At 66.4% G+C, this 56995-nt stretch carries 56 protein-coding genes (2 of these 56 only partly in view); 37 read left to right on the top strand and 19 right to left on the bottom strand.

The features are described 5' to 3' along the window. The 8 genes in view from gspN to gspG are tightly spaced (at most 42 nt apart) and all read right to left on the bottom strand, a layout consistent with a single transcriptional unit that may run on beyond the window. Positions 1–236, bottom strand: the start of a protein-coding gene (gspN, locus tag MYA_RS00245; RefSeq protein WP_011882765.1) for a type II secretion system protein N. The gene continues 553 nt to the left of window position 1, outside the view; 236 of the gene's 789 nt are visible here — the first part of the coding sequence; its start codon is at positions 234–236; the stop codon falls past the left edge of the window. Positions 237–267: 31 nt separating this feature from the next. Then, entirely contained in the window at positions 268–774 is a 507-nt protein-coding gene (gene gspM, locus MYA_RS00250; protein WP_011882766.1) for a type II secretion system protein GspM, read from the bottom strand. Continuing rightward, on the bottom strand, positions 771–2138 hold the full coding sequence (gene gspL, locus MYA_RS00255) for a type II secretion system protein GspL (protein WP_014722139.1): 1368 nt from the start codon (positions 2136–2138) through the stop codon (positions 771–773). The genes gspM and gspL overlap by 4 nt, the downstream gene beginning before the upstream one ends. 24 nt (positions 2139–2162) lie before the next feature. After that, on the bottom strand, positions 2163–3263 hold the full coding sequence (gene gspK / locus MYA_RS00260) for a type II secretion system minor pseudopilin GspK (protein ID WP_014722140.1): 1101 nt from the start codon (positions 3261–3263) through the stop codon (positions 2163–2165). Between the two features lie 2 nt (positions 3264–3265). Continuing rightward, positions 3266–3970: a PulJ/GspJ family protein gene (locus MYA_RS00265; RefSeq protein WP_011882769.1), complete on the bottom strand. Its 705-nt coding sequence runs from the start codon at positions 3968–3970 to the stop codon at positions 3266–3268. Further along, positions 3948–4355, bottom strand: a complete 408-nt coding sequence (gene gspI, locus MYA_RS00270) for a type II secretion system minor pseudopilin GspI (RefSeq protein ID WP_014722141.1) — start codon at positions 4353–4355, stop codon at positions 3948–3950. Before gspI ends, MYA_RS00265 begins: the two co-directional genes overlap by 23 nt. After that, positions 4352–4882, bottom strand: a complete 531-nt coding sequence (locus tag MYA_RS00275; protein WP_041493717.1) for a GspH/FimT family pseudopilin — start codon at positions 4880–4882, stop codon at positions 4352–4354. The genes gspI and MYA_RS00275 overlap by 4 nt, the downstream gene beginning before the upstream one ends. A gap of 42 nt (positions 4883–4924) precedes the next feature. Beyond that, the gene (gene gspG / locus MYA_RS00280) at positions 4925–5377 is read right to left on the bottom strand and encodes a type II secretion system major pseudopilin GspG (protein WP_011882772.1); all 453 of its coding nucleotides are present in this window, start codon (positions 5375–5377) and stop codon (positions 4925–4927) included. A gap of 173 nt (positions 5378–5550) precedes the next feature. On the opposite strand from gspG, the gene MYA_RS00285 reads away from it, so the two are divergent. Then, a complete protein-coding gene (locus tag MYA_RS00285; protein ID WP_011882773.1) occupies positions 5551–5961 on the top strand; it encodes a hypothetical protein in 411 nt (136 codons plus the stop codon). A gap of 30 nt (positions 5962–5991) precedes the next feature. Here the strand turns inward: MYA_RS00285 and gspF are convergent, their stop codons facing one another. From gspF to gspD, 3 genes are read right to left on the bottom strand one after another with little or no spacing between them, the layout of a single operon-like run. Then, the gene (gene gspF, locus MYA_RS00290; protein WP_011882774.1) at positions 5992–7209 is read right to left on the bottom strand and encodes a type II secretion system inner membrane protein GspF; all 1218 of its coding nucleotides are present in this window, start codon (positions 7207–7209) and stop codon (positions 5992–5994) included. Positions 7210–7213: 4 nt separating this feature from the next. After that, entirely contained in the window at positions 7214–8713 is a 1500-nt protein-coding gene (gspE, locus tag MYA_RS00295) for a type II secretion system ATPase GspE (protein WP_011882775.1), read from the bottom strand. After that, entirely contained in the window at positions 8710–11034 is a 2325-nt protein-coding gene (gene gspD, locus MYA_RS00300) for a type II secretion system secretin GspD (RefSeq protein ID WP_041493718.1), read from the bottom strand. The genes gspE and gspD overlap by 4 nt, the downstream gene beginning before the upstream one ends. Before the next feature lie 372 nt (positions 11035–11406). Here gspD and MYA_RS00305 point away from each other — a divergent pair, with 372 nt between their 5' ends. Both MYA_RS00305 and MYA_RS00310 read left to right on the top strand, forming a co-directional pair. Then, a complete protein-coding gene (locus MYA_RS00305) occupies positions 11407–11853 on the top strand; it encodes a lytic transglycosylase domain-containing protein (protein WP_014722145.1) in 447 nt (148 codons plus the stop codon). Positions 11854–11998: 145 nt separating this feature from the next. Then, the gene (locus MYA_RS00310; RefSeq protein ID WP_011882778.1) at positions 11999–13309 is read left to right on the top strand and encodes a GTP-binding protein; all 1311 of its coding nucleotides are present in this window, start codon (positions 11999–12001) and stop codon (positions 13307–13309) included. 140 nt (positions 13310–13449) lie between these two features. Here the strand turns inward: MYA_RS00310 and MYA_RS00315 are convergent, their stop codons facing one another. Beyond that, positions 13450–13728: an HU family DNA-binding protein gene (locus MYA_RS00315; RefSeq protein WP_006401505.1), complete on the bottom strand. Its 279-nt coding sequence runs from the start codon at positions 13726–13728 to the stop codon at positions 13450–13452. 389 nt (positions 13729–14117) lie between these two features. On the opposite strand from MYA_RS00315, the gene mnmC reads away from it, so the two are divergent. The 7 genes from mnmC to MYA_RS00350 all read left to right on the top strand — a co-directional run bounded on the left by mnmC (position 14118) and on the right by MYA_RS00350 (position 22960). Then, positions 14118–16079 carry a bifunctional tRNA (5-methylaminomethyl-2-thiouridine)(34)-methyltransferase MnmD/FAD-dependent 5-carboxymethylaminomethyl-2-thiouridine(34) oxidoreductase MnmC gene (gene mnmC, locus MYA_RS00320; RefSeq protein WP_014722147.1) on the top strand — a complete coding sequence of 654 codons (1962 nt, stop codon included), beginning with the start codon at positions 14118–14120 and terminating at the stop codon, positions 16077–16079. Positions 16080–16751: 672 nt separating this feature from the next. After that, positions 16752–17966 (top strand): cation:proton antiporter, encoded by a 1215-nt coding sequence (locus MYA_RS00325; protein WP_011882781.1) that lies wholly within the window; start codon positions 16752–16754, stop codon positions 17964–17966. Positions 17967–17980: 14 nt separating this feature from the next. Then, on the top strand, positions 17981–19096 hold the full coding sequence (locus tag MYA_RS00330; RefSeq protein ID WP_011882782.1) for a YbdK family carboxylate-amine ligase: 1116 nt from the start codon (positions 17981–17983) through the stop codon (positions 19094–19096). Positions 19097–19600: 504 nt separating this feature from the next. Continuing rightward, entirely contained in the window at positions 19601–20239 is a 639-nt protein-coding gene (locus tag MYA_RS00335) for a MarR family winged helix-turn-helix transcriptional regulator (protein ID WP_011882784.1), read from the top strand. Positions 20240–20267: 28 nt separating this feature from the next. After that, a complete protein-coding gene (locus tag MYA_RS00340) occupies positions 20268–20978 on the top strand; it encodes a glutamine amidotransferase (protein ID WP_041493929.1) in 711 nt (236 codons plus the stop codon). A gap of 155 nt (positions 20979–21133) precedes the next feature. Then, positions 21134–22246: an NADH:flavin oxidoreductase/NADH oxidase gene (locus MYA_RS00345; RefSeq protein ID WP_014722150.1), complete on the top strand. Its 1113-nt coding sequence runs from the start codon at positions 21134–21136 to the stop codon at positions 22244–22246. Between the two features lie 183 nt (positions 22247–22429). Then, complete coding sequence (locus tag MYA_RS00350) at positions 22430–22960, top strand: SET domain-containing protein (RefSeq protein ID WP_014722151.1); 531 nt, start codon at positions 22430–22432, stop codon at positions 22958–22960. 139 nt (positions 22961–23099) lie between these two features. On the opposite strand, the gene MYA_RS00355 is transcribed toward MYA_RS00350, so the two are convergent. Continuing rightward, positions 23100–24584 carry a sensor histidine kinase gene (locus tag MYA_RS00355; protein ID WP_011882788.1) on the bottom strand — a complete coding sequence of 495 codons (1485 nt, stop codon included), beginning with the start codon at positions 24582–24584 and terminating at the stop codon, positions 23100–23102. A gap of 129 nt (positions 24585–24713) precedes the next feature. Continuing rightward, positions 24714–25406, bottom strand: coding sequence for a response regulator (locus MYA_RS00360; RefSeq protein WP_006401494.1), 693 nt, complete (start codon positions 25404–25406; stop codon positions 24714–24716). 122 nt (positions 25407–25528) lie between these two features. Between MYA_RS00360 and MYA_RS00365 the strand changes: the two genes are divergently transcribed. Then, on the top strand, positions 25529–25759 hold the full coding sequence (locus MYA_RS00365; RefSeq protein WP_014722154.1) for a DUF3717 domain-containing protein: 231 nt from the start codon (positions 25529–25531) through the stop codon (positions 25757–25759). A gap of 93 nt (positions 25760–25852) precedes the next feature. Here MYA_RS00365 and MYA_RS00370 read toward each other — a convergent pair whose 3' ends face one another. After that, on the bottom strand, positions 25853–26161 hold the full coding sequence (locus tag MYA_RS00370; protein ID WP_011882790.1) for a 4a-hydroxytetrahydrobiopterin dehydratase: 309 nt from the start codon (positions 26159–26161) through the stop codon (positions 25853–25855). A gap of 146 nt (positions 26162–26307) precedes the next feature. Beyond that, positions 26308–27240 carry a phenylalanine 4-monooxygenase gene (gene phhA / locus MYA_RS00375; RefSeq protein ID WP_193373723.1) on the bottom strand — a complete coding sequence of 311 codons (933 nt, stop codon included), beginning with the start codon at positions 27238–27240 and terminating at the stop codon, positions 26308–26310. Positions 27241–27346: 106 nt separating this feature from the next. Here phhA and MYA_RS00380 point away from each other — a divergent pair, with 106 nt between their 5' ends. Further along, positions 27347–27832, top strand: coding sequence for an Lrp/AsnC family transcriptional regulator (locus MYA_RS00380; protein ID WP_014722156.1), 486 nt, complete (start codon positions 27347–27349; stop codon positions 27830–27832). Between the two features lie 79 nt (positions 27833–27911). Here the strand turns inward: MYA_RS00380 and MYA_RS00385 are convergent, their stop codons facing one another. Both MYA_RS00385 and MYA_RS00390 read right to left on the bottom strand, forming a co-directional pair. Beyond that, complete coding sequence (locus tag MYA_RS00385) at positions 27912–28445, bottom strand: class IV adenylate cyclase (RefSeq protein WP_014722157.1); 534 nt, start codon at positions 28443–28445, stop codon at positions 27912–27914. 87 nt (positions 28446–28532) lie between these two features. Next, positions 28533–29432 carry a LysR family transcriptional regulator gene (locus MYA_RS00390; protein WP_034192994.1) on the bottom strand — a complete coding sequence of 300 codons (900 nt, stop codon included), beginning with the start codon at positions 29430–29432 and terminating at the stop codon, positions 28533–28535. Positions 29433–29596: 164 nt separating this feature from the next. On the opposite strand from MYA_RS00390, the gene MYA_RS00395 reads away from it, so the two are divergent. The 6 genes from MYA_RS00395 (at position 29597) to MYA_RS00420 (ending at position 36522) form a co-directional block, all read left to right on the top strand. Beyond that, positions 29597–31282, top strand: a complete 1686-nt coding sequence (locus MYA_RS00395) for a GMC family oxidoreductase (protein WP_014722160.1) — start codon at positions 29597–29599, stop codon at positions 31280–31282. Positions 31283–31735: 453 nt separating this feature from the next. Further along, the gene (locus MYA_RS00400) at positions 31736–32515 is read left to right on the top strand and encodes an ABC transporter ATP-binding protein (RefSeq protein WP_011882795.1); all 780 of its coding nucleotides are present in this window, start codon (positions 31736–31738) and stop codon (positions 32513–32515) included. After that, the gene (locus MYA_RS00405) at positions 32512–33267 is read left to right on the top strand and encodes an ABC transporter ATP-binding protein (RefSeq protein ID WP_014722161.1); all 756 of its coding nucleotides are present in this window, start codon (positions 32512–32514) and stop codon (positions 33265–33267) included. The genes MYA_RS00400 and MYA_RS00405 overlap by 4 nt, the downstream gene beginning before the upstream one ends. Positions 33268–33344: 77 nt before the next feature. Next, complete coding sequence (locus MYA_RS00410; protein WP_014722162.1) at positions 33345–34544, top strand: ABC transporter substrate-binding protein; 1200 nt, start codon at positions 33345–33347, stop codon at positions 34542–34544. 119 nt (positions 34545–34663) lie between these two features. Next, positions 34664–35548, top strand: coding sequence for a branched-chain amino acid ABC transporter permease (locus MYA_RS00415; RefSeq protein ID WP_014722163.1), 885 nt, complete (start codon positions 34664–34666; stop codon positions 35546–35548). Next, the gene (locus tag MYA_RS00420) at positions 35548–36522 is read left to right on the top strand and encodes a branched-chain amino acid ABC transporter permease (RefSeq protein ID WP_014722164.1); all 975 of its coding nucleotides are present in this window, start codon (positions 35548–35550) and stop codon (positions 36520–36522) included. The genes MYA_RS00415 and MYA_RS00420 overlap by 1 nt, the downstream gene beginning before the upstream one ends. 488 nt (positions 36523–37010) lie before the next feature. On the opposite strand, the gene MYA_RS29080 is transcribed toward MYA_RS00420, so the two are convergent. Further along, the gene (locus MYA_RS29080; protein WP_043290601.1) at positions 37011–37433 is read right to left on the bottom strand and encodes a hypothetical protein; all 423 of its coding nucleotides are present in this window, start codon (positions 37431–37433) and stop codon (positions 37011–37013) included. Positions 37434–37594: 161 nt separating this feature from the next. Here MYA_RS29080 and MYA_RS00425 point away from each other — a divergent pair, with 161 nt between their 5' ends. From MYA_RS00425 to MYA_RS00515, 19 genes are all read left to right on the top strand, one after another. Continuing rightward, positions 37595–38752, top strand: a complete 1158-nt coding sequence (locus MYA_RS00425; protein ID WP_011882800.1) for an ABC transporter substrate-binding protein — start codon at positions 37595–37597, stop codon at positions 38750–38752. Positions 38753–38914: 162 nt separating this feature from the next. Further along, positions 38915–39970, top strand: a complete 1056-nt coding sequence (locus tag MYA_RS00430; RefSeq protein WP_014722167.1) for a branched-chain amino acid ABC transporter permease — start codon at positions 38915–38917, stop codon at positions 39968–39970. A 4-nt stretch (positions 39971–39974) separates the two neighbouring features. Continuing rightward, the gene (locus MYA_RS00435; RefSeq protein WP_011882802.1) at positions 39975–41759 is read left to right on the top strand and encodes a branched-chain amino acid ABC transporter ATP-binding protein/permease; all 1785 of its coding nucleotides are present in this window, start codon (positions 39975–39977) and stop codon (positions 41757–41759) included. Next, a complete protein-coding gene (locus tag MYA_RS00440) occupies positions 41759–42514 on the top strand; it encodes an ABC transporter ATP-binding protein (RefSeq protein WP_014722168.1) in 756 nt (251 codons plus the stop codon). Before MYA_RS00435 ends, MYA_RS00440 begins: the two co-directional genes overlap by 1 nt. 470 nt (positions 42515–42984) lie before the next feature. After that, entirely contained in the window at positions 42985–44955 is a 1971-nt protein-coding gene (gene mnmG / locus MYA_RS00445) for a tRNA uridine-5-carboxymethylaminomethyl(34) synthesis enzyme MnmG (RefSeq protein WP_011882804.1), read from the top strand. Then, entirely contained in the window at positions 44952–45638 is a 687-nt protein-coding gene (gene rsmG / locus MYA_RS00450) for a 16S rRNA (guanine(527)-N(7))-methyltransferase RsmG (RefSeq protein ID WP_041493719.1), read from the top strand. Before mnmG ends, rsmG begins: the two co-directional genes overlap by 4 nt. Before the next feature lie 50 nt (positions 45639–45688). Continuing rightward, positions 45689–46468, top strand: coding sequence for a ParA family protein (locus MYA_RS00455; protein ID WP_011882806.1), 780 nt, complete (start codon positions 45689–45691; stop codon positions 46466–46468). Positions 46469–46499: 31 nt separating this feature from the next. Then, positions 46500–47393: a ParB/RepB/Spo0J family partition protein gene (locus tag MYA_RS00460; RefSeq protein WP_011882807.1), complete on the top strand. Its 894-nt coding sequence runs from the start codon at positions 46500–46502 to the stop codon at positions 47391–47393. A gap of 13 nt (positions 47394–47406) precedes the next feature. Beyond that, positions 47407–48537, top strand: a complete 1131-nt coding sequence (locus MYA_RS00465; RefSeq protein WP_176044245.1) for an SLC13 family permease — start codon at positions 47407–47409, stop codon at positions 48535–48537. 583 nt (positions 48538–49120) lie between these two features. Next, positions 49121–49648, top strand: coding sequence for an ATP synthase subunit I (locus MYA_RS00470; protein ID WP_014722172.1), 528 nt, complete (start codon positions 49121–49123; stop codon positions 49646–49648). Between the two features lie 110 nt (positions 49649–49758). Next, positions 49759–50610, top strand: coding sequence for a F0F1 ATP synthase subunit A (gene atpB / locus MYA_RS00475; protein ID WP_011882811.1), 852 nt, complete (start codon positions 49759–49761; stop codon positions 50608–50610). A gap of 75 nt (positions 50611–50685) precedes the next feature. After that, a complete protein-coding gene (atpE, locus tag MYA_RS00480) occupies positions 50686–50955 on the top strand; it encodes a F0F1 ATP synthase subunit C (protein WP_006482730.1) in 270 nt (89 codons plus the stop codon). A 129-nt stretch (positions 50956–51084) separates the two neighbouring features. Beyond that, the gene (locus tag MYA_RS00485) at positions 51085–51555 is read left to right on the top strand and encodes a F0F1 ATP synthase subunit B (RefSeq protein ID WP_011882812.1); all 471 of its coding nucleotides are present in this window, start codon (positions 51085–51087) and stop codon (positions 51553–51555) included. Between the two features lie 2 nt (positions 51556–51557). Beyond that, the gene (locus tag MYA_RS00490; RefSeq protein WP_011882813.1) at positions 51558–52097 is read left to right on the top strand and encodes a F0F1 ATP synthase subunit delta; all 540 of its coding nucleotides are present in this window, start codon (positions 51558–51560) and stop codon (positions 52095–52097) included. Between the two features lie 44 nt (positions 52098–52141). After that, positions 52142–53683 (top strand): F0F1 ATP synthase subunit alpha, encoded by a 1542-nt coding sequence (atpA, locus tag MYA_RS00495; protein WP_011882814.1) that lies wholly within the window; start codon positions 52142–52144, stop codon positions 53681–53683. Between the two features lie 69 nt (positions 53684–53752). Continuing rightward, the gene (atpG, locus tag MYA_RS00500) at positions 53753–54628 is read left to right on the top strand and encodes a F0F1 ATP synthase subunit gamma (RefSeq protein WP_011882815.1); all 876 of its coding nucleotides are present in this window, start codon (positions 53753–53755) and stop codon (positions 54626–54628) included. 65 nt (positions 54629–54693) lie between these two features. Next, complete coding sequence (gene atpD, locus MYA_RS00505; RefSeq protein ID WP_011882816.1) at positions 54694–56088, top strand: F0F1 ATP synthase subunit beta; 1395 nt, start codon at positions 54694–54696, stop codon at positions 56086–56088. Between the two features lie 160 nt (positions 56089–56248). Next, positions 56249–56674 (top strand): F0F1 ATP synthase subunit epsilon, encoded by a 426-nt coding sequence (locus MYA_RS00510; RefSeq protein WP_011882817.1) that lies wholly within the window; start codon positions 56249–56251, stop codon positions 56672–56674. A 257-nt stretch (positions 56675–56931) separates the two neighbouring features. Next, positions 56932–56995 carry the beginning of an AMP-binding protein gene (locus MYA_RS00515; RefSeq protein WP_014722174.1) on the top strand. It continues 1664 nt past the right edge of the window, so 64 of the gene's 1728 nt are visible here — the first part of the coding sequence; its start codon is at positions 56932–56934; the stop codon falls past the right edge of the window.

Raw genomic sequence — 56995 nt, forward strand, 5'->3', positions numbered from 1 at the left:
CCCGGCAGCAGCGTGGCGGCGCTCTGGTCCGCGCCCGGCGCCAGCATCAGCGTGCCGGAGCCGTGCCACAGCGAGCCGTCCGGATCGACGAGATTGACGTGACCGCCGGTCGCACGCGCGAACTGCGGCGCGATCCACGCGGCCGGCGCGAGCGCGACGAGCGTGGCGGCCGTGGCCAGCGCGCCGGCCGCCAGCCACGGCAAGACGGCGACGAGCCGCCTGAGTGCCGGCCGCATCGGCCGGGCGTCGCTTGTTTCGTTCACTGCGTCATTTCTGCATCGAGGGTTGCATCACGGCCGTCAGGTCGACCTGACCGTCATCCTTCAGTGCGGTGGCGTGCGCTTCGCCGACCTGCACCTTGAACTGCCGGCGCGCATCGTCGAGCCACTGCGTCCATGCCGGGAACGACACGTTCTTCATCTGGACCTGCACGCCGTTGCCGACCACCTGCACCTGCGCGCCCTGCAGCCCGTGATCGGACAGCGACGCGGTGAGCGCGTCCTTCAGCGCGAGGCCGGTCGGCGCGACGCCCTGCGCGGCGGCGGTCAGCGACTTCGCCTCGTTGGCCTGCGCGGTCATCTGCGCGAGCTCGCGGCGCAGCGTCGGCAACTCGTGCTGGATGCGCGCGCGGCCTTCCTGCGCGGGCGACCACAGCACCGAATACGCGATCGCGACGGCCAGCACCGTGCCGCCCCAGCCGAGCAGCGTGCGTTCCCGCGGCGTGCGCTCGCCCCAGAACTGGGCCAGCGTCTCGTTCAGTTGTGCGGTGTTCATGAGCGGCTCCGGATCGTCCATTTGCCGGTGCTGCTGTCGACTTCGCCGGCCAGCCCGTTGCGCGCGAGACGCTGCGGGAAATCGGGGTCGACCTTGACCTCCGGCTTGAAGCCGACGTCGAGCCGCCGGTCGTGATAATCGAGCGAGGCGATGCCATTCTGCGGCAGCGCGCCCATCGAGCGCGACAGCCCGCTCGCCAGCGCGAGGAAATCGTTCGGCGACAGCTCGCCGGCCGCGAGCCGCAGCTGATCGAGCTGGCGCTGCATCTGCGCGGGCGGATCGAGCACGGTGGTCGTCTTCGGGAACGCGGACAGCAGCGTCTCGGTGATCTGCGCCGACAGCGCATCGCGCTCGCGCGACAGCTTCCACCAGTGCAGGTTCATCCCGATCACCGCGACGCCGAGCGTCGCCGCCGCGAGTGCGATCGGCACGCGCAGGCGCTTCACCGTCGCGCGATCGAAGCGCCACGGCTGCGATTCGAATTCGAACTGGCAGAGATCGAACTTCTCGTCGAGCGCACGCCGCGCGAACACGTCGAACGCCAGCGGCTGCGCCCCGGGCAACAGCGCGGCGTCGCTGCGGCCGACCGACGCGAGGCGCGGCTCCGCGCCCGGCTCGCCGAGTTCGTACAGTTCGACGTCGGCGCCGCCCGCGAGCGCGGCCAGCGTGCCGCCCGCGCGGGCCGCGGGCGCGGCGAAACCTTCGCCGAGCGCACCGCGCGCGATCGCGAATTCGTAGCGCGGCGCCGCGGCCGCCCCCGGCTGCGCGCCGGCTTCGACGAGCGCCGGTTCGACCGTCGTCGCGAGGCCGAGCACCGCGGCCACCGGCGCGGGCCGTGCGAGCGGCGCGGCGTCGGCTGCGAGTGCGGCGGCAGGCGCGGCGTCGCCGTCGGCGGGCAGGGCGGCGTCGGCCGTGCTCGCGCGCGGCGCGGGCAGGCAGCGCGTGGCCGGCACCGCGCTCAGGTGCCGGTGGCCGGCCGCGATGAACGCGTCGCAGATCGTGCGGAACCACGCGCGATCGACGACGGCCAGCACGCGGCGGCCGTCGGGCAGCGCGACCGGATCGAGCGCGATATGGCAGCCGAGCGGATCCTGGATCAGCTGATCCTCGACGATGTTGGGCAGCGCCTGGCGCAGCTTCGGCCCCTTGAGCGGCGGCACGGTCGCGGCCAGCAGCAGCACGTCGCGCGCGGCGACGATCAGCACCGTCGCGTTCGCGCGCGGCAGCAGCGCGAGCGCGGCGCGGCCCGCGCGCTGCACCTGGCCGGCCTTGTCCACGAGCGTGAACGGCAGCTCGGGCCACTGCCATTCCTGCAACGGCACGGCCGGCTCGCGCGGCGGCAAAGAAACAATCAGCGTGCTCAAGAGCTCCTCTCCCGAATGGCGTCGTTATAGCTGGTCGCGGATGCGCACGACCCGCGTCGAATGCGTGGTCGGATCACGATACACGAGCGAGGTGCGATCGACCTCCGCGCGATCGTGCTGGATCCGGCCGTGCACGATGAAATAGCTGGAATTGACGTCGACGAGGCTCGAGTCGATCGTCGCGTTCGGCGCACCGGCGCCGCGCAGCGCGAGCTGCACGTCGCCAGCGTTGCGGAAAAATACCGTCTCGCGGCGCGACACCAGCGCCTGCGCCGACGACACGCTCATCCCCGGCACCAGCGCGGCGATCACCTCGGCCGGCGCGGTGTTCATGTTCACCGGAGTCGTGGTCGGCAGCACGGTGACGAACGGGCGCAGCCGCGCGACCATCTCGGACGTCACGCCGTCGACGTCGAGCAGGCTGTCCACGCTCGTCATCACGAGCGGCGCCGGCCCGCGCTCGGTGTCGGACATGCCCGGTTCGTCGGTGAAGTTGCCGGCCATGTCGCCGCCGGGCACCGGCGCGGTCGCGGCCGTGCCGGCGCCCGGCAGCGCCAGCGTCTGGAAGCGCGTCGCCGAATGCATCAGCCCGGCGCGCATCTGCAGCGCGATCCGCTTCGCGAGCGCGCCGTCGTAACCGAGCGTCGCCAGCAGCCGCTGGAACGCCTGCAGCTGCGTGACGTTGAGCTGCAGCACGCCCGGCGCCGGCGACGACACGAGATTGCGCAGGTTGTACTTCGCCTGCGCATCCTCGATCGAGCCGGAGATGTAGGTGTCCTCGCCGCCGTTGTCGTTCGGCGCGCCGATCCGGCCGAGGAAGTCCGACAGCTTGGTCTTCGCGATCGGCACGGCCCAGATTCCGCCGAGATAGGTGATGCCGGGCGCCGTGTCGGCTTCGGAGCGCAGGATCATGCGCGTCCAGTCGAGCGCGCCGCGCGCGACCCACTGCGCCTGCGCGAGCACGCGCTGGTTCTCGATGCGGCGGATCTGCACCTGCTGGCGCCACAGCATCCCGGAGACAAGGATCGCCGACAGCGCGACCACCAGCAGCGCGGTGATGATTGCCGCGCCGCGCTCGCGCTGCGCGCGCGCGGCGAACCGGAAGCGGGAAGGGCGGGCGCGCATCGTCATTCCCCGACCAGGAAAATGCGCGTGACCGGCACGCGCAGCGACGTCGCGCCGATGCTGACCTGCAGGCCCGTCACCGCGCGCGCGGGCGGCGCGTTGCCGATCTGCGGCACCTTCAGCGCATCGTTGTTCTGCGCCAGCGCGTCGTTGGCCGTCTGCAGGTTGGTGGTCCAGCCGACGCGCGGCACGTACAGCTTCGCGTCGATCGCGCCGACGCCGCCCATCAGCGCGACCCAGCTCCAGCCGTCGACGCTGCTGTCCTTCAGCACGTCGCGCAGGCGGTTCGCGTCGTCGAGCGGCGGCGATGCGTAGCGCACGACGCGCCCGCCGGCGATCCGGTAGCGGACCACCTGCAGCCGCGGCGCGGCGCCCGGCACGTCGAGTTCGCGCACGATCTGCAGCGTATTGCCGGCGACGCCGATCGCCGGCTGGCCGGCTTCGTCGTCGGTCGCGGCGAGCCGCGCGTCGATGCGCATCTGGTCGAACATCTGCGCGAAGACGCGCTCGTCCTCCATCGCGGAGGCGACCTTGTCGCGGCCGCGCATGATCTGGTCGAGCCCGCGCCACGCGAGGATCGCGACGACCGCGAGGATCGCGATCGCGATCATCAGCTCGATCAGCGTGAAGCCGCGCACGCGCCGCGAGGCGGCGGCGCGCGCCGGCTGGCGGCGCGGCGGCGCGTCAGAGCGGACGGCTGGTTTCATTCGCGACCACCGTCACCATTTGTGCGAGCACGCCGGCGCGCCCCGGCATGCTCACCGACACCTGCACGCGCCGGAACACCGGGTTCGGCGTGCTGCTCACGCGCTGCGTGCACACCAGCTGCACGTTGCCCTGCGAGCAGTCGAAGCTCTGCTCGCCGACCTCCGGCCACGCATGCGCGAGGCGCAATTGCGCCAGCGCGTTGTCGGCGCTCCAGCCGGCGAGCAGCCGGCGATGCAGATCGGAGGCGTTGGTCGCCATCGTGCCGACCGCGCGGATCGACGCGGCGAGCGCGACCGCGATGATCGCGAGCGCGACGAGCACCTCGATCATCGTGAAGCCCTGCGAGGAAGCGGCCGGGAAGCGCAGGCGACGACGCATCGTCATTGCACCTCGTAGCGGCCGTTGCCGGTGCCGACGATCGTCGCGCTACCGGCGGCGGAATGCAGCGTCACGCGCACCGGCGTGTCGATGCTTTCGGTACCGAACACGACGCGGCTCGCGCGCGTGTCGGAACCCGGATAGTCGATATCGGCGCCCGTCACGCCGCCGTCCCAGTCGCGCGGACGCAGCAGATCGTCGCGCAGCGTGCGCCAGCCGTCGGGCGAGCTCACGTCGAACCGGAAGCCATGCGCGGTCGGCTGCCACGCGATCGGCCGCGCGCGCACCTGCGCTTCGTCGCCGGCCGACTCGAACAGCAGCGCGATGCGCTGCGCTTCCTCGCGCAGGTCGGTGCGCGGATTGCGCGTGAGCGACAGCGACGCGAGCGACACCAGCAGGCCCGCGATCACCAGCACGACCAGCATCTCGAGCAGCGTGAAGCCGCGCGCCTGCGCGCGTGCGATGCGGCCGCGCACGCGGCCGGCGGTGCGGCATGCGGCAGCGGGGCGCGACGGCGTGCGAGGGGCGGGCATGAGGGGAAGAATGCGGCGAAGGCGGGACCGGTCAGCGCGGGCTTACTGCCACGACCCGATGTCGGTGTCGTTGCCGTCGCCGCCTTCCTTGCCGTCGGCGCCGTAGCTGAACACGTCGATCTCGCCGTGCACGCCCGGATTCAGGTACTTGTACGCGTTGCCCCACGGATCGTTCGGCAGGCGTTCGAGATAGCCGCCGTCCTTCCAGTTGTTCGGGATCGGATCGGTCGTCGGCTTCTGGGTCAGCGCGGTCAGCCCCTGTTCCTGGCTCGGATAGCGGCCGTTGTCGAGACGGTACAGCTTGAGCGCCTGCATGATGGTGCCGATGTCCTGCTTCGCGGCGATACGGCGCGCCTCGTCGGGACGGCTCATGATTTTCGGCACGATCAGTGCCGCCAGGATCCCGAGGATCGCGACCACCACCATGATCTCGATCAGCGTGAAACCGCGCTGACGGCGCACGGCCGCATTACGGCGAGTGATCCACGTTTGCATGACTACCTCTTTCCAAAAAATGTCGTCGATTGAGTGACGCACCCTGCGCATCGCGGCCGCATACCTGACGGCAGGCTTCCGATACCCGGGGCGCGGAGCACGCATTGTAAGGCGCGCATCGCCGAGGGCTTTCACTCAACGCAAATTTCATATAGATCCGTACAATAGCGCGCATGAACGCGCTCTCGATCCGGATCCTCTCCCTCGCCCTCTTCGCGGGTTTGTGCGCGACGGCCACCTACTGGGTCGTCACGCTGTCGGCCCGCGAAGCGCCGCTGCCTGCCGCCGCCGCGCGGCTGCCGATCCGCACCGAGGACGCCGCCGCGCTCTTCGGCGGACAGCTCGACAAGAATCCCGTGCAGGACATCCACCTGTTCGGCATTCTCGCGCTCGATCACGGCGGCGCCGCGATCGTCGGCATCGGCGGCGAACCGCCGCGCGCGGTGTCGCTCGGCGCGGAGCTCGCGCCCGGCGCGAAGCTCGCCGAAGTGCGCAGCCGCTCGATCATCGTCGACCGCAACGGCGCGCGCGCCGAAGTCCAACTCCCGGCCAACACGCCGTCCCCCGCGATCTACATGCGCTGAGCGGCGCCGGCGCACGCGCCGGCCACGCCGTCACTGCACCATGTTGTTCAGCTCGATGATCGGCAGCATCACGGCCAGCACGATCACCAGCACGATCCCGCCCATCGCCAGGATCAGCAGCGGCTCGAGCAGGCTCGTCAGGAACATCGTGCGCCGTTCGAGCTCGCGCGCCTCGCCTTCGGCCGCGCGGTCGAGCATCGTCGTCACGTCGCCGGTCGCTTCGCCGGAACGGATCAGGTGCACCAGCACCGGCGGAAACGTCTTCACGTTGTTCAGCGCGCGCGACAGCGCGGAGCCTTCGCGCACGCGCACGATCGCATCGTCGATGTTCGCGCGCATCGCGCGGTTCGACAGCGTCTCGCCGGCCGCCTGCAGCGCGCGCAGGATCGGCACGCCGGCCGCGGTCAGGATGCCGAGCGTGCTCGCGAAGCGCACCGTGTTGTAGCCGCGCACGAGCTTGCCCGCGAGCGGCGCGGTCAGCACCCAGCGGTCGAACGCCAGCCGCGGCCCGGCGCGCGACAGCGTCGACTTCACGATCCACACGACGAGCGCGACCGCGATCAGGATCGCCCACCACCAGTGCCGCACGAACTCGGACAGCGCCATCATCACGATCGTCAGCAGCGGCAACTGCTGCTTGGTGCTCGCGAACACGTTGACGACCTGCGGCACGACGTAGCTCAGCAGGAACGTGACGATGCCGAACGCGATCAGCGTGACGATCCCCGGATACGTGAACGCGAGCAGGATCTTCTGCTTGAGCGCGTTGCTCTGCTCGATGTAGTCGGCCAGGCGCGACAGCACGATGCCGAGCTTGCCCGTATGTTCGCCGGCGGCGACGAGCGCGCGGTAGATCTCCGGAAAATCGCGCGGATGCTGTCCGAGCGCATTCGCGAGCGAATGGCCGCCGAGCACTTCGGCGCGGATCGCGGCCATCAGCTCGCGGATGTAGTCGCGCTCGGCCTGCTCGGTGAGCACGCCGAGCGCCTCGTCGAGCGGCAGCCCCGCGATCAGCAGGCTCGCGAGCTGGCGCGTGAGGATCGCCTGCTCGCGCTGCGACAGCTTGCGGCCGAACGCGAGGCGCTGCGAACGCGCGCCGCGCGTCGCGCTGGCGGCCGGCTCGACCACGAGCGGCGTGAGCCCCTGCGTGCGCAGCTGGCCGCGCGCGGCGCGCGCGCTGTCGGCGTCGATCACGCCTTTCTGCGCACGCCCCGCCGAGTCGATCGCTTCGAAACGGAATGCCGGCATCGCGCTATGCGCCTCCCGTCACGCGCAGCACTTCCTCGAGCGACGTCGCGCCGGCCGCGAGCCAGCGCTCGGCATCGTCGCGCAGCGTGCGCATGCCTTGCGCGCGGCCGGTGGCGAGGATCTCCGCGTCGGCCGCGTTGCGATGGATCAGCGAGCGGATCGCATCGTCGACCACCAGCAGTTCGTACACGCCGCGCCGGCCCGTGTAGCCCGAATGGCCGCACTTGTCGCAGCCGACCGGATGCCACACGCTGCGGCCGTCCTCGTGCCGCTCTTCCTTGCAGACCGGACACAGCTGGCGCACCAGCCGCTGCGCGAGCACGCCGAGCAGCGACGACGCGAGCAGGTACGGCTCGACGCCCATGTCGGTCAGCCGCGTGACGGCCGACGCGGCGTCGTTCGTATGCAGCGTCGCCAGCACCAGGTGGCCCGTGAGCGATGCCTGCACCGCGATCTGCGCGGTTTCGAGGTCGCGGATTTCGCCGATCATGATGACGTCCGGATCCTGGCGCAGGATCGAGCGCAACGCGCGGGCGAACGTCATCCCGATCCGCTCGTTGACCTGCGTCTGGCCGATGCCGGACAGGTCGTATTCGATCGGATCCTCGACCGTCATGATGTTGGTCGTCGCCGTTTCGAGCCGCGACATTGACGCGTACAGCGTCGTCGTCTTGCCGGAGCCGGTCGGCCCCGTCACCAGCACGATCCCGTGCGGGCGGGCGATCAGCTTGTCGAACTGGACGAGCGTGTCGCGGCCCATCCCGAGCGCTTCGAGGTTCAGGCGCTGCGCGTCCTTTTCGAGCAGACGCAGCACCGCGCGCTCGCCGTGCCCGGTCGGCAGCGTCGACACGCGCACGTCCACCGGGCGGCCGCCGACGCGCAGCGTGATGCGGCCGTCCTGCGGCAGGCGTTTTTCGGCGATGTCGAGCTGCGCCATGATCTTGATCCGCGAGATCAGCGCGCCGTGCAGCGCCTTCTTCGGGCGCACGACGTCGCGCAGCGTGCCGTCGACGCGAAACCGCACGACCGACGCATTCTCGAACGGCTCGATGTGGATGTCCGACGCCTGCTCGCGCGCGGCCTGCGTGAGCAGCGCGTTGATCATGCGGATGATCGGCGCGTCGTCTTCCGATTCGAGCAGATCCTCGACTTCCGGGATGTCCTGCATCAGCCGCGACAGGTCGACTTCGCCTTCGACCTCGCCGACGATCTGCGCGGCGCTGCCGTCCTGGCGCGCGTACGCGTGGTTGATCGCCTGCGCGAGCTCGTCGGCCGGCACGCGCTGTACGACGATCGAACCGAAGTTGCGGGCGATCTCGGCGAGCGCCGCGTCGCTCGTGCGTTCGCTGATCCACACCTCGAGCGTATCGTCGAGCTGGTGCGCGATCAGCACCTGGCCGCTCTTCGCGAAGCCGTACGGCAGCAGGCGGGCGGCGAGCGGCGACGGCGGCTGCCGTTCGCCCGGCGCGCCGTCCTGGGGCGCGGACGCGAGCACGTCGCTCACTGCGAGGCTCCCGGCGTGGCGCTCAACGGTTGCTGCGGCACCGTCTGCTGCGGCACGCTTTGCGGCTGCACGGGCGTCTGCTCCGGCAGCGGCTGGGCCGGCACCGGCGCGACCTGACGCTGCATCTGCTGGCGCCGCATCTTGTCGAGATCGAACAGATTGCCGGCCGGCGTGCCGCCCTGGCTCGGGCCGAGCGGCATCGGCGGGACGATCGGATCGTCCTTGTCGCGCATCACGTTGTTGTCCGACTTGTATGCGCCCGTCACGCCCTGGATGTAGTCGTAGCGGTTCGCGGTGACTTCCTGCGCGACGTTGCGATCGCTGATGATCACCGGCCGCAGGAACACCATCAGGTTGGTCTTCGCGCGCTGCTTCGATTCGGAGCGGAACAGCTGGCCGATCCACGGGATGTCGCCGAGCAGCGGCACCTTGCTGTTCGACACCTGGTAGTTGTCCTGCATCAGGCCGCCGAGCACGATGATCTCGCCGTTGTCGGCGAGGATCGTCGACTGGATCGAGCGCTTCGTGAAGGTCGGCCCCGTCTGCGCGCTGGTCGTGCCGGCGACGACCGCCGAGTCTTCCGTATACAGCTGCAGCTTCAGGATGCCGCCGTCGGTGATCTGCGGCTTCACGTGCAGCGTGAGGCCGACGTCGCGACGGTCGTACGTGTTGAACGCGTTGCTCGTCGTGCCGCTCGTCAGGTTCGAGTACGAGCCGGTCGCGATCGGCACGTTCTGGCCGACGACGATCTTCGCTTCCTCGTTGTCGAGCGTGATCAGGTTCGGCGTCGACAGCACGTTCGCGTCGCTCACGCCGGCGAAATATTGCAGCAGCGCGCCGAGGCTCTGCACGCCGAACAGGTTGTGCAGCCAGCCGATGTTGAGGCCCTGCGTCAGCGTGCCGAGATTGGCCGCGAGGCCGGGCGTGGTGGCGCCGGCGGTGCCGGCCGTCAGATTGACGATGCTGTTGCCGAGCCCGGACGTCGGGTTCAGGTTCGTGCCGCCGAGGAACTGGCCGCTCGCGACCTGCCACTGAATGCCGAGGTTGCCCTGCGTCGTCGAATTCAGCTCGACGATCAGCGCCTCGATATAGACCTGCGCGCGCCGCGCGTCGAGCTGGTCGATCACCGAGCGCAGGTTCCGGTAGACCGGATCGGATGCGGTGATGATCAGCGAGTTGGTCGCCGCGTCGGCCTGGATCATCCCGCCGGGCTGGTTGTCGTCGCCCTTGTCCTTGTCGCCGCCGAGCAGGCCGGCGCTGCCCATGCCACCGCTGCCCGATGCGCCGCCGCCATACGCGGACGAAGACGAACCGCCGAGGCCGCCCGACGGCAGCGGCGGGGTGCCCGACGTGCCGGTCGAGAAGTTGCCGCTCGACGACGAGCCGCCGTTCTGGTTGAAGCTGTTCGCATCGTTCGACGACGCCGACGAGCCGCTGTCGTTGCCGCCCTTGCCGAGCATCCCGCGTAGCGTCTTCGCGAGCTTCACCGCGTCCGCGTTGCGCAGCGGAACCACGTGCATGTTGCCCGGCACCGCGCTCGGCGCATCGAGCTGCTGCACGAGGCGCTTCGCCGCCGCGAGGCGCGACGCGCTCGACGCGCGCAGCAGCAGCGAGTTGGTGCGCGGATCGGCGGTGACCGACACCTTCAGCGTCGCGTCGCTGTTGCCGATCGCACCGGGGTCGAGCATCTTCTGCAGTTGCGCGGCCAGGTCGATCGCGTTCGCGTTGCGCAGCGGCACGACCTGCACCTGCGCGCCCGCGGCGCTGTCGACGCCGGCGATGATCTGCGCGATGCGGCGCACGTTGTCCGCATAGTCGGTCACGACGATCGTGTTGTTCGCCGGGTACGCGGTGACCGTGTTGTTCGGCGAAATCAGCGGGCGCAGCACCGGCAGCAGGTTGTTGGCCGATTCGTTGTGCAGCTCGAACACCTGCGTGATCACCTGATCGCCGCGCGCTTGCGGCGTGTTGCCGACATAGGTCGGCACGCCTTGCAGCTTCGCATCGGCCTCCGGCACGACCTTCAGCACGCCGTGGTCCTGCACCAGCGCGAAGCCCTGCATGCGCAGCGCCGACTGCAGCGTCTTCAGCGCCTGCTCCTCCGGCACCGGCCGCTCGGCCACGAGATTGAGCTGCCCCTTCACGCGGGGATCGACGATGATGGTCTTGCCGGTCGCGGCGCCGATCGCCTTCGCGACCTGGTCGATGTCCGCATTCACGAAGTTGAGCGTGACCTGAGCGTAGGCGGCCTGGGAGACGATGATGCCGGCGACCACCAGGGTCGTGGCGATGCGCCGCATAGCGAAGCGAGTTCTTGTCATGGATGAATGGGTCGATGCCGGCTCAGGCCACTTCCGGCGGTAGTGCTGGGATCCAAGTCCTAAAGGCGCGACATTAGCAGTTTTTCATGTCCGAAATATCACATTGATCCGAAGACTGTCTCACATACGACATCTTGCTGGCGCAATGTATGCAGAATGTAATATTTTCGGCATCACTGCGAGATTCCGGCCGCCATCGCCTTGTCGCGCTATCGAGATCGACACGGAAATGCGGTATAAACGGTCTGCCGTCCGTCGGATGTCGCCACGTGACGGTCTGTCGGTATGATACGGGCGACGCGTTTCCAGTCGTACGCCGAACAGACACGGGTTTTCCCGAGCATTTCACCTATTCGTCACCGCTTGCGCACTATGAACAGACGGTTCGCTTCGATCGCGCTGATCGCCGCCGGCGCAGGGTTCGCCTGCGGCAACGCTCGCGCCGATTGTTTCGACGAAGCCGCCCGGTATCAGAAGGTCAATCCGCTGATCCTGCGCGCGATCGCGTGGCAGGAGTCGCACAACCGGCCCGACGCGCTGAACAAGAATACGAACGGCTCCGTCGACTACGGGCTCATGCAGATCAACTCGATCCATCTGCAGACGCTGTCGCGTTACGGCATCGGCCGCGACACGCTGATGGAGCCGTGCAAGAACGTCTACATCGCCGCGTGGCATCTGCGCCAGAAGATGAATCGCTACGGCAACAGCTGGCAGGCGGTGGGCGCCTATCATTCGGAAACGCCGTCGCTGCGCGACAAGTATGCGCGGCAGATCGCCGGCATCCTGTCGCAGTGGAAGCTGCTGCCGCAGCAGTGACGCCGCGGCGCGCAGCCGCTCGGCCGGCGCGCGTTTGATGCACAATGCGGACTCACGCCGCCATGTCGACCGGCCCCGCGGGCCGATCGCGCCCCGCAAGGGCGCCGCGGCCGCTTTTTCATCCTTTCCGTTGGTGCAAATCGTTATGAATCCGGCAATGAACCAGCCGTTGCCCGTCACCGTGCTGTCCGGTTTCCTCGGCGCCGGCAAGACCACGCTGCTCAATCACATCCTCGCGAACCGCGCGGGCCTGAAGGTCGCGGTGATCGTCAACGACCTCGCGGCGGTCAACATCGACGCGTCGCTCGTGCGCGATGCGCAGGCGCTGTCGCACGTCGAGGAACGGCTCGTCGAGATGTCGAACGGCTGCATCTGCTGCACGCTGCGCGACGATCTGCTCGTCGAGATCCGCAATCTCGCCGCCGACGGCCGCTTCGATGCGATCGTGATCGAATCGACCGGCATCGCCGAGCCGATGCCGATCGCCGAAACCTTCACGTTCGTCGACGACGACGGCGCCTCGCTGTCGAGCGTCGCGCGGCTCGACACGCTCGTGACGGTCGTCGATGCGTACAACTTCCTGCGCGACTACGGTTCCGACGATGCGCTCGCGACGCGCGGAATCGCCGCTTCCGACGAAGACGATCGCACGCTCGTCGAATTGCTGATCGAGCAGATCGAATTCTGCGACGTGCTGGTGATCAACAAGGCCGATCTCGTCGGCGCGGACGAACTCGCGCGCCTGCAGCACATCCTCGCGCGGCTGAACCCGCGCGCGCATCAGGTCGTCTCGACGTTCGGCAACGTGCCGCTCGACGAAGTGCTGAACACCGGCCGCTTCGATTTCGACGAGGCCGCGAATGCGCCGGGATGGCTCGCGTCGCTCGATCACGATCATACGCAGTGCGACGATCCGGACTGCCACGATCCGCATCATGCGCACGTGCACGGCGAAGCGGACGAATTCGGCATCGGCAATTTCGTTTACCGCGCACGCCGGCCGTTTCATCCGGCGCGACTCTGGGCGCTGCTGCATCAGGAATGGCCGGGCGTGCTGCGCAGCAAGGGCTTCTTCTGGCTCGCGACGCGCAACGACATCGCGGGCTCGCTGTCGCAGGCGGGCGGCGTGTGCCGACACGGGCCGGCCGGCCTCTGGTGGGCCGCGCAGGATCGCGCGGAATGGCCGGAAGACGACGAATTGCTCGCCGAAATTCGCACGGAGTGGCAGGGCGATCTCGACGATCGCTCGATCGGCGATCGCCGTCAGGAGCTCGTGCTGATCGGCATCGGGCTCGACGCCGATGCCTGGCGCGCGAAACTCGACGCGTGCCTGCTCACCGATGCGGAATTCGCGCTGGGCGCCGAACAATGGGCCGCATTCGACGATCCGTTCCCGGCGTGGGACGTCGACGAGCATGATGACGACGATCCCGACGGGCAGATCGTGCATGCGTAACACGCGGTAAACACGCTGCTGGCAAGCGGCCGACACAACGTTAAATCTTGCAAGCGCGGCGCACACTGTGGTGAAAATGCCGCGCGCGCCAAACAAAAAACCCGCCGGAAGGCGGGTTTTTTTCTGGAACGAGCGCGGTATTAACGCTTGTTGACGGCGTCCTTGAACGCCTTGCCAGCCGTGAACTTGACCGTCTTGGCTGCCGGGATCTTGATGGTTTCGCCCGTCTTCGGGTTGCGGCCCGTACGTGCTGCGCGCTTGCCCGAACCGAAGCTGCCGAAGCCGATCAGCTGAACCGCATCGCCCTTCGACACGGCTTTCTTGATGACTTCGAGCAGCGTGTCCAGCGTTTCGCCGGTTTGAGCCTTGCTGGCGCCCGTTTGGGCGGCGACGGCGTCGATCAGTTCCTGTTTGTTCATTAAGGTTCCTTTTTCAGGTTAGGTTTGACACGAACAGCGCGAACGCGCCGATTATACGTGCGCGAACCGTGCCGTCGAGAGACAGACTCCGACGACACAGCGCCGAATCCTGGCCCGCGCGACGCGCCGTCCGGCTTGCCGGCGGCCACCCCGCGGTACGGCGTTGCTATGATAGCGCAGCGCAAACCCAATAACGACAAGGGTTTCAAAGATTTTCATCGGTATTTCGCCGAATGAATCGTCGATTGCCCATTTTTTGACCTGCGCCAAGCGCAGAGGATACGCAGCCCGCTCCACGCGCGCGCCAGCTCGTTGGTTTTTGCCAACGCGGCGCGCCGGGCGTCCGCGCAATCCCTTGCCAGGCTTGGCCGCCACGCTTTTTGTTTCGCATGCCCGACCGACTCGTCCCGGCCACGCTCGCGTTTCGCGACGACGGCACCCTCATCTCGCCCGAGTACGGCGACATCTATTACAACGTCGCCGGTGCGTTCGCGCAGGCGAACTACGTGTTCATCGCCGGCAACCGGCTGCCCGCACGCTGGCAGGGCAGCCGCACGTTCACGATCGTCGAGACCGGGTTCGGCACCGGCACCAACTTCCTCGCGACCTGGGCCGCGTGGCGCGACGACCCCGCGCGCTGCGAGCGGCTGCATTTCGTGTCGTTCGAGAAGCATCCGTTCACGCGCGACGACCTGCGTCGAGCACTTTCCCACATCGTTGCGGGCACAACTTTGTCGGAGCAGGCGGCGCTGCTTGCCGATGCGTGGCCGCCGGCCGTGCCCGGTTTTCATCGGATCGAATTCGAAGGTGGACGCGTCGTGCTCACGCTCGCGCTCGGCGATGCGCGCGAGCTGCTGCCGAAGCTCGTCGCACGCGCGGACGCGTTCTATCTGGACGGCTTCGCACCGGCGAAGAACGCGGACCTCTGGTCGGCCGACGTGTTCCGCGCGCTCGCGCGCGTCGCGGCCGACGACGCGACGTTCGCGACGTATTCGAGCGCAGGCGTCGTGAAGCAAGCGCTCGTCGAAGCGGGCTTCGCCTATCGCAAGATGCCGGGTTTGGCCGGCAAGTTTGCGATGCTGGTCGGCGAATACGCGCCGCGGTGGCGGATGCGCCGGCACGAGCCGCCGCGCGCGTTGCCGGTGGCCGCGCGCGAGGCGATCGTGATCGGCGCGGGCCTCGCCGGATGTGCGCTCGTCGAGCGGCTCGCCGCGCGCGGCTGGCACGTCACGCTGATCGAGCGACACGCGCAGATCGCGAGCGAGGCATCGGGCAATCCGGCCGGCGTGTTCCATCCGCTGATGACGCGCGACGACAACGTCGCGAGCCGCCTCACGCGCAGCGGTTTCCTGCATGCGCTCGCGCGCTGGCGCGCGCTCGAGCATGCGGGCCACACGTTCGCGCGCAGCACGCGCGGGATGATCCATCTCGCGGAATCGGCCGACGACTTCGTGCGAATGCGCGATGCGTTCGACGCGCTCGGCGCACCGGCCGACCATGTCACGCTGCTCGATGCCGACGCCGCGCGCGCGCATCTGAATCTGCCGGTCGCGCACGGCGGCCTGCTGTTTCCGCACGGCGGCGCCGTATGGCCGGCCGGGCTCTGCGCCGCCCAGGTCGCCGCGGCCGGCGAACGCGTGACGCTGCGCACCGGCACCGAAGTCGCGGGGCTCGAACGCGATGGCGACACGTGGCGCGCGATCGGCGCCGACGGCGCGACGATCGCCGAAGCGCCGGTCGTCGTGCTCGCGAATGCCGGCGACGCGGTGCGGCTCGCGGGCCTGCGGCATGTCGCGCTACAGCCGGTGCGCGGCCAGTTGACGCTGCTGCCGCCCGGCACGACGGTGCCGCTGCCGTGCCCCGCGATCGGCGACGGCTACGCGGTGCCGCTCGACGACGGCACGCTGCTGATCGGCGCGACCTTCGAACCGGACGACGTCGATCCTGAGATTCGCGACGCCGGCCACCTCGAAAACCTCGCGCGCATCCGGCATCTGCTGCCGGGCCTCGTCGGCGACGTGCCGGACGTCGATACATTGCGCGGGCGCGTCGCGTTTCGCTGGGTCGTCGCCGATCGCGTGCCGCTGATCGGCCCGCTCGCGGACGAAGCGCAGGCCGCTGCCAACGCGCGGGCGCTGAGCGGTGCGAAAGCGCGCGACCTGCCGCGCACCGCCGGCCTGTACGGCGCGTTCGGCTTCGGTTCGCGCGGCCTCGTGTGGGCGTCGCTCGGCGCCGAGCTGATTGCGTCGCAACTCGAAGGCGAGCCGTTGCCGCTCGAGCGCGAGCTCGCCGATGCCGTCGACCCCGCCCGGTTCCTGATCCGCGCCCTGCGCGGGCGCAAACTCGGCTGACCTGGCCGGCCCATGCCTCACAGTCCCGCGATTCGCCCGCGCAAACTTATCCACGCACCGCTGTGGATAACTGCGCGGAATCCGTACGCAGTCCGTGTGCAATCACAGTGGACGTAAACTGGGTAACTCGCACAGCCGCGATGCGGCCCGAAAGTTGCTCAACTCGAACCGCTGTGAGCAAACAGCGTGTGCAACGGGTTACGCGCACGCCAATGCCTTGATCTTTCTACACAAACCGGCGTTATCCACAGAACTGTGCGTGCCTTGTTAACTTCTACTACGTATGTATACGAGTAAACAGTTGAAACCAAAGACCTGTGGCGCCTCACAGCGCCGCGAGTCGATCGGGCGGGTTCCGGAACGAAAAAGCTGTGGCACAATCGGTTTCCTTCGCGTTCGTCCGGCCCTGCGCCGGACATGCATCAATGGAACGGTCGGCACGATTTCGAATCTGAATCTTCGAGACTGCGCAGTCCGTTCACACACCAGGCCGACAATCCAGATCGGCAGCCTGTACGACACTCCGCCGGATGGCGGAAGAGGCGGATCCCATGTCCCGCCGTCGTCGACCACAACAATCACATTCGGGGCGATACCCAGCCGGCGTGCATCTCATTTCTGACGCTTGACCCCGCGCCGCTGGCGATTGCTTCCAAAGGAGAAGTCACCACGATGAAGTCGGCGTTCTCATTTCTGCCCAACTGGCCGCTCGCGCCGGATGCCGTGTTCTGGGCCGGTCTCGCGTTGTTTGCGGCCGGTCTGTGTGGCGAGCTGTGCTATCGCGCCTGGCGGCTGCCGCGCATCACCGGCTATGCGGTGATCGGTCTGATCGCCGGGTCGCTCGGATTCGGCGTGATCGACGCGAGTACCGACGAAACCTCGCGTCTGCTGATCGACGTCGCGCTCGGCCTGCTGCTGTTCGAGCTCGGCAGCCGGCTCGACCTGAAGTGGATTCGCCGCAATCCGTGGCTGATTGCGTCGAGCCTCGCCGAAGCGACGCTGACCTTCGTGCTCGTGCTGTTCGTGATGCTCGCGCTCGGCGTGTCGGGCATGGTCGCGCTGGTGCTGTCGGCGATCGCGATCGCGACCTCGCCGTCGATGGTGATCCAGCTGAAGACCGAACTGCGCGCGGAAGGGCAGGTGTCGCAGCGGCTCATCACGTTGACCGCGCTGAACAGCGTGTATGCGATCGTGCTGACCAAGCTCGTGACGAGCTGGCTCCATCAGGAAGCGTACGGCAACGTGTTCGCGACGATCCTGCAACCGGTGTATCTGATCGCCGGTTCGTTCATCGTCGCCTATCTCGTTGCGCGCGCATGCAATTACCTGTTCCGCCACATGACCTCGACGATGCGCGACGAGCACTCGTTCGTCGCGCTGTTCGGGCTCGTGATGCTGGCGATCGCGGTCGCCCAGGCATTGAAGCTGTCGACGCTGCTCACGCTGCTGCTCGCCGGCATCATCGTGAAGAACCTCGAAGCGCGTCCGCAGCTGTGGCCCGAGCACTTCGGCACGGCCGGCTGGCTGCTCACGGTGGTGCTGTTCGTGCTGACGCTCACGTCGTTCACGTGGGGCGACATCGCGCTCGGCGGGCTGCTCGCGATCGTGCTGATCGTCACGCGGCTCGTCGCCAAGCTGGCGGGTGTGGTCGCGTTCGCGAAGCCGAGCGGGCTCGGGATGAAGCAGGGCGTCGCGCTCGGCATCGCGCTCACGCCGATGTCCGCGCTGTCGTACCTGCTCGTCGACGACACCTATCAGATGTATCCGAATTTCGACCCGCACCTGCGCGCGATCGTGATGTGCACGATCGTGGTCCTGCAGCTCGTGAGCCCGTTCGTCGTGTACCGCTGCCTGTCGGCGGTCAGCGAACGCAGCGACAGAAACTGATTCCGGAACCCGCCATGGCACTCGAAACCTTCGTCAATTCCGAACCGTTCACCTTCGGCGTCGAGCTGGAGATCCAGGTCGTCAACACGCACAACTACGACCTGACCAAGGCCGCGTCCGACCTGATGCGGCTGATCCAGGGCGAGACCTTTCCGGGCAACATCACGCCGGAAATCACCGAAAGCATGATCGAGCTGTCGACCGGCATCTGTCATTCGCACGAACAGGCGCTCTCCGAGCTGCACGCGATCCGCGACGTGCTCGTGAAGGCGGCCGACCAGCTGAACGTCGGGCTCTGCGGCGGCGGCACGCACGCGTTCCAGCAGTGGAGCGACCGGCAGATCTACGACGCGCCGCGCTTCCAGTACATCTCGGAGCTGTACGGCTATCTCGCGAAGCAGTTCACCGTGTTCGGCCAGCACGTGCACATTGGCTGCCCAGACCCGGACAGCGCGCTGTTCCTGCTGCATTCGATGTCGCGCTTCATTCCTCATTTCATTGCGCTGTCGGCGTCGTCGCCGTTCGTGCAGAACGTCGACACCGGCTTCCATTCGGCGCGCCTGAACTCGGTGTTCGCGTTCCCGCTGTCGGGCCGCGCGCCGTTCGTGCTGACCTGGGACAGCTTCGAGGAGTACTTCACGAAGATGGTCAACACGGGCGTGGTCAACTCGATGAAGGACTTCTACTGGGACATCCGGCCGAAGCCCGGCTACGGAACGATCGAGGTGCGCGTGATGGACACGCCGCTGTCGGTCGACCGCGCGGCCGCGATCGCGTGCTACATCCAGACGCTCGCGCGCTATCTGCTGACCGACCGGCCGCTGAAGCTGTCGGAGGACGACTATCTCGTCTACACGTTCAACCGTTTCGAAGCGTGCCGCTTCGGGCTCGAGGGGACCTGCGTGAATCCTCAGACGGGTGAGCGCCGCACGATCGCGGAGGACATCCTCGACACGCTCGACCGGATCGCCCCGCACGCGGCGGCGCTCGGCTCGCGCGCGGCCCTCGACGAGATCGGTGCGCTAGCGAAAGCGCGCGTAAATGACGCGTCGTGGTTGAGAACCGTTTTCAAACAGGAGAAGTCGCTGAACGAAACGGTCAGACAGCAGTGTTTGCGCTGGCGCGAATGAAAAAATGTTTTGCAGATTGCAGGCTCGACCGCGCGGCGATTCACTGAACGGTATTCGCCGCCATTTCGGGCCAATCGCGTCCCCAGTGTTCCTCAAAATCTGTGGATAACCCGATATTCCGCTTCAAAGTCAACGCTCTGCGCACTGGATAACCCCTTCGTCCGGTATCGCCAGACAAATGTCCGATCCGGACACGAAAATGTTTGCGCGTTTTGTCGCACCACCCGCGGCAATTGGCGGCACAACGAAAAGTTACGGTTATCGAGGTATTCCCCACAGAATGCTGTGGATAACTTAGCTGTACGATTTTCCGCTCTCGCTTAGAATGGCGACTCTGCGGACACCGGAACGACGGGTCTCTCACCGGTCGCCGCGAATGCGACCGCCGCGTGTGCCTCGCGACGGCCGTGTTGACGCTCCTCGGTGGGCGTTTATTTTGAGATAGACATCGGATCTCCACACTACGGCTGCTCGGCATCCGGGCGGCGGCAAAGCGAAAAGACTATGAGCGAAGGCGTTTACGGGAATCAGGCTTCGGGACGTGTGACCCACAGCTTGCTGCGATTGAGCACGGCCATGCGGAGCCAGGCGTGGGATTGGGCGGAGGGCGCAGGCCTCACGCCGACGCAGGGCGAGATCCTCGTGCTGCTGCTGCAACGCAAGGGGCCGATGCGCCTCGGCGAAATCGCACGCGAGACGCAGCTCACGGCCGCGACCACCAGCGATGCGGTGAGCACGCTCGAGACGAAGGGGCTCGTCGAGAAGCGTCGCGCACTGGACGACGGCCGCGCGCTCGCGGTGCGTTTGTCGGCCCGCGGCCGCACCGCGGCGAAGAAGGCGCTGCAATGGCCGGAGTTCCTGTCGAAAGCGGTCGGCAAGCTCGGCGCGGACGAGCAGGGCGCGCTCTACCGCGCGCTGCTGAAGACGCTGCGCGAGCTGCAGGTGGCCGGTGCGACGCCGCCGCAGCGCATGTGCCTGACGTGCGCGCACTTCCAGCCGGGCAAGCAGTCGAAGAAGACCGTGCATCACTGCGCCGTGTTCGACCAGGCGATGACCGACAGCGACCTGCGCCTCGACTGCTCGGGGCACGAAGAAGCCGACGTCGCGACCCAGAAGAAGACCTGGAAGGTATTCGCCGGCTGAAGTCCGCCGATCGACCGGGAGGCCGATGATGCATGCCGAAGTGGTGGCGATCCGCCACGTGCATTTCGAGGATCTCGGCAGCTTCGAGCAGGTGCTCGGCGAACGCGGGCGCCGCGTGCGTTACGTGGACGTCGGCGCGTCGCGCGTCGAGGTGCTCGACGCGCTGCAGCCGTCGCTGCTGGTGCTGCTCGGCGGGCCGCTCAGCGTGTACGACGACGCGCAGTATCCGTCGATCGCGCCGCTTGCGGCGCTGGTGCGCCAGCGCATCGATGCGGGCTTGCCGATCCTCGGCATCTGTCTCGGCGCACAGTTCATCGCCCGCGCGCTCGGCGCGCGCGTCTATCCGGCCGCCGAGAAGGAACTCGGTTGGGCGCCGCTCGCGCTCACCGACGCGGGCCGCGCCTCGCCGCTGCGTCATTTGGACGCTGCGGCCACCTCGATGCTGCACTGGCACGGCGACACGTTCGACCTGCCGGGCGGCGCGATCCATCTCGCATCGACACCGGCGTGCCGCCACCAGGCGTTCGCATGGGGCCGGCATGTGCTGGCGCTGCAATGCCATCCGGAAATCCGCACTGACCGCTTCGAACCCTGGCTGATCGGCAATGCCGGCGAGATCGCGGCGACGGCCGGCATCGACGCGTGTCGTCTGCGGGCCGACACCGCGGAGCACGGCCCGGCGCTCGAGACGGCCGCGCGACGCATGTTCTCGGAGTGGCTCGACAGCGTCGGGGTGTGATCGCGCGCGACATTGCGCGATCGGCGATGTCGGCATGCGGCGCAGTGCTGTTCCCACATCTGCGGCAACCCCCTAGCTGACCATCCGCCCGCCTGCACGCGCGCGACGTGCGTGCTACGCTGATCCGCTCTTTCCTCTGCACGCGAGCGGCCTCCATGACTGCGTTGTTTTCCCCGTTCACGCTACGCGGCGTGACGCTTCCGAACCGGATCGTGATCTCCCCGATGTGCCAGTATTCGGCCGAACGCGGCGAGGCGACCGACTGGCACATGATTCACCTCGGCCATCTCGCGCTGTCCGGCGCGGGCCTGCTCTGCATCGAAGCGACCGCGGTCGAGCCCGACGGCCGCATCACCGCCGGCGACCTCGGCCTGTGGGACGACGCGACCGAAGCCGCGCTCGCGCCGGTGCTCGCGGCGATTCGCAAGCATTCGCCGGTGCGCGTCGCGATGCAGCTGTCGCATGCCGGCCGCAAGGCCTCGAGCGAGGTGCCGTGGAAGGGCGGCCAGCTCGTCTCGGTGGCCGACGGCGGATGGCTGCCGCATGCGCCGTCGGCCGTGTCGCACAAGGACGGCGAGACGCCGCCGCTGGCCCTCGATACGGCCGGCCTGAACCGGATTCGCGACGCGTTCGCGGCGGCGGCGAAACGCGCGGCGCGGCTCGGCATCGACGCGATCGAGGTGCATGCGGCGCACGGCTATCTGCTGCATCAGTTCCTGTCGCCGCTCGCGAACCGGCGCACCGACGAGTACGGCGGCTCGCGCGAGAACCGGATGCGCTTTCCGCTCGAGATCTTCGACATCGTGCGCGCGGCGTTTCCCGACGATCGGCCGGTCGGCGTGCGCGTGTCGGCGACCGACTGGGTCGAAGGCGGCTGGGAGCTCGACGACACGATCGCGTTCGCGCATGCGCTGAAGCAGCGCGGCTGCGACTGGATCGACGTGTCGTCCGGCGGGGTGTCGCCGTTGCAGAAGATTCCGCTGTCGCCGGGCTATCAGGTGCCGTTCGCGCAGGCCGTGAAGCGCGCGGTCGGGATGCCGACCATCGCGGTCGGCCTGATCAGCGAGCCCGCGCATGCGAACCGGCTGATCGAGGCCGGCGACGCGGATTTCGTCGCGATGGCGCGCGCGATGCTGTACGACCCGCGCTGGCCGTGGCATGCGGCGGCCGAGCTCGGCGCGCAGGTGTCGGCGCCGCCGCAGTACTGGCGTTCGCAACCGCGCGAGCACAAGGCGTTGTTCGGCGACGTCGCGTTCGGCCAGCGCTGACGCTGAACGTCGTGCGCGCGACAGTGCGCGATGTTGAACGAAGCAATCTCGAACGTGTAGCATGCGGATGATTCGCTGCATGCCCGGACGCGGCACCGTCGGTGCCGCGTTTTCGTTTGGCGCGACGCAGGGCCGTGAGCACGGCCGTCTTTCATTCAAGTCGACTTCACAAGGATTCGTTCGATGAGTTCACGCAGGATCGCGGTGCGCCGCTCGGGAATACACGGCAAGGGCGTGTTCGCGGTGGAGCCGATCAAGGCCGGCGAGCGCGTAGTGGAATACAAGGGCGAGCGGATCTCGTGGAAGGAAGCGCTGCGCCGTCATCCGCACGATCCGAACGACCCGAACCATACGTTCTACTTCGCACTCGAAGACGGCGGCGTGATCGATGGCAAGGTCAACGGCAACAGCGCGCGCTGGATCAACCACTCGTGCGCGCCGAACTGCGAGGCCGAGGAGATCAAGGGCCGCGTGTTCGTCCACGCGCTGCGCGACATCGAGCCGGAAGAGGAGCTGTTCTACGACTACGGCCTCGTGATCGACGAGAAGCTGACGAAGAAGCTCAAGCGCGAATACGCGTGCCATTGCGGCGCCGAGACGTGCCGCGGCACGCTGCTCGCGACGCCGGACGACGACGGCAAGAAGAAAAAGAAGAAGGACAAGAAGGACGGCAAGGCCGAGTCCGGCGCGAAGGACAGGAAAAAGAAGAAGTGATCGACGCGCCGCGCGAGCTCGCGCGGCTGCTTCGCCGGCGGGCCTTGTTGCTGCGTCGCTGCGGGGCTGGGCCGGCTCGATGGCTTTGACGGCTTCGCCGGGTTCGCTCGAGATCCGCTACCCGCGCGTTACGCGCCGCTCAGTGCGTCGGCACGGCCGCCGGCGTTTCGCTCGCCGGCTTGCTGGTTCGCTCGGCGAGCGGCACCCGCACCACGAAGCGCGAGCCGCCTTCGGGTGCATCCTCGTACGACACCGTGCCGCCGTGCATCGCGATGATGTCGTGCACGATCGCGAGGCCCAGCCCCGCACCCGTCTCGACGCCGTTGCCGCTTTGCGCGTCGCCGCGGAAGAAGCGCTTGAACAGGTCCGCCTGCTGATTCGCCGGCACGCCGGGGCCGTTGTCCTCGACGACGATCTCCGCGGCCGGCAGGCCGTCGTCGAGCGTACCGCGCGCGACGTTCACGGTGATGCGCGCGCCGTCCGGCCGCGCGAGCGGCACGTACTTCAATGCATTGTCGAGCAGGTTCGCGATGACTTCGCGCAGCAGCACCGGATTGCCGCGCACGTTCAATGTTTCGTCGTCGCCGGGCTCGTCGCTGCGCTGGAAGCCGAGATCGACGTGCGACGCGAGCGCGCGCGGCACCCACTCGGCGCCGGTCTCGAACGCCATCGCGGCGAGGTCGACGTCGACGAAACGCGCAACCTGTTCGCCCGGCTCCGCGCGAGCGAGCGACAGCAGCTGGTTGGACAGCCGCACCGCGCGATCGGCAGCCGCGCGCAGTTCGCGCACGGCCGTATAGGTCTGCTGCGGATCGCGCGCGACGGCCGCCTGCTCGGCATGCAGCTTCACCGCGGTGAGCGGCGTGCGCAGCTGGTGCGCGGCGTCGGCGATGAACTTGCGCTGCGCGTCGAGCGCGGTCTTCAGGCGGCCGAGCAGCGCATTCATCGCGCTCGTGAGCGGCCGGATTTCGAGCGGCACGTCGGTCTCGTCGACCGGCTCCAGCGACGTGTGGGTCTGCCGGTTCAGCGAATCGGCGAGATGCGTGAGCGGGCCGAGCTGCTGGTTCACGACGCGCCACACGATGCCCCAGCCGGCGAGCAGCAACAGCAGCAGCGGCATCATGATGGCGACCAGGAATTCGGCGGCGATCCTGTAGCGGTGCCGCACCGGCTGCGCGACTTCGACGACCATCGGCTTGCCGCCCTCGACGTCTTCGACGCGTACCTGGGCGACGCGCACCGCGCGATTGTCGTACTCGGCCTCGAACACGTACGCGTGATGCATGCGGCGCACGTTGATGCCGCGCAGCGGCAGCTTCGGATCGCCGGCGAGCTCCTGTTCGCCGTCGCTGATCCGGTAGATCAGCGCTTCGGCCGGATCGGAGAACATCGCCTGCGCGAGCGGCGGCACGGTGAACGGCGCGTCGGGGCCGGCGATCTGGATCTGTTTCGAGATGGCGGTGGCGAGATCGGCGAGCGAGCGGTCGATCACGTGCTGCGTGTATTGCCACGCGAGCCAGTAGGCGATCAGGCCGCTCATCAGCGCGAGCATCGACAGCGGCGCGGCGAGGCGCCGCAGCAGCGAGCGGCGCAGGCTGGAGGTCACGGCCGGATCAGCAGACATTTCGACGGGCAAATGGATGAGCGCCGCTCACGGGGAGCGGCGCGGTCGGGCACCGGACGGCGACGGGCGACTGGCAACGGCGCGGTGCGACGCACCGGCCGCAGGCGGCCGGCCGGCGCGCCCGGCCGCTCAGACGCTGGCGGTCTGGCGGATTTCCTGCAGCAGGTAGCCGAAGCCGCGCACCGTGACGATTTCGACGCGGCACTGCTCGAGCTTCTTGCGCACGCGGTGCACGTAGACTTCGATCGCGGTGTCGCCGAGATCGCCGCCGAAATGCGTGAGGTGATCCTGCAGCTGCGCCTTGCTGACCACGCGGCCGTGGCGCAGCAGCAGCATTTCGAGCACCGCGAATTCGCGCGGCGACAGCTCGAGCGGCTTGTCGTCGTTGAAGATGCGGCGATCGACGCCCGACAGCCGGACGCCGCCGAGCGACACTTCCGGCCGCGGCATGTCGCTGTGCGGGCCGCTGCGGCGCATCACCGCGCGGATGCGCGCTTCGAGCTCGGCCGGCTCGAACGGCTTGAGCATGTAGTCGTCGGCGCCGGAGTTCAGGCCCTGGATGCGGTCGTTCAGTTCGTCGCGCGCGGTCAGCACGATGACCGGCGTGTGGCGATTGGTCTGGCGAAAGCGGGTGAGCAGCGTCATCCCGTCGATACCCGGCAGGCCGAGGTCGAGGATCACGAGTTCGTGGCGGTTTTGTGCCAGCGCCTGTTCGGCAAAGATGCCGTCGTGCACCATGTCGACGGTAAAGCCAGCCTGCTCGAGGCTGCTCTGGATACCGCGTGCGATGGGGCGGTCGTCTTCGATCAGAAGGAGTCGCATGAAGTTCGCTCAAGTACAATGGGTTGGCGGTTCAGGCACGCGGACAGCACGACGCCGTTTCCACAGGGGCGCCGCATCGCCTGACATCAAGCATGGCGGCCAGCGAACGAACAAATTCAATCATGTCCGATATTTCGATTCACGACCTCGAAGCCGCGATCAATTTCTGGCGCGCCCGCTCGCCATCCAGCGGCGACGAACTCAAACTCTGCGAAGAGGCCAGCGCGCTCTCCAAGCCGTATGCGCTGCTGATTGTACAGCGCGGAAGCGCGCTGCAACTGGAAGGTTTGGACCCCAAGGCGCGGAATGCGTTCGAGACTTACGTGCGCCTTAAGGATGGCTTGGAAAGCTGAAGGCTTTCGCTCAATACATCCTAGAAAACGTTCAGCGAAATGAAAAGTTGACGCGCCGCGCGGCAAAACCGGCGCGGCGGCTCGCGCAACGTGTCAGGCCGCCGGCAGCGTGTGCGCACACACGCGGTCGATGAATTGCGCGAGTTCGATGTCGCGCTCGGTCAGCCCGTCGGCGTCGTGGGTCGACAGCGTCACGTCGACGCGGTTGTACACGTTGAACCATTCCGGATGGTGGTTCATTTCCTGCGCCTTGATCGCGACGCGCGTCATGAAGCCGAACGCCTCGTTGAAATCGGCGAAGCGCAGGCTGCGCTGGATCGCGTCGCGGCCCGGCACGGCCGTCCAGTGCGGCAGGCCTTCGAGCCGCGTCTTGCGTTCTTCGGATGTGAGCTTGTGGATCATGTTGCACCTCGTTCGGTAGCGGCGCTCGCGCGCGGCACACGCCGCGCGGCAAAGCCGGCTCCGGTCATTGTTTCATAGTTGGGCGGCGCGCATCGCGGCCGGCGCCGAAGGCTGCCGGCGTCCGCGGCTGGATCATGCCTCATGCGTCATGCGTCGTCGTCGTCGTCGTCGGGCCAGCCTTCGCCGGTGCCGCGCTGAAGCACGACGTCGGTATCGAGCACCGCGTCGGCGGACAGCTCGGGCAGCGCGGCGAGCCGCTCGGCCAGCGCACGCGCGTCGACGTCGGCCAGCGCGAACAGCTGCGCGAAGTCGTCGATCACGAAGTAGGTCTTCTGGAACGTGTCGATCCGGTACTTCGTGCGCATCACGCGCTCGAGGTCGAAGCCGAGCCGGTTCGGCGCCGCGCTCTCGACGCTGTAGAGGCTCTCGCCCTTGCTCGACACGATTCCCGCACCGTAGATCGACAGCCCGTTGGTGCCGCGCGGATCGCGGATCAGCCCGAACTCCACCGTATACCAATAGAGACGCGCGAGCCGTGCGAGCGCCGCGTCGTCGTCCGCGACCGCGAGCGCGGTACGCCCGTAGGCCTGCATGTAGTCGGCGAACACCGGCTCGATCAGCAGCGGCACGTGGCCGAACAGGTCGTGGAAGCAGTCGGGCTCCTGCAGATAGTCGAGCTGGTCGGGGCGGCGCATCCACCAGGTGACCGGAAAGCGCCGGTGCGCGAGATGCGCGAAGAACACGCGATCGGGCACCAAGCCCGGCACCGCGACGATCTCCCAGCCGGTGGCCGGCTTCAGCTGGCGGTTCACGTCAGCGAACGACGGCACGCGGTCGGCCGGCAAGCGGATCTTCCCGAGCCCGCCGATGAACGCGTCGCATGCGCGCCCGCGCAGCAGCGCCGCCTGGCGCGCATACAGCTGCTGCCATACCGCGTGATCGACCTGGCCGTAGCGTTCGAGCGGCTGGTCGATGGTGAAATCGGCACGGGTTTCGAGGCCCGCGTCGAACTGCTCCTGCAGTTTCGCGGTGACGACGGTGGACATGGTGACGCTCTGCATGCTGGGGTGAATGACCATGCGAGTGTAGAGCGGGGCGCGCGCGTGATGGGCGCAAAGATGGCGTCGATTCTCCATCCGATGCGATAATCCCGCATCATTTCATCGTTTTGTGCGGATGGCATTCATGCTGGAACTCGACCACTTCGATCTCGCGCTTCTCGATGTGCTGCAGCGCTTCGGCCGTGCCACGCATCAGCAGCTCGGCGAGGAGGTGCCGCTGTCGCCGTCGCAGATCGGCCGGCGGCTGCAGCGGCTCGAGGCGGCCGGCGTGATCGAAGGCTATCGCGTGATGTTGCGGCCGGAAAAGCTCGGCCTGGGCGTCACCGCGTTCACGAGCCTGAAGCTCAAGCATCACGGCGATTCGATCATCGAGCGGTTTCAGCAGCAGATCGACGTGCTGCCCGAGGTGCTCGAGTGTCATGCGGTGGTCGGCGACGCCGACTATCTGCTGCGGATCGTCGCGCCCGATCTGAACGCGCTGTCGCAGTTCGTGATGAAGAAGCTGATGCGCGTGCCGGGCGTCGACAGCGTGCGCTCGAACATCGTGCTGACCACGTTCAAGCGCAACGGCGCGCTGCCGCTCGCGCATCTGGCGCCCGGCGCGGCGTGATCGAGCGGCAGGGCGGTGATGGCGGTGCCGCCGCCACATGACGCGCCGGCGGCGGTCATGCCGCCATTATTGTCGCCGCTTATGCGGCTTCCGATTGAGCGTCGGCGTTCAGCAGATCGACGTACGCGACCGCGACGAGGTCCTCCTGCGCGACGCCGAGCTGCGCGAACACGCGATGCGCTTCGGCTTCACCGTCGGCTTCGTCGTCGTCGGGGGCGAGCACCACTTCGAGTTCGATGAAGTCGCCGAGGCCGTCGACGCGATCGAGGTGAATACGCGTGCGGCCCGCCAGATAGACGTGCCGTTCCTTGGTTACGATGCCGCGCGTGGTCAGCGCGGTCGCGAGCAGCGCATGCATCGCGTCGGGGTTCGTCACCGGGCTGCGCGTGTAGTACGACGCCTTCGGGCCGTCACGGTCGTCGCGCTGGTAGAAGATCAGTTCGGCCGGCGTGCCGTCCTCGAAGCGGCGCAGCTTCAGCCGGCCGCGCGGCACGTCGTAGAAGAAGTCCTGCTGACGGTAGAACAGCGGCGCTTCGGTCGCGAGCGTCGCCGCCTGTTCACGCAGCCGGTCGAATTCGCGGGCGCGGGCTTTGATCTCGATGTTGCGGGCCATGCGGATCTCCTTCGGTCAGGGGGCTCGCGGTGTGCGAACGCACAATCTAGCAAAAAGCCTGCGACGGTGGCATGACGCGCGGTGGCCTCATCTCGCCCACTGCGCGTCGATCAACCGCAGCGCGGCGGCGATGGCCGGTTCGTCGCGGCGCTCGGCGAGCGTCACGAACGTGAGCTCGGTCGGCACCGTCACCTGTTCGACGATCGTCAATGCGTGCGCGTGCGCTTCGGCCAGCGCGGTGGAATCGCGCGCGAGCGTCAGCCCGATCCCCGATTTCACGAGATCGAGCATCGATTGCTCCTGATCGACCTCGGCGACCTTCACCGGTTGCGCGCCCGCGGCCGCGAACCGCCGCGTCAGCAGCCGATGATGGGCGGACGCCGGCGGCGTCCAGATCCACGGCAGCGCGGCCAGCGCGCGCCAGTCGTGCGCGCGCTGCACGCGCTCCTTCCAGCCGGCCGGCGCCAGCACGCGGTACTCGAAATGGGTCAGCGTGACCGTGTGGAACAGGGCGTCGTCGCGCGGATCGTCTTCGCCCGGCCGGCCGATGTAGTAGCCGACGTCGAGCGCCGCGCCGCGCACCTGTTCGAGCACCCAGCCCGACATCCCGTGCCGCAGCGCCGTTTCGATCTGCGGATGCGTTTCGACCAGTGCGCGCAGGAAGCCGCCGAGCCGCAGGAAACCCGGATCGAGGATCGTGCCGATCCGCAGCCGGCCGCGCACCTCGTGCCGCAGCGCGGCGGCGGCGCGCTCGACGTCGACGGCCGCGGCGAGCGCGCGCTCCGCGTGCGGCAGCAGCGTCTGTCCGTCGCGGGTGAGCGCGAGCCCGCGCGACGTGCGCGTGAACAGCACGACGCCGAGCGCTTCCTGCAGATGCTTGATCTGCAGGCTGACGGCCGGCTGCGTCAGGTGCAGCTGCACGGCGGCGCGCGTGAGATTGCCTTCACGGGCGACCGTCGCGAACGCGCGCAGCAGAGTGAGATCCATCGTCGTGATATGAGTGCGGCTTATAACGCAGTTCAGCATAACTCATTGGATCGGCAGCGCGCGGCCGGAGTACGCTGCAACGATCGCGTCGCTCCGCGGCGCACTATGCTGAAAAAGGCGCGCGGCACGCCCCGCGCGGCGCACAACAACTCAGGAGACACGTCGTGACCACTCAACGCACGCTCGAGGGCGAATTCGATTACGTGATCGTCGGCGCGGGCACCGCCGGCTGCGTGCTCGCGAACCGCCTGACCGAAGATCCCGACATCCGCGTGCTGCTGCTCGAAGCGGGCGGCAAGGACGATTACCACTGGATTCATATCCCGGTCGGCTATCTGTACTGCATCGGCAATCCGCGCACCGACTGGCTGTACAAGACGCAGCCCGAGGCGGCGCTCAACGGCCGCGCGCTGTCGTATCCGCGCGGCCGCGTGCTCGGCGGCTGCTCGTCGATCAACGGAATGATCTACATGCGCGGCCAGCGCGAGGATTACGACGGCTGGGCGCAGGAAACCGGCGACGCCGGCTGGTCGTGGGACAGCGTGCTGCCGATCTTCAAGCGCAGCGAGGACCATCACGCCGGCGCGAGCGACGCGCACGGCGCGGGCGGCTACTGGCGCGTCGAGAAGCAGCGGCTGCGCTGGGAGATCCTCGAATCGTTCGCGCAGGCCGCGCAGCAGACGGGCATCCCGGCCACCGACGATTTCAACCGCGGCGACAACACCGGCGTCGGCTATTTCGAAGTGAACCAGAAGCGCGGCGTGCGCTGGAATACGTCGAAGGCGTTCCTGAGGCCCGCGATGGCGCGCCCGAACCTGACCGTGATCACCGGCGCGCACGCGCAGCGCGTGGTGTTCGACGGCCGGCGCGCGGTCGGCGTCGAATACCACGGCGGCGGCGTCGACTACGTCGCGCACGCGCGCATCGAAGTGCTGCTGACGTCCGGCGCGGTGAATTCGCCGCAGCTGCTCGAACTGTCGGGCATCGGCGCGGGCGCGCGGCTGCAGGCGCTCGGCATCGACGTCGTGCACGATCTGCCCGCGGTCGGCGAAAACCTGCAGGACCACCTGCAGCTGCGGATGGCGTTTCGCGTCGACGGCGTGCGCACGTTGAATACGCGCTCGGCGAACTGGTGGGGCAAGCTGATGATCGGCGCCGAATACGCGCTGCTGCAGCGCGGGCCGATGTCGATGGCGCCGTCGCAGCTCGGCGCGTTCGCGAAATCCGATCCGGACGACCCGGCGCTCACGCGTCCCGATCTCGAATATCACGTGCAGCCGCTGTCGCTCGAGCGCTTCGGCGAGCCGCTGCACCGCTTCAACGCATTCACCGCGTCGGTCTGCCAGCTGCGGCCGAGCTCGCGCGGCAGCGTGCATATCGCGAGCGCCGATCCGGGCGTCGCGCCGTCGATCGCGCCGAACTATCTGTCGACCGATCACGATCGTCACGTCGCCGCCAATGCGTTGCGGCTCACGCGCCGCATCGCGTCTGCGCCGGCGCTCGCACGTTATCGCCCGCAGGAGATTCTGCCGGGCACGCGCTATCAGACCGAGGCCGAGCTCGTCGAAGCGGCGGGCGCGATCGGCACGACGATTTTCCATCCGGTCGGCACCTGCCGGATGGGGCGCGCCGACGACGAACGTGCGGTGGTCGACAGCCGGCTGCGCGTGCGCGGGATCGCGGGGCTGCGGATCGTCGACGCGTCGGTGATGCCGTTCATCACGTCGGGGAACACGAATTCGCCGACGTTGATGATCGCCGAGCGCGCGAGCGACATGATCCGCGAGGATCGCCGCGCGGCGCGCGACGCGACGCAGGTGCGCACGGAAGCGGCGATGATGCCGGCGTGATATCGGCGTGATATCGGCGCCACACGCGCGGCGGCCGCGTGTCTGCGGCGACCTTCGGGCTATGCGGCGAAACGGGTTCGCATATGCGGCGGTTGGAAGCGCGCGCGTGCGAACGATCACGTTGAACCCGCGCATGGGTCACGATCGGCGCGTGGTCGCGATGACCTGACGCGCGCTGTTTTCACAGGCACGCGCCGTGCGCAGCGCGCACGTGTCGAACCTTCGCGCTCCACCGCGTGCGATATGGCGGCCAGCCCTATAAGTGCAAATCCCGATGATTGCACTGCACCAACGAGGCGACAATGTCCCGCAGTGTGCATACGCGTCGGCGCGGGGAGACCACCCTCGACGTGTAATACGGCGCCCGGGGGCGGCCCGCCGATCTGCGGCGCCGATCGCGATCGCCAGTGCGACGCTCCCCGGTGCTTCGCCCGACTTCGTACGGAAGGGAACATGATTCTCGGCGACACGATTCTCGAAACACGCGGACTGACGAAGGAATTCAGGGGCTTCACTGCCGTCAACGGCGTCAACCTGCGCGTGCGCCGAGGCGCGATCCACGCGTTGATCGGACCGAACGGCGCGGGCAAGACCACCTGCTTCAACCTGCTGACCAAGTTCCTGACGCCCACGGCTGGCCAGATCGTCTTCAACGGTATCGACATCACCGGCGAGCGGCCCGCGCAGGTCGCACGCCGCGGCATCATCCGTTCGTTCCAGATCTCCGCGGTATTCCCGCACCTGAGCGCGCTGCAGAACGTGCGCATCGGGCTGCAGCGCGCGCTCGGCACCGAATTCCACTTCTGGCGCAGCGAGCGCACGCTGCGACGCCTCGACGATCGCGCGATGGATCTGCTCACGCAGGTCGGCCTCAGCGATTTCGCGCACGTGCCGACCGTCGAGCTTGCATATGGCCGCAAGCGCGCGCTCGAAATCGCCACGACGCTCGCGATGGAGCCCGAACTGATGTTGCTCGACGAGCCCACGCAGGGGATGGGCCACGAGGACGTCGATCGCGTGACCGCGCTCATCAAGAAAGTCGCGGCCGGCCGCACGATCCTGATGGTCGAGCACAACATGAACGTGATCGCCGGCATCTCCGACACGATCACCGTGCTGCAGCGCGGCGAGGTGCTTGCCGAAGGCTCGTATGCCGAAGTGTCGAAGAATCCGCTGGTGATCGAGGCCTACATGGGCAGCGCCGACGCGGCGCTCGCAGGGGCGCACGCATGAAGCACAGCGAACGGGAGGAACGCGAATTGAGCGGCGTCGAAAGCGGCGCGCCCGCGCTGGAAATCTCGGGCCTCGAAGCCTGGTACGGGGAATCCCACATTCTTCACGGCGTCGATCTGACCGTGCATCGCGGCGAGGTCGTCACGCTGCTCGGCCGCAACGGCGCGGGGCGCACCACGACGCTGCGCGCGATCATGGGGCTCACCGGGCGCCGCAGCGGCTCGATCAAGGTGGCCGGCAACGAGACGATCGGCCTGGCGACGCACCGCATCGCGCATTTCGGTGTCGGCTATTGCCCGGAGGAGCGCGGCATCTTCTCGAGCCTGTCGTGCGAGGAGAATCTGATGCTGCCGCCGCCGATCGGCCCGCGCGAGCACGCGATGTCGCTCGACGAGATCTACGCGATGTTCCCGAATCTCGCGTCGCGCCGGCAGAGCCAGGGCACGCGGCTGTCGGGCGGCGAGCAGCAGATGCTCGCGGTCGCGCGGATCCTGCGCACCGGCGCGAACCTGCTGCTGCTCGACGAAATCTCGGAAGGCCTCGCGCCGGTGATCGTGCAGGCGCTCGCGCGCATGATCGTCGCGCTGAAGGCGCGCGGCTATACGGTCGTGATGGTCGAACAGAACTTCCGCTTCGCCGCACCGCTCGCCGACCGCTTCTACGTGATGGAGCATGGCCGCATCGTCGAGCATTTCCGCTCGTCCGAACTGGAAGGAAAGATGCCGATCCTTCACGACCTGCTGGGGGTGTGACGCCGCCCCGTTTCACTTGCCGCTGGCCGTGGCGGCGCACGAACAACCACAACGCATCAGAACAACAGGAGACGTCAATGAAAATGAAGACCCTCGCACACGCGTGTCTCGCGGTCGCGACCGCAGCATTCAGCGCCGGCGCGGCACACGCCGCCGACAGCGTGAAGATCGGCTTCATCACGGACATGTCGGGGCTTTACGCGGACATCGACGGGCAGGGCGGCCTCGAGGCGATCCGCATGGCAGTCGCCGACTTCGGCGGCAAGGTGCTCGGCAAGCCGATCGAGGTCGTCTACGCGGATCACCAGAACAAGGCCGACATCGCCGCGTCGAAGGCGCGCGAATGGATGGATCGCGGCGGGCTCGACCTGCTGGTCGGCGGCACGAACTCCGCGACCGCGTTGTCGATGAACCAGGTCGCGGCCGAGAAGAAGAAGGTCTACATCAACATCGGCGCGGGCGCCGACACGCTGACCAACGAGCAGTGCACGCCGTACACGGTCCACTACGCATACGACACGATGGCGCTCGCGAAGGGCACCGGTTCGGCCGTGGTCAAGCAAGGCGGCAAGAGCTGGTTCTTCCTGACCGCCGACTATGCGTTCGGCAAGGCGCTCGAGAAGAACACGTCGGACGTCGTGAAGGCGAACGGCGGCCAGGTGCTCGGCGCGGTGCGGCACCCGCTGTCGGCGTCGGACTTCTCGTCGTTCCTGCTGCAGGCGCAGTCGTCGAAGGCGCAGATCCTCGGCCTCGCGAACGCGGGCGGCGACACGATCAACTCGATCAAGGCCGCGAAGGAATTCGGCATCACCAAGACGATGAAGATCGCCGCGCTGCTGATGTTCATCGACGACGTGCACAGCCTCGGCCTCGAGACGACGCAGGGTCTCGTGCTGACCGACAGCTGGTACTGGAACCGCGACGCCGCGTCGCGCCAGTGGGCGCAGCGCTACTTCGGCAAGATGAAGAAGATGCCGTCGAGCCTGCAGGCCGCCGACTACTCGTCGGTGACGACCTACCTGAAGGCCGTGCAGGCGGCCGGCACGACCGACTCCGACAAGGTGATGGCCGAGCTGAAGAAGCTCAAGATCAGCGACTTCTACGCGAAGGGCTACATCCGTCAGGACGGCAGCATGATCCACGACATGTACCTGATGGAAGTGAAGAAGCCGTCCGAGTCGAAGGAGCCGTGGGATTACTACAAGGTGCTCGCGACGATCCCGGGCGACCAGGCGTTCGGCACCAAGCAGGAATCGCGCTGCGCGCTGTGGAAGTAGGCGCGGCGTAGCGGCGCTGCGGCGGTTCCGGCGGCCCGGGCGACGTGGCCGCCGGGCCGCGCATGCGCGCCGGCCTGAAGGTTGCACGCGCAACCAAACTCATACTGACGGCTAAGTCGATGGAAATCTTTGGCATTCCGTTGCCGGCGATGCTGAGCCAGTTGCTGCTCGGCCTCGTCAACGGCTCGTTCTACGCGATCCTGAGCCTCGGGCTCGCGGTGATCTTCGGGCTGCTCAACGTGATCAACTTCGCGCACGGCGCGCTGTTCATGCTGGGCGCCATGCTCGCGTGGATGGGGCTGTCGTACTTCGGCCTGCCGTACTGGGCGATGCTCGTGCTCGCGCCGCTGATCGTCGGCGCGTTCGGGATCGCGATCGAGCGCTCGATGCTGCGCTGGCTGTACAAGCTCGATCACCTGTACGGGCTGCTGCTCACGTTCGGCCTCACGCTGGTGGTCGAAGGCGTGTTCCGTTCGATTTACGGTTCGTCGGGCCAGCCGTACGACGTGCCCGCGCAACTGTCGGGCGCGACCAATCTCGGCTTCATGTTCCTGCCGAACTACCGCGCGTGGGTGGTCGTCGCATCGCTCGCGGTGTGTCTCGCGACCTGGTTCGTGATCGAGAAGACGCGCCTGGGCGCGTATCTGCGCGCCGGCACCGAGAACCCGAAGCTCGTCGAGGCGTTCGGCGTGAACGTGCCGATGATGATCACGCTCACCTACGGCTTCGGCGTCGCGCTCGCGGCGTTCGCGGGCGTGCTCGCGGCGCCGGTGATCCAGGTGTCGCCGCTGATGGGCCAGCCGATGATCATCACCGTGTTCGCGGTGGTCGTGATCGGCGGGATGGGCTCGATACTCGGTTCGATCGTCACCGGGCTGCTGCTCGGCGTGATCGAGGGCTTCACGCGCGTGTTCTATCCGGAAGCGTCGGCCACCGTCGTGTTCGTGATCATGGCGATCGTGCTGCTGTTCCGTCCGGCGGGCCTGTTCGGCAAGGAAAAATGATGCAGAGAAAAGTGCTCTACGGCGCGTTGCTCGCCGCGCTGCTGGCGGCGCCGTTCATCGGCGCGTATCCGGTGTTCGTGATGAAGGTGCTCGCGTTCGCGCTGTTCGCGGCCGCGTTCAACCTGCTGATCGGCTATACGGGGCTGCTGTCGTTCGGCCATGCGATGTTCCTCGCGAGCGCCGGCTACGCGACCGGCTACGCGATCCAGACGCTCGGCTTCACGCCGGAGCTCGGCGTGCTCGCCGGCACGGCGGCGGCCACGCTGCTGGGGCTCGTCGTCGGCCTGTTCGCGATCCGGCGGCAGGGCATCTATTTCGCGATGATCACGCTCGCGTTCGCGCAGATGGTCTACTTCATCTACCTGCAGGCGCCGTTCACGCACGGCGAGGACGGGCTGCAGGGCGTGCCGCGCGGCCACCTGTTTGGCGTGCTCGACCTGTCGAACGACGTCACGCTGTACTACGTCGTGCTTGCGGTGATCGTCGCCGCGTGTGCGTTCATCGTGCGGGTCGTACATTCGCCGTTCGGCCAGGTGCTCGTCGCGATCAAGGAGAACGAGCCGCGCGCGATCTCACTCGGCTACGACACCGACCGCTTCAAGCTGCTCGCGTTCATCCTGTCGGCCGGGCTCGCGGGGCTGGCCGGCGCGTTGAAGGTGCTGGTGCTCGGCTTCGAGACGCTGTCCGACGCTTACTGGACGATGTCGGGCCTCGTCGTGCTGATGACGCTCGTCGGCGGGATGGGCACGCTGTTCGGGCCGCTGCTCGGCGCGGCGCTGATCGTCGCGCTCGAAGACCGGCTCGGCGACATCGGCGAGTGGCTCGCATCGCTCACGGGCGTCGGCTGGTTCCACTCGCTGGGCGAATCGGCGACGATCGTCACCGGGCTGATCTTCATCGCATGCGTGCTTGCGTTCCGGCGCGGCATCGTCGGCGAGATGGTCGCGCGCGTGAAGACGGTGCGGCCGTCCTGATCGCGTTGCATTCGGTGCGCGGCGGCGTTGATGCGAAGCACCATCCGGCGCCTTGCGCAGAGGCGTTTTGCGCTCGCCCGGGCCGCGCCGCACGGCCAGATTGCTGCCCCATTTTCGTGCGGCGATGCACCATAGGGGTAAATGCTAAGTTGTCGCAGGGTGAAAGGTCCTTTAATCTTCGTTTCAGTTCTGATGCACCGCGAAACGAATTTGCAGGTGGAGAACGAGGAGACAATCGAGGCACAAAGTGCCCGGACCCCAAAGCGCTGTTGGACGGAATCCAACAGCGCTTTTTCATTTGCGTGCGCGAATTTGCATCGATGGTGCATGGCGCGCATCGCCCTCAATGCGCGCCATTTCGCGCGTTCGCATCGCACCGTTCATCCCGCCCCGTATTTTTCTTCGATCGTCCTGTCGAGCCGTCGACGGCACGCGCGCGCCTGCGCGCGGTTCGGGCTTACCCGGTTAGCGTGCATGAAAGGCGTCCGTTACACTCGGCTTTCGCCGACCGAGCGGTCGGGAAAATCGGTCGGCAGTTCTCCTACGAGCGCAACGCAGAACAGGGAGTACGGTTGGATGAGACGCGCAGGACGTTGGATCGCGGTATCGCGTACGGTCGAGGGCAGCCGTTCGGGAGCAGGGCGGCGCGGGCTTCTTGCGGCTTGCGGGCGCAGCCGGGCGGGTGCGACGTCCGTTGCCGCGGGAAGCGCCGGCAACGCGCAGGTTGGCGCGGTGCTCGCCAGATCCGATGCCTCGTTCACCGTCGCATGAGCGGCCGATTGCGGCCTTTGTTCGCCCCTGGCGACGGCGCCGCACCGGGCGCGTTGCCGCCGTCGTTGCGCGTGCATCGCGGCCGCTTCGCCGCTTCTGTTTTTCGCTTGCTTCATTTCGACGACATCGCCGTCGCGCATCGTTGCGGTCGAATGGCCGTTCTGCTGTGCGCGACGATGCCTCGCGGGAAAACGAGCGTAGGCGCGGCACAGCGGGATAGTTAAATTATTAAATTGTTTGAGGACCGGGAGCCGCCAGAGCGACCCGCGGATTTTTCGAGCAGCGTTTGGAGACAACGTAAATGAAAATGAATCGATGGATGGAGGCTCTGTTTGCGGCTGGCCTCGTGTGCGCGGCGGCGACGGCGTCCGCCCAGGTCAAGATCGGCGTGACGCTGTCGGCCACCGGGCCGGCCGCATCGCTCGGAATCCCGGAGAAGAACACGATCGCGCTGCTGCCGAAGGAGATCGGGGGCAAGAGCGTCCAGTACATCGTGCTCGACGACGCGTCCGACACGAGCCGCGCCGTGCAGAACGTACGCAAGCTGATCGACGAGGATCACGTCGACGCGATCATCGGTTCGTCCGTCACGCCGAACTCGCTCGCGATGCTCGATCCGGTGTCGCAGGGCAAGACGCCGACGATCTCGCTGGCCGCGAGCGCACAGATCATCGCGCCGATGGATGCGAAGCGCGCATGGATGTTCAAGGTGCCGCAGAACGATCAGCTGATGGCCGACGCAATCGCCGACTACATGGCGAAGCACGGCGTGAAGACCGTCGGCTTCATCGGCTTCGCCGATGCATACGGCGACAGCTGGTACAACACCTTCAACGCCGCTGCGGCGAAGAACGGGCTGAAGGTCGTGTCGAACGAGCGCTACAACCGCACCGATGCGTCGGTGATGGGGCAGGTGCTGAAGCTGATGGGCTCGACGCCGGATGCGGTGCTGATCGCCGGCTCCGGCACGCCGGCGGCGCTGCCGGCCAAGACGCTGAAGGAGCGCGGCTACAAGGGCAAGGTGTACCAGACGCATGGCGTCGCGAACAACGACTTCCTGCGCGTGTGTGGCAAGGATTGCGAAGGCGAGATCCTGCCGGCCGGCCCCGTGCTCGTGACCGACCAGCTGCCCGATTCGAACCCGGTGAAGAAGCCGGCGCTCGGCTACAAGGCGGCGTACGAGAAGGCCTACGGCGCGGGTTCGCTGTCGACCTTCGGCGGCCACGCATGGGACGCAGGGTTGCTGCTGCAGCGCGCGATTCCGGAGGCGCTGAAGAAAGGGCAGCCGGGCACCGAAGCGTTCCGCGAGGCGCTGCGCGCGTCGCTCGAGAGCGTGAAGGATCTGCCGGTGTCGCACGGCGTGATCAACATGACGCCGACCGATCACAACGGCTTCGACACGCGTGCGCGTGTGATGGTGCAGATCGTCGACGGCAAGTGGAAGCTGCAGGCCGAGTAAGCATCACGTGAAACTGGCGGGCCCGGTGGGAACGGCACCGGGCCCGCCGCATGTTTTCCGGAACACCGCGGAACGGCGCGCCGCGTTCCCGCCATGCCGTTTCCGCTTGCGGGGCGTTGTCCCGTCACCGATTCTTCGCAGCATTCTCGATACACGAAACGTATGGATCTCTCGATTGCGGCGATCCTCGCGCAAGACGGCATCACGACCGGCGCCATTTATGCATTGCTGTCGCTGGCGCTCGTGCTGGTGTTTTCCGTCACGCGAGTGATCTTCATTCCCCAGGGCGAATTCGTCGCCTACGGTGCGCTGACGCTCGCGGCGCTGCAGGCGCAGAAATTTCCGGCCACCTGCTGGCTCCTGTTGGTGATGGGCATCGCGTGCTTTCTGCTCGAAGCGGGCGGCCTGATCCGCCATCGCGAACGCCGTCATCAGCTCGGCCGGACGCTCGCGACGCTCGGCAGCCGCTACGTGCTGCTGCCGCTCGCCATGTTCGCGCTCACGCGCAACTTCGCCGCGCAGCCGCTGCCGATGCTCGCGCAGATCGCGCTGACGCTGGCGATCGTCGTGCCGATGGGGCCGTTCGTCTATCGGCTCGTGTATCAGCCGATCGCCGAAGGCACGACGCTGCTGCTGCTGATCGTGTCGGTTGCCGTCCATTTCGCGATGGTCGGGCTGGGGCTCGTCATGTTCGGCGCGGAAGGCTCGCGCACCAACGGATTCACCGATGCGTCACTCGCCCTGGGCGGCATGACGGTGTCGGTGCAGAGCATCGTCGTGGTCGCGACCGCGCTGGTGCTGATCGGCGCGCTCTACGTGTACTTCGGCCGCACGATCGCCGGCAAGGCGCTGCGCGCGACGTCGGTGAACCGGCTCGGCGCGCGGCTCGTCGGCATCGGCACGACCGAGGCCGGGCGGCTGGCGTTCACGCTGGCAGCTGGGCTCGGCGTGCTGTCCGGCATTCTGGTCGGCCCGCTGACGACCGTCTACTACGACTCCGGCTTCCTGATCGGGCTGAAGGGTTTCGTCGGCGCGATCATCGGCGGTCTCGTCAGTTATCCGCTCGCGGCGGCCGGCTCGCTGCTCGTCGGCGTGCTCGAGTCGTATTCGTCGTTCTGGGCGAGCGCGTACAAGGAAGTGATCGTGTTCACGCTGATCATCCCGGTGCTGCTGTGGCGCAGTTTCGCGACGCCGCATGCGGAAGATGAAGAGGAGTGACGCGATGACGACGATGGTACGCAACAAGGCCTTCTGGGTGTTTCTCGTGGTGCTGTTCGCGCTGCCGGTGCTGCCCGGCGCGCTGCAGGTGCCCGAATACTGGATCACGCTGCTCAACTACATCGGCCTCTACGCGATCGTCGCGATCGGCCTCGTGCTGCTGACCGGCGTCGGCGGGATGACGAGCTTCGGCCAGGCCGCGTTCGTCGGCATCGGCGCGTATGCAACCGCGCTTCTGACCACGCGCTACGGCGTGTCGCCGTGGCTCGCGCTGGTCGTCGGCGTCGTGCTGACGGCGCTGGTCGCGCTGCTGCTCGGCGCGGTCACGATGCGGCTGTCCGGGCACTTCCTGCCGCTCGGTACGATCGCATGGGGCCTCGCGCTGTTCTACCTGTTCGGCAACCTCGAACTGCTCGGCAAGTACGACGGGATCAGCGGGATTCCGGCGCTGAACCTGTTCGGCGTCGCACTCGAAAGCGGCCGCAGCCTGTACTTCGTGATCTGGGCCGTCGTGCTCGCCGCGATCGTGTCGGTGCAGAACCTGCTCAATAGCCGGCCGGGCCGCGCGATTCGCGCGCTGCGCGGCGGCGGCGTGATGGCCGAGGCGATGGGCGTGAACACCGCCTGGATGCGCGTGGTGATCTTCGTCTACGCGGCGGTGCTCGCTGCGGTATCGGGCTTTCTTTACGCGCATCTTCAGCGTGCGGTGAACCCGACGCCGTTCGGCCTGAACCACGGGATCGAATTCCTGTTCATGGCCGTGGTCGGCGGGGTGTCGCACGTGTGGGGCGCGGTGCTCGGCGCCGCGATCCTCACCGTGCTGCAGGACTACCTGCAGACGCTGCTGCCCAAGCTGCTCGGCTCGGAGGGCAACTTCGAGATCATCGTGTTCGGCGTGCTGATGGTCGTTCTGCTGCAGTACGCGCGCCAGGGCGTATGGCCGTTCGTCGCGAAGCTGTTTCCGCGCGGGCCGCGCGCCCATGCGCCCGAGTACGCCGATCCGTTGCCGCAGCGGGCGAAGCCGGTCGCGGGCGAGCCGCTGCTCGTGGTCGATCGCGCGCGCAAGCAATTCGGCGGGCTGGTGGCCGTGAACGACGTGAGCTTCGACGTGAAAGCGGGGCAGATCATCGGGCTGATCGGCCCGAACGGCGCCGGCAAGTCGACCACGTTCAATCTGGTGACGGGCGTGCTCAAGCCGACCGGCGGCGCGATCACGTTCCGTGGCGAGCGGATCGACGGGCTCACGTCGCGGCAGATCGTGCGCCGTGGGATCGGCCGGACCTTCCAGCACGTGAAGTTGCTTCCGACGATGACGGTGCTCGAGAACGTCGCGATCGGCGCACACCTGCGCGGTCACACCGGCGTGTGGCGCAGCATCGCGCGGCTCAATGCGCACGAGGAAGCGCAGCTGCTGGCCGAGGCGGCGCAGCAGATTCGCCGTGTCGGGCTCGAAAAGCACATGTACGACGAAGCCGGTAGCCTCGCGCTGGGCCAGCAACGGATACTCGAAATCGCCCGCGCGCTGTGCTGCGATCCGACGCTGCTGCTGCTCGATGAGCCGGCCGCCGGGTTGCGCTATCAGGAGAAGCAGCAGCTCGCCGAGCTGTTGCGGCGCCTGAAGGGCGAGGGGATGAGCGTGTTGCTCGTCGAACATGACATGGATTTCGTGATGAACCTGACGGACCGGCTGGTCGTGATGGAATTCGGCACGAGGATCGCGGAAGGGCTGCCGCAGGACGTGCAGCAGGATCCGGCGGTGCTCGAGGCGTATCTGGGCGGGGTGGAGTGATGGCGGACACGACGATGCCGATTCTCGAGGTACGTGGGCTGGCCGTGCGGTACGGCAAGGTCGGGGCGTTGCACGGCGCGGCGATCAAGGTCGGCGCGGGCCAGATCGTCAGCGTGATCGGGCCGAACGGCGCAGGCAAGTCGACGCTGCTGAACGCGATCATGGGCGCGTTGCCGGTGACGGGGCATGCGTCTGGCCAGGTCTTGTATCGCGGCCGTGACGTCGGCGCGTTGCCGATCGAGCAACGCGTCGCGCATGGCATGTGCCTCGTGCCGGAAAAGCGCGAGCTGTTCAGCACGATGACGGTCGAGGATAACCTCGTGCTGGGCGCCTACCGCCGCAAGCAGGCAGGCGAGGCGAACTTTCTCGATCAGCTCGATCATGTCTTCGCGCTGTTTCCGCGGCTCAGGGAGCGACGCAGGCAGGCTGCCGGTACGTTGTCGGGCGGTGAGCGGCAGATGCTGGCGGTCGGACGCGCGCTGATGGGCAAGCCCGACTTGCTCATGCTCGATGAGCCCAGCCTCGGGCTGGCGCCGCTGATCGTGAAGGAGATTTTCCACATCATCAGCGCGCTGCGCGGTACGGGCGTCGCGACGTTGCTCATCGAGCAAAATGCGCGCGCTGCGCTGCAGATTTCGGACTACGGCTATGTGCTCGAGACAGGCGAGTTTGCGCTGGAAGGCCCGGCGGCCGAGTTGGCACAGAATCCGCAGGTGATCGAGACTTACCTCGGGTTAGCCAAGAAATCGGCGTGACGCCTGCTTGGGCAGTGGAGGCGGAACCGGGAAACGGACGGCGTGTTTCACGTGAAACACGCCGTTTTTGTTGGGCGGACCGGGGAACGGAAGCGGGTGGGGATAAGAGTCTGCCGGTCTTATAGAAATACTGTGGCGTGACCGGCAAGCGTCGCTCTGCGTCGCCACTGAGGGCGGAGCTATGGCGACGCGCCAGGCGGCACAGGGGGATAACTTGTTGCGGGCCGAGTGCAAGAGCTGTGAGCGCCACCGCAAGCTAACGAGGCTTCACAGAAATTCACGTATTTCCGCCCGACCAACGGGCGCGATGGCTCCTTTGAGCATCACTGCACGCCACAGCGGTCGAAAAAACCGTCAAATGAACGCACCCTACCATTCGGACGGTCTTCGGCGTAAAAGCGAACCCGCTATAATTCGGCCCATACATTTCTCTGATAGGTTCGTGCGCTGTCCTGCGTACGGAATCCACCATGCTTTTTCCCACAGAATTTGACGTCATCGTCGTCGGCGGCGGGCACGCCGGCACGGAGGCCGCGTTGGCATCGGCCCGCATGGGTGCGAAGACGCTGCTGCTGACCCATAACATCGAAACGCTCGGCCAGATGAGCTGCAATCCGTCGATCGGCGGCATCGGCAAGGGCCATCTCGTGAAGGAAGTCGATGCGCTCGGCGGTGCGATGGCCGCCGCGACCGACGAGAGCGGTATTCAGTTCCGGATCCTCAATTCGTCGAAGGGTCCGGCCGTACGCGCAACGCGTGCACAGGCCGACCGCATCCTTTACAAGGCTGCGATCCGCCATCGGCTCGAGAATCAGCCGAACTTGTGGCTGTTCCAGCAGGCCGTCGACGATTTGATGGTCGAGGGCGACCGGGTGGTCGGTGCGGTCACGCAAATCGGCATCCGTTTCCGGGCGCGCGCTGTCGTGCTGACGGCGGGCACGTTCCTCGACGGCAAGATCCATGTCGGCTTGAACAACTACACCGGCGGCCGTGCGGGCGATCCGGCAGCCGTCTCGCTGTCGGCCCGCCTGAAGGAATTGAAGCTGCCCCAGGGCCGCCTGAAGACCGGCACCCCCCCGCGTATCGATGGCCGCTCGATCGACTTTTCGAAGCTCGACGAGCAGCCGGGCGACCTCGATCCGATCCCGGTGTTCTCGTTCCTCGGCCGCGCAGAGCAGCATCCGCAGCAGCTGCCATGCTGGGTCACGCATACGAACGAGCGCACGCACGACATCATTCGCGGTGGGCTCGACCGATCGCCGATGTATACGGGCGTGATCGAAGGCGTCGGCCCGCGTTACTGCCCGTCGATCGAGGACAAGATTCACAGGTTTGCGTCGAAGGAGTCGCACCAGATCTTCCTGGAACCGGAAGGGCTGACGACCAACGAGTTCTATCCCAACGGCATTTCGACGAGCCTGCCGTTCGACGTGCAACTCGAACTCGTGCACTCGATGCGCGGCCTCGAGAACGCGCACATCCTGCGCCCCGGCTACGCGATCGAGTACGACTATTTCGACCCACGTGCGCTGAAGGCGTCGCTGGAAACGAAGGCGATCAACGGGCTGTTCTTTGCGGGCCAGATCAACGGTACGACCGGCTATGAAGAGGCGGCGGCGCAGGGCCTGCTCGCTGGCCTGAATGCCGGCCGTTACGTGCAGGAAAAGGACGCATGGTGCCCGCGTCGGGATCAGGCGTACCTTGGCGTGCTGGTCGACGACCTCGTCACGCGCGGCGTGGCTGAGCCTTACCGGATGTTCACGAGCCGCGCCGAATACCGGCTGAGCCTGCGTGAAGATAATGCGGATATGCGGTTGACCGAGATTGGTCGCGAGCTGGGCCTCGTCGACGACGTGCGCTGGGACGCGTTCAGCCGGAAGCGCGACGCTGTTTCACGTGAAACCGAACGCTTGAAGTCGACTTGGGTGACGCCGAAGACGCTGCCGCCGGAAGAGGCGACCGCGCTGCTCGGCAAGCCGATCGACCACGAATACAGCCTGGCCGAACTGCTGCGGCGGCCTGGTATCAGCTACGACGGCGTATGTGGGCTGAAGGGCGGTGAATGTGGCCCCGTGGAGCCGCTGGCCGATGAGCCGGTGCTGCTGGGTCAGATCAAGGAGCAGGTCGAGATCGGTATCAAGTATCAGGGTTATATCGAGCGCCAGGCCAACGAGATCGAGCGCAATGATGCGAATGAGAATACCCGTCTGCCGGATGGTATCGACTACCGTGAGGTTCGCGGTCTGTCGTTCGAGGTGAGTCAGAAGCTCAACGAGTTCCGCCCCGAAACGATCGGCCAGGCCTCGCGTATCTCGGGTGTGACGCCGGCCGCGATCTCGCTGCTGATGGTGCACCTGAAGCGCCGCGGCCTCGGCCGCCGTAACGGCGCCGCAGCAGAAACGACCGAGCAGGGGGGCGATACCGTCCCGACGCAGCAATGACGGCGCGTCGCGCGCCGGCGGTTAATCGGGACGTACTTGAGCAGATGTTGATCGACGGCACGGCCGCGCTGGACATCGTATTGACGGATGCTCAGCGCAACCAGTTGCTCGACTATGTGGCGCTGCTCGGTAAATGGAACGCCGTCTACAACCTGACGGCGATCCGTGACCCGAGGCAGATGCTGACTCAGCACATCCTCGATTCGCTTTCCATCGTTCCGCATCTGCGCGGCCGCACGGATGCGCGCGTGCTCGATGTGGGCTCCGGCGGCGGGCTGCCGGGCATCGTGCTGGCGATCGTCCAGCCGGGCTGGCAGGTTACGCTGAACGATATCGTGCAGAAGAAATCGGCATTCCAGACGCAAATGCGCGCCGAACTGAAGCTGACGAACCTGTCCGTCGTCACCGGGCGCGTCGAATCGCTGCAGCCGGGCTTCGAAGTGCCGGAAAAATTCGACATGATCGTATCCCGCGCCTTCGCGGATCTATCCGACTTCGTTAAACTTGCTCGTCATCTCGTCGCACCGGGCGGATCGATCTGGGCAATGAAGGGCGTCCACCCGGACGACGAAATTGCGCGACTGCCGGAAGGCAGCCGCGTGAAGCAGACGATACGATTGGCCGTCCCGATGCTCGATGCCGAACGGCATCTGATCGAAGTCGCCGTCGACGAAGCGAATTGAAGGCGCGCGGATGCGCGCCGTTTGTTTGAAGGTAAGAGGAACACCCAACGATGGCAAAGATCTTCTGCGTTGCAAACCAGAAGGGGGGCGTCGGCAAGACGACGACATCGGTCAATCTCGCCGCAAGCCTTGCAGCGCAGGAGCAGCGCGTGCTGCTGATCGATCTCGACCCGCAGGGCAACGCGACGATGGGCAGCGGGATCGACAAGGCCGCATGCGAGTCGACCGTGTACGAAGTGCTGATCGACGGCGTACCGGTGTCGGACGCACGTGTGCGCCCGGAAGGCGTCACGTACGACGTGCTGCCGGCCAACCGTGAGTTGTCCGGCGCGGAGATCGAGCTGATCGGCATCGACAACCGCGAGCGCCGGCTGAAGGCCGCGCTCGAGCGCGTCGCGGACGACTACGATTTCGTGCTGATCGACTGCCCGCCGACGCTGTCGCTGCTGACGCTGAACGGACTGTGCGCGGCGCACGGCGTGGTGATCCCGATGCAGTGCGAGTACTTCGCGCTGGAGGGCTTGTCCGATCTCGTCAACACGATCAAGCAGGTTCACGCGAACATGAACCGCGACCTGAAGATCATCGGCTTGCTGCGCGTCATGTTCGATCCGCGCATCACGCTGCAGCAGCAGGTTTCCGATCAACTGAAAGCGCATTTCGGCGACAAGGTGTTCGACGCGGTGATTCCGCGCAACGTGCGTCTGGCGGAAGCGCCGAGCTACGGGTTGCCGGGCGTCGTATTCGACCGTAACTCGCGCGGTGCGCAGGCGTATCTTCAATTCGGTGCCGAGATGATCGACCGCGTGCGCGCGTTCGAGGTGTCGTGAGCCGGACATGAGCGAAGCGAGGAAGAAAGACATGAACGCGGTACCAAAGAAGAAGGGCTTGGGACGTGGCCTCGAAGCGTTGCTCGGCGGCAGTGCGGACATCACCGAAGCGGTGAAGATCGAAGGCGCTCCGAACACGCTTGCGCTCGGCAAGCTGCAGGCCGGCAAGTATCAGCCGCGCACGCGGATGGACGAAGGCAACCTCCAGGAGCTGGCCGCCAGCATTCGCGCGCAAGGCGTGATGCAGCCGATCCTGGTGCGGCCCGTTTCGTCTGATAAATACGAGATCATTGCGGGCGAGCGGCGTTTTCGGGCTGCGCGCCTCGCCGGCCTCGAAGAAGTGCCGGTGCTGGTGAAGGACGTATCCGATCAGGCCGCCGCGGCGATGGCGCTGATCGAGAACATCCAGCGCGAGGATCTGAACCCGCTGGAAGAGGCACACGGCATCCAGCGCCTGCTCGACGAGTTCGGTTTCACGCACGAGCAGGCCGCCGAATCCGTCGGCCGCTCGCGCAGCGCGGTGTCGAACCTGTTGCGGCTGCTGAACCTCGCGTCGCCGGTGCAGACGATGCTGCTGGCCGGCGATCTCGACATGGGTCACGCGCGTGCGCTGCTCGCCGTCGATGCGGCAACGCAGATCGCGCTCGCGCATCAGGTCGTCAACAAGCGCATGTCGGTGCGCGAGACCGAGAAGCTGGTCGCGCACACGACGAAGGAAGCGCCGGCCGTGAAGGCGCGCGCGAAGGACGACGGCGGCCGCGACACGCGCCGGCTGGAGGAGGAGTTGTCCGACCTGCTCGCGTCCACGGTGAAGATCAAGCTCGGCCGCCGCGGCCGAGGGCAGGTGTTGATCGATTTCGGCAACCTCGATGCGCTCGAGGGCATTCTCGCGCGGCTGCGCGGTAACGTCGCAACTGAAGAGTGACGAGGTTCAATTGATCGAAAGCACGGGCGCGCCGGCGCCGCGCCGGTGGCTCGGCTGGCTTTTGCAGGAGCCCGTACTGACGGTACTGGCCGTTGCGCTGATCGTTCTCGAATGGTTGCGCCCGCAACCGTTCGCGATACTGGCCGGTCTGGTCGACTGGCAGACGGTGGTCACGCTCGCTGGCCTGTTGATGCTGACCAAGGCGCTCGAGCTGTCCGGTTGTCTGATGTGGCTCGCGCATCGCATCGTGCACCACGTGCACTCCGAGCGCGGGCTCGCGATGCTGCTGGTGATATTCGCGGCGGCGCTTGCGATGTGGCTCACCAACGATGTCGCGCTGTTCGTCGTCGTGCCGCTGATGGTATCGCTGCGTGCGTTGACGCCGCTGCCGTTTCGACGGCTGGTGATCGTCGTCGCGCTGGCGGTCAACGCCGGGTCCGTCGCGACGCCGCTCGGCAATCCCCAGAATCTGTTTCTGTGGCAATTGAGCGGCGTGTCGTTCGGCGGCTTCGTCGTCGCGCTCGGGCCGCTCGCGCTCGCGTTGATGGCGTTGCTGCTCGCGGTCACGGCGTGCGCGTTTCGTGCCAAACCGCTCGACTTGTCGGGAGACGTGCAGGCGGTGCCCGTGCAACGCATGCACGCATTGCTCGCGGCCGTGCTGTTCGGCGGCTTCGTGCTGCTCGCCGACGCGCACCATCCGGTGCCGGGCCTGATCGCCGTCGTGATCGCGCTGCTGGTGGCGAAGCGCGACGCAGTCCTGAAAATCGACTGGCTGCTGTTGTTGATCTTCGTGCTGATGTTCGTCGTGTTGCGCAGCGCGGCCGCGTTGCCGGTCATACATGACACGATTGCGAGCAGCCATCTCGATACGCCGTTGCGCGTGTTCGCCGCGGGCGCGGTGCTGTCGCAGGGCATCAGCAACGTGCCGGCCGCGATCCTGCTGTCGGAATTCACGCACGACTGGCGCGCACTCGCGTTCGGCGTCTCGGTCGGCGGCTTCGGTTTCGCGATCGGCTCGCTCGCGAACCTGATCGCCGTGCGTCTCGCGAAGGAGCCGCGCATGTGGCTGCCGTTTCACGCGGTGTCGATCCCGTTCGCGCTGGCGAGCGCGGCACTCGGCGCGTGGTTGCTCGTCCACGGTTGAGCGCCGCGGCCAGCGGTAGCGGCGACGTCGGCCGCCTGCAAAAGCGTGGCCGGGCAGGGCGGCAGCAGCAGCGACCTTCGAAACACCCCGCCTGTTGATAAGTGCGCCGATTCACAGTCGATCTACTGTGGCGACGCAACGCCGCTCGCCGCTTCATCTGCACGGCTGATCGCATTTCTTCGTGCTGCCAAGCGCGCACGTCGGCGAGGTGCGGTTGTCGCACAGCACCGGCCGCCGCGTTTCCATTCGTTCCGCCTTCGCGGAATTTCATTGCAATCAGCCCGCCGCGACGCCGCGACGCCGCGTCACAGCCCCCATTTCCGGCCGTTGATTTCCGCTGAAACGCGCATTTCCGCCCGCGAAATGTGCGACGCGAAAAAACCACCTTACAACTGTCATCGTACGTCGTCGATTCGCGCGTTTTTCACATGATGAGGCGGCGTTTTACGAAGCTTTTTGTCGCGTCTAAAGCCTTGAATCACTTGCAACTATCGCTTACAATCGCCCGGATTTGTTAGCTAGGCACCCCTGAAAGCTTTCAGAAAGCTTGGGGCCGGGTTCAAGGATTTTGCGGAAGATTGCGATGGCGGGTCAGGCGCCGAACGACAGGCACGATGGTCCCCGAGCGCAACGCACCGCTTCAGCGGCCGGCGAACGGCGCGAATCCGACGGCGGCGACTGGGATGCCGAGCAGCAAGATGACAACATCGTTCCGCTCACGCGGACGGAAGCCGAGAGGTTGTTCGGTCCGAACGTGAGCAAGCCGCCGCGCGTCACTCCCTACAAGGTGGTGATCGCGCAGGTGGTCTTGTCCCTGGTTGCAACGCTGGCGTGGTGGCTGTTTTCGAAGTCGCCGGGCGCCGCTGCGCAATCCGCGTTTCTGGGCGGGGCGATCGGCTGGGTGCCAAGCGCGTTGTTCGTGGCACGACTGAAGGCAGGTGGCTCGGCCACCGTGATGAGCTGGGTGATGGGCGAAGCCCTGAAGCTCGGCGTGACGATCGGAATGTTCGCCGCAGTGGCGTACGGCTATGCCGGCGTGCACTGGCCGGCGCTCCTCGTCACCTACCTCGTCGTGCTGAAGACGTACTGGATCGCGCTGGCCTGGCGGTAAGCAACAAGCAGCGTGCGGTTTTCGACAGGAACCGCACCGGCCCGTTCCCGCAATAGCGTATTGCGGAAACGGGGGAAACGATTTTCGACAATTTGGGTGGCATTAACGATATGGCAGCTAGCGAAGGCACGCGCGGTCCGGATCCGTCCGAGTACATTGCGCACCACTTGCAGAACTTTTCCACCTCGCATCAGACGTCGATTTTCGACATCCACGTCTGGAACATCGACACGCTGTTCTGGTCGATCGTGTGCGGGATCGTGACGATCGTCGTGTTGCGTCTGGCCGCCCGCAAGGCGACGTCGGGCGTGCCGGGCCGTTTCCAGTGCGCGATCGAAATGCTCGTCGAGATGGTCGAAGATCAATCGAAGGCCATCGTCCATGGCAATCGCACGTTCATCGCTCCGCTCGCGCTCACCGTGTTCGTGTGGGTCGCGCTGATGAACTCCCTCGACTTCCTGCCGGTCGACCTGCCGGGCCGCGTGATCGCCCTGCTCGGTCTGTCGGACGTGATTTCCCACCACCGCATCGTCCCGACGGCCGACCTGAACGGCACGCTCGGCATCGCGCTCGGCGTGTTCGTCCTGATGATCTACTACAGCATCAAGATCAAGGGCGCCGGCGGTTTCGTGCATGAGCTGCTGTCGGCGCCGTTCGGCGGCCACCCGCTGCTGTGGATCCCGAACCTTGCGCTGAACATCGTCGAATACGTCGCGAAGACCGTCTCCCTCGGCATGCGGCTGTTCGGCAACATGTACGCAGGTGAGCTGTTGTTCCTGTTGATCGCCCTGCTCGGCAGCATGTGGAGCTTCGGTGGCGACGCAACGTTCCTCGGCTTCGTTGGTCACGTGATCGCGGGCAGCGTCTGGGCAATCTTCCACATCCTGATTGTTCTGTTGCAGGCATTCATTTTCATGATGCTGACGCTGGTGTATCTCGGCCAGGCGCACGACAAGCACTAAGCGCGACGTGCAAACAAGAGTTTCCGTTTTAGTTTTTTAAATCTAAGTTCCAAGTCTTTTCTCAAAGGAGTGATCATGCAAGCTTACATCGCCAACATCCAGGGTCTGACCGCCATCGGTATCGGCATCATCATCGGCCTGGGTGCAATCGGCGCCTGTATCGGTATCGCGCTGATGGGTGGCAAGTACATCGAAGCCTGCGCACGTCAGCCGGAACTCATCAACCCGCTGCAAACCAAGATGTTCCTGCTGGCCGGCCTGATCGACGCTGCATTCCTGATCGGTGTTGGTGTCGCAATGCTGTTCGCGTTCGCGAACCCGCTCCTGTCGAAGCTCGCAGGCTAAGGTTCCTCGGAAATATGCGCACGGCGTGAGCCGGCGCAGGGCGGAACGGAGACTTGGGGCGCTGATCGAATGCAACTCGATGAGCGCCTTACCGTTTCATTTTTCCGGAATAGCAGATAAGGAAACACCGTGAATCTCAACGCAACTCTGTTTGCGCAAATGGTCGTGTTCCTGGTCCTCGCGTGGTTCACGATGAAATTCGTGTGGCCGCCGTTGATCAACGCCCTCGACGAACGTTCGAAGAAGATCGCCGACGGCCTCGCCGCCGCGGAAAAGGGCAAGGCAGAACTCGACGCAGCGCACAAGCGCGTGGACCAGGAACTCGCGCAGGCCCGTAACGACGGCCAGCAGCGCATCGCCGACGCCGAAAAGCGTGCCCAGGCGGTCGCCGAGGAAATCAAGGCCAACGCCCAGGCTGAAGCCGCCCGCATCGTCGCCCAGGCGAAAGCGGAAGCAGAACAGCAAATCGTGAAGGCGCGCGAAACGCTGCGTGGCGAAGTTGCCGCGCTGGCCGTGAAGGGCGCCGAGCAGATCCTGAAGCGCGAAGTCGATCAAACGGCCCACGCCCAACTGCTGAATCAACTGAAAGCCGAGCTCTGATCATGGCCGAACTTGCAACCATCGCCCGCCCTTACGCAGAAGCGCTGTTCCGCGTGGCCGAGGGCGGTGACATCGCCGCCTGGTCCACGCTCGTGCAAGAGCTGGCCCAGGTTGCGCATCTGCCGGAAGTGCTGTCGGTCGCGTCGAGCCCGAAGGTGACCCGCAAGCAAGTAGCCGAGCTGCTGCTTGTTGCGGTGAAGTCGCCGCTCGCGGCTGGCGCCGAAGCGAAGAACTTCGTGCAGATGCTGGTCGACAATCATCGCATCGCGCTGCTGCCGGAAATCGCCGAGCAGTTCGAGGCGCTCAAGAACGAACGTGAAGGTGCAGCCGACGCCGAGATCGTGAGCGCGTTCCCGCTGGAAGGCGCGGAGCTCGACAGTCTCGTCTCGGGCCTCGAACGCAAGTTCAAGCGCAAGCTGAAACCGACGGTCGAAGTCGATTCGTCGCTGATCGGCGGCGTGCGCGTGACGGTCGGCGACGAAGTGCTCGACACCTCGGTTCGCGCGCGCCTCGCATCGATGCAGGCTGCGTTGACCGCCTGAGCGCCACGCCGGCACGCAACAGAATTGACTATCAGGAGCGAATAATGCAACTCAATCCCTCTGAGATCAGCGAGCTGATCAAGAGCCGGATCCAGGGCCTTGAAGCGAGCGCAGACGTTCGCAACCAGGGCACCGTGATCTCCGTGACCGACGGTATCGTGCGCATCCACGGCCTGTCCGACGTGATGCAGGGCGAAATGCTCGAGTTCCCGGGCAACACGTTCGGCCTCGCGCTGAACCTCGAGCGCGACTCGGTCGGCGCGGTGATTCTCGGCGAATACGAACACATCTCGGAAGGCGACGTCGTCAAGACGACGGGCCGCATCCTGGAAGTGCCGGTTGGTCCGGAACTCGTCGGCCGCGTGGTCGATGCGCTCGGCAACCCGATCGACGGCAAGGGCCCGGTCAACGCCAAGCTGACCGACGCGATCGAAAAGATCGCCCCGGGCGTGATCTGGCGTAAGTCGGTGTCGCAGCCGGTGCAGACGGGCATCAAGTCGATCGACGCGATGGTGCCGATCGGCCGTGGCCAGCGTGAGCTGATCATCGGCGACCGTCAGTGCGGCAAGACCGCGGTGGCGCTCGACGCGATCATCAACCAGAAGGGCAAGGACCTGATCTGTATCTACGTCGCGATCGGCCAGAAGGCTTCGTCGATCATGAACGTGGTTCGCAAGCTCGAAGAAACGGGCGCGATGGAATACACGATCGTCGTCGCCGCTTCGGCGTCGGATTCGGCCGCGATGCAGTACCTGGCACCGTACGCCGGCTGCACGATGGGCGAATACTTCCGCGACCGCGGTCAAGACGCGCTGATCATCTATGACGACTTGACCAAGCAGGCATGGGCATACCGTCAGATCTCGCTGCTGCTGCGCCGCCCGCCGGGCCGTGAAGCGTACCCGGGCGACGTGTTCTATCTGCACTCGCGTCTGCTCGAGCGTGCGGCTCGCGTGTCGGAAGAGTACGTCGAGAAGTTCACGAACGGCGAAGTGAAGGGCAAGAGCGGCTCGCTGACGGCACTGCCGGTCATCGAAACGCAAGCCGGCGACGTGACCGCGTTCGTTCCGACGAACGTGATCTCGATCACCGACGGCCAGATCTTCCTGGAAACCGACCTGTTCAACGCAGGCATCCGCCCGGCAATCAACGCCGGCGTGTCGGTGTCGCGCGTCGGTGGCGCCGCTCAGACGAAGGTCGTGAAGAAGCTGTCGGGCGGTATCCGTACCGACCTCGCGCAGTACCGTGAACTGGCCGCATTCGCGCAGTTCGCATCGGACCTCGACGAAGCGACCCGCAAGCAGCTCGAGCGCGGCCGCCGCGTGACGGAACTGCTGAAGCAGCCGCAGTACCAGCCGCTGCAGGTGTGGGAACTGGCCGTGTCGCTGTACGCCGCGAACAACGGCTACCTCGACGATCTCGACGTCAAGCAAGTGCTGTCGTTCGAGAAGGGCCTGCGCGACAACCTGAAGACCAGCCACGCTGACCTCATCAAGCGCATCGAAGACACCAAGGACCTCTCGAAGGACGACGAAGGCGCGCTGCGCGCGGCGATCGAATCCTTCAAGAAGTCGGGTGCCTATTGATCCGCGAGTGACACAACGGGGCAGCGCGGGTGCTGAGGCGCCCGCGCCGCTCCGGTCAAGGAGCAAGCTATGGCTGGAATGAAGGAAATTCGCGGCAAGATCAAGAGCGTGCAAAACACGCGCAAGATCACGAAGGCGATGGAGATGGTGGCCGCATCGAAGATGCGCCGCGCGCAGGAACGCATGCGCGCCGCTCGTCCGTACGCGGACAAGGTCCGTGCCATCGCCGCGCACATGAGCCGTGCGAACCCGGAGTACCGCCACCCGTTCATGGTGGCGAACGACGGCGCGAAGACGGCCGGCATCATCCTCGTCACGACGGACAAGGGTCTTTGCGGCGGTCTGAACACCAACGTGCTGCGTGCGACGGTGCAGAAGTTCAAGGAGCTCGAAGAGCGGGGCCAGAAGGTCGAAGCTACCGCAATCGGCAGCAAGGGCCTCGGGTTCCTGAACCGCTTCGGCGCGAAGGTGATGTCGCAGGTCGTACACCTCGGCGACACCCCGCACCTGGACAAGCTGATCGGCGCCGTGAAGACGCAGCTCGATCTGTACTCGGAAGGCAAGCTGTCGGCCGTTTATATCGCGTACACGCGCTTCGTCAACACGATGAAGCAGGAAGCCGTGATCGAACAGCTGCTGCCGCTGTCGGCGGACCACTTCGACGCCAATGACGGTACGCCGGCCACGTCGTGGGACTACATCTACGAGCCGGACGCGCAGGCAGTCGTCGACGAACTGCTCGTGCGTTACGTCGAGGCGCTGGTGTACCAGGCCGTCGCGGAAAACATGGCGTCCGAGCAATCGGCGCGCATGGTCGCGATGAAGGCCGCGTCCGACAACGCGAAGACGGTGATCAGCGAACTGCAGCTCGTGTACAACAAGAGCCGCCAGGCCGCGATTACGAAAGAACTGTCGGAGATCGTCGGCGGCGCAGCTGCTGTTTAAGCGCGCGCCCGGACGACAACTGCGCCTTTGCGCGAGTAAAGAATCAGGTATTTAAAGGAAAAGCGATGAGTACTGCTGCTTTGGTAGAAGGCAAGATCGTACAGTGCATCGGCGCCGTTATCGACGTGGAATTCCCGCGCGACAGCATGCCGAAGATCTACGACGCGCTTATTCTCGATGGCTCGGAACTGACGCTCGAAGTCCAGCAGCAGCTGGGCGACGGCGTGGTCCGCACCATCTGTCTGGGTGCATCCGACGGCCTGCGCCGCGGCCTGACCGTGAAGAACACGGCCAAGCCGATTTCGGTGCCGGTCGGCAAGCCGACCCTCGGTCGTATCATGGACGTCCTCGGCCGTCCGATCGACGAGGCCGGCCCGATCGAAAGCGAACATACGCGTTCGATCCACCAGAAGGCTCCGGCGTTCGACGAGCTGTCGCCGTCGACCGAACTGCTCGAAACGGGTATCAAGGTCATCGACCTGATCTGCCCGTTCGCGAAGGGCGGCAAGGTCGGTCTGTTCGGTGGTGCAGGCGTGGGCAAGACCGTCAACATGATGGAGCTCATCAACAACATCGCGAAGGAGCACGGCGGTTACTCCGTGTTCGCGGGCGTGGGCGAGCGTACCCGTGAAGGGAACGACTTCTACCACGAAATGAAGGACTCGAACGTTCTCGACAAGGTCGCGCTGGTGTACGGCCAGATGAACGAGCCGCCGGGCAACCGTCTGCGCGTCGCGCTGACCGGCCTGACGATGGCTGAGCACTTCCGTGACGAAGGCCTCGACGTGCTGTTCTTCGTCGACAACATCTACCGTTTCACGCTGGCCGGTACCGAAGTGTCGGCACTGCTCGGCCGTATGCCGTCGGCAGTGGGCTATCAGCCGACGCTGGCTGAAGAAATGGGCAAGCTGCAAGAGCGCATCACGTCGACCAAGAAGGGCTCGATTACGTCGGTTCAGGCCGTGTACGTCCCTGCGGACGACTTGACCGACCCGTCGCCGGCGACCACCTTCGGTCACTTGGACGCAACCGTCGTTCTGTCGCGTGACATCGCTTCGCTGGGTATCTACCCGGCGGTCGACCCGCTCGACTCGACGTCGCGCCAGATCGACCCGAACGTGATCGGCGAAGAGCACTACACGATCACGCGTCGCGTTCAGCAAACGCTGCAGCGCTACAAGGAACTGCGCGACATCATCGCGATTCTGGGCATGGACGAACTGTCGCCGGAAGACAAGCTGTCGGTCGCACGTGCGCGTAAGATCCAGCGTTTCCTGTCGCAGCCGTTCCACGTCGCGGAAGTGTTCACGGGCTCGCCGGGCAAGTACGTGCCGCTGAAGGAAACGATCCGCGGCTTCAAGATGATCGTCGACGGCGAGTGCGACCACCTGCCGGAACAGGCGTTCTACATGGTCGGCACGATCGACGAAGCCTTCGAAAAGGCCAAGAAGATCCAGTAAGGGCTTGAGTGAGTAGCACGCTGGCGCGCGCCGGCCGGCTGCACGAACCGTCGATGGCTCGTGCGCCGGCCGGCCGCGCCGACCGCAATACGCTCAACCCGCCGTGCATGGGACGAGCGCACGCGCCTTGCGGCGTTTGCGCTCGTTGACAGGAGTCGATATGGCAACCATCAAAGTAGACGTCGTCAGCGCGGAAGAGCAGATCTTCTCGGGCGAGGCGAAATTCGTCGCGCTGCCGGGCGAAACGGGTGAGCTGGGTATTCTGCCGGGTCACACGCCGCTGATCACGCGGATCCGTCCGGGTGCGGTGCGCATCGAAGTCGAGGGCAGCAACGACGAATTCGTGTTCGTCGCGGGCGGCATCCTCGAAGTGCAGCCGGGCGCCGTGACGGTGCTCGCCGATACCGCGATCCGCGGCAAGGACCTCGACGCGGCGAAAGCCGAGGACGCGCGCAAGCGTGCCGAGGAAACGCTGCAGAACGCGAAGTCGGACCTCGACCTCGCAAAGGCGCAATCGGAGCTCGCGACCGCGATGGCGCAGCTCGAAGCGATCCAGCGTCTGGCGAAGATCCGCAGCCGGCACTGAGCCGCGCGCGCGTATCCCGCGAAAGAAAGCAGCCTTCGGGCTGCTTTTTTTTCGTCCGGCGGTTTCGTCGCGGTTGTGCCGGCCGCGTCGTATCGTCCGATCGTGCTATTTCATCCGCGCGCAGCGATTCGATGTCAGAGTGTCGTCAGCGGAGCGCGGCATCATCCGCTCGTAGGCCGCCCGTCGCGAGTGCGGCGGAGCGGTGCGCCTAACGCGCGCGCCGGGCCGATCAGACAAAAAAACGGACGGAGACATCGATGGCAGCAGACCTTGGCATGCGGGCGCTGATCGCGCCCGAAAACGGACTCTCGTACGTGCGCG

The organism is Burkholderia sp. KJ006 (assembly GCF_000262695.1).
Classification (GTDB): Bacteria; Pseudomonadota; Gammaproteobacteria; order Burkholderiales; family Burkholderiaceae; genus Burkholderia; species Burkholderia vietnamiensis.

Coding starts and splice junctions, on each gene's coding strand:
- gspM (WP_011882766.1), bottom strand. CDS start 774: ATGAACACCGCACAACTGAACGAGACGCTGGCCCAGTTCTGGGGCGAG.
- gspK (WP_014722140.1), bottom strand. CDS start 3,263: ATGCGCGCCCGCCCTTCCCGCTTCCGGTTCGCCGCGCGCGCGCAGCGC.
- MYA_RS00265 (WP_011882769.1), bottom strand. CDS start 3,970: ATGAAACCAGCCGTCCGCTCTGACGCGCCGCCGCGCCGCCAGCCGGCG.
- gspI (WP_014722141.1), bottom strand. CDS start 4,355: ATGACGATGCGTCGTCGCCTGCGCTTCCCGGCCGCTTCCTCGCAGGGC.
- MYA_RS00275 (WP_041493717.1), bottom strand. CDS start 4,882: ATGCCCGCCCCTCGCACGCCGTCGCGCCCCGCTGCCGCATGCCGCACC.
- gspG (WP_011882772.1), bottom strand. CDS start 5,377: ATGCAAACGTGGATCACTCGCCGTAATGCGGCCGTGCGCCGTCAGCGC.
- MYA_RS00285 (WP_011882773.1), top strand. CDS start 5,551: ATGAACGCGCTCTCGATCCGGATCCTCTCCCTCGCCCTCTTCGCGGGT.
- gspF (WP_011882774.1), bottom strand. CDS start 7,209: ATGCCGGCATTCCGTTTCGAAGCGATCGACTCGGCGGGGCGTGCGCAG.
- gspD (WP_041493718.1), bottom strand. CDS start 11,034: ATGACAAGAACTCGCTTCGCTATGCGGCGCATCGCCACGACCCTGGTG.
- MYA_RS00305 (WP_014722145.1), top strand. CDS start 11,407: ATGAACAGACGGTTCGCTTCGATCGCGCTGATCGCCGCCGGCGCAGGG.
- MYA_RS00310 (WP_011882778.1), top strand. CDS start 11,999: ATGAATCCGGCAATGAACCAGCCGTTGCCCGTCACCGTGCTGTCCGGT.
- MYA_RS00315 (WP_006401505.1), bottom strand. CDS start 13,728: ATGAACAAACAGGAACTGATCGACGCCGTCGCCGCCCAAACGGGCGCC.
- mnmC (WP_014722147.1), top strand. CDS start 14,118: ATGCCCGACCGACTCGTCCCGGCCACGCTCGCGTTTCGCGACGACGGC.
- MYA_RS00325 (WP_011882781.1), top strand. CDS start 16,752: ATGAAGTCGGCGTTCTCATTTCTGCCCAACTGGCCGCTCGCGCCGGAT.
- MYA_RS00330 (WP_011882782.1), top strand. CDS start 17,981: ATGGCACTCGAAACCTTCGTCAATTCCGAACCGTTCACCTTCGGCGTC.
- MYA_RS00335 (WP_011882784.1), top strand. CDS start 19,601: ATGAGCGAAGGCGTTTACGGGAATCAGGCTTCGGGACGTGTGACCCAC.
- MYA_RS00340 (WP_041493929.1), top strand. CDS start 20,268: ATGCATGCCGAAGTGGTGGCGATCCGCCACGTGCATTTCGAGGATCTC.
- MYA_RS00345 (WP_014722150.1), top strand. CDS start 21,134: ATGACTGCGTTGTTTTCCCCGTTCACGCTACGCGGCGTGACGCTTCCG.
- MYA_RS00350 (WP_014722151.1), top strand. CDS start 22,430: ATGAGTTCACGCAGGATCGCGGTGCGCCGCTCGGGAATACACGGCAAG.
- MYA_RS00355 (WP_011882788.1), bottom strand. CDS start 24,584: ATGTCTGCTGATCCGGCCGTGACCTCCAGCCTGCGCCGCTCGCTGCTG.
- MYA_RS00360 (WP_006401494.1), bottom strand. CDS start 25,406: ATGCGACTCCTTCTGATCGAAGACGACCGCCCCATCGCACGCGGTATC.
- MYA_RS00365 (WP_014722154.1), top strand. CDS start 25,529: ATGTCCGATATTTCGATTCACGACCTCGAAGCCGCGATCAATTTCTGG.
- MYA_RS00370 (WP_011882790.1), bottom strand. CDS start 26,161: ATGATCCACAAGCTCACATCCGAAGAACGCAAGACGCGGCTCGAAGGC.
- phhA (WP_193373723.1), bottom strand. CDS start 27,240: ATGGTCATTCACCCCAGCATGCAGAGCGTCACCATGTCCACCGTCGTC.
- MYA_RS00380 (WP_014722156.1), top strand. CDS start 27,347: ATGCTGGAACTCGACCACTTCGATCTCGCGCTTCTCGATGTGCTGCAG.
- MYA_RS00385 (WP_014722157.1), bottom strand. CDS start 28,445: ATGGCCCGCAACATCGAGATCAAAGCCCGCGCCCGCGAATTCGACCGG.
- MYA_RS00390 (WP_034192994.1), bottom strand. CDS start 29,432: ATGGATCTCACTCTGCTGCGCGCGTTCGCGACGGTCGCCCGTGAAGGC.
- MYA_RS00400 (WP_011882795.1), top strand. CDS start 31,736: ATGATTCTCGGCGACACGATTCTCGAAACACGCGGACTGACGAAGGAA.
- MYA_RS00405 (WP_014722161.1), top strand. CDS start 32,512: ATGAAGCACAGCGAACGGGAGGAACGCGAATTGAGCGGCGTCGAAAGC.
- MYA_RS00410 (WP_014722162.1), top strand. CDS start 33,345: ATGAAAATGAAGACCCTCGCACACGCGTGTCTCGCGGTCGCGACCGCA.
- MYA_RS00415 (WP_014722163.1), top strand. CDS start 34,664: ATGGAAATCTTTGGCATTCCGTTGCCGGCGATGCTGAGCCAGTTGCTG.
- MYA_RS00420 (WP_014722164.1), top strand. CDS start 35,548: ATGCAGAGAAAAGTGCTCTACGGCGCGTTGCTCGCCGCGCTGCTGGCG.
- MYA_RS29080 (WP_043290601.1), bottom strand. CDS start 37,433: ATGCGCGACGGCGATGTCGTCGAAATGAAGCAAGCGAAAAACAGAAGC.
- MYA_RS00425 (WP_011882800.1), top strand. CDS start 37,595: ATGAAAATGAATCGATGGATGGAGGCTCTGTTTGCGGCTGGCCTCGTG.
- MYA_RS00430 (WP_014722167.1), top strand. CDS start 38,915: ATGGATCTCTCGATTGCGGCGATCCTCGCGCAAGACGGCATCACGACC.
- MYA_RS00435 (WP_011882802.1), top strand. CDS start 39,975: ATGACGACGATGGTACGCAACAAGGCCTTCTGGGTGTTTCTCGTGGTG.
- MYA_RS00440 (WP_014722168.1), top strand. CDS start 41,759: ATGGCGGACACGACGATGCCGATTCTCGAGGTACGTGGGCTGGCCGTG.
- mnmG (WP_011882804.1), top strand. CDS start 42,985: ATGCTTTTTCCCACAGAATTTGACGTCATCGTCGTCGGCGGCGGGCAC.
- rsmG (WP_041493719.1), top strand. CDS start 44,952: ATGACGGCGCGTCGCGCGCCGGCGGTTAATCGGGACGTACTTGAGCAG.
- MYA_RS00455 (WP_011882806.1), top strand. CDS start 45,689: ATGGCAAAGATCTTCTGCGTTGCAAACCAGAAGGGGGGCGTCGGCAAG.
- MYA_RS00460 (WP_011882807.1), top strand. CDS start 46,500: ATGAACGCGGTACCAAAGAAGAAGGGCTTGGGACGTGGCCTCGAAGCG.
- MYA_RS00470 (WP_014722172.1), top strand. CDS start 49,121: ATGGCGGGTCAGGCGCCGAACGACAGGCACGATGGTCCCCGAGCGCAA.
- atpB (WP_011882811.1), top strand. CDS start 49,759: ATGGCAGCTAGCGAAGGCACGCGCGGTCCGGATCCGTCCGAGTACATT.
- atpE (WP_006482730.1), top strand. CDS start 50,686: ATGCAAGCTTACATCGCCAACATCCAGGGTCTGACCGCCATCGGTATC.
- MYA_RS00490 (WP_011882813.1), top strand. CDS start 51,558: ATGGCCGAACTTGCAACCATCGCCCGCCCTTACGCAGAAGCGCTGTTC.
- atpA (WP_011882814.1), top strand. CDS start 52,142: ATGCAACTCAATCCCTCTGAGATCAGCGAGCTGATCAAGAGCCGGATC.
- atpG (WP_011882815.1), top strand. CDS start 53,753: ATGGCTGGAATGAAGGAAATTCGCGGCAAGATCAAGAGCGTGCAAAAC.
- atpD (WP_011882816.1), top strand. CDS start 54,694: ATGAGTACTGCTGCTTTGGTAGAAGGCAAGATCGTACAGTGCATCGGC.
- MYA_RS00510 (WP_011882817.1), top strand. CDS start 56,249: ATGGCAACCATCAAAGTAGACGTCGTCAGCGCGGAAGAGCAGATCTTC.